We start from the raw sequence: 57,671 nt of genomic DNA, 5'->3' as shown, positions 1-57,671 counted from the left end.
CGCGCAGGCTCTGCCAGTAGGAGGGCTTCCCGAAGTGGTAGGTGCCGATCACCGTGACCGTGCGGCCGGTTGCGGGGTGTGTGTAGCGGCGCACCGAGGTTTGAACCTGCCGGGCGTGAGTCCGAATGTATTCGCTGGTCATGCGGTGACAGCTCCTGACGAAATGAGGGATGGTGTCCGGCCTGGCCGGCGAAGCGGTGCCGGCCGGTGATGGTGTGTTGGCGGGTCGAGCCGCCAGCGCATGGTGGAAGGCCAGGCCGGGTTCGCCCAGACCGAGTTCCAGTCCGGCCGGCTGGGCGGTGACCCTGTCACGGGTGCGGGGCTTGACCGGTCAGTCGGCCGGGCCGGGCTTGGGCTTCACGGGATTCCCGCGGCGGCGTGGTGGTATCGGGTGATGGCGTCACGGATGCTCTTCAGCTGCACCCAGGCGTACACGGCGAACCCGGCGCAGTTGAGGCAGACCAGGAGCAGCTCGGTGGTGTAGACGGCCGTCGCCGCCGCGGCGGCGACGGCTGCCACGAGGTGCGCCTGAACGAGCCTGCCGGTGATAGCGAGCACGGTTGACGGCTGGTGACCGCGGCGGCCGGTGGCCGCGGCGACACTGATCAACGCGAGCGTGACCGTGCTGGCCGCGGTGAATCCGGCCAGCAACGCGACGGTGACCGCGCTGCCGGCGGGCCAGGTAACGGGCCAGGGAATCAGCAGGGTTGTCAGTGCTGTCCCCGCGATAGCCATGCCGAGGGCATGGACACCGCAGGCGACAGCGAGGCTGGTCAACCGTCGCCGCAGGCCTCGCGTGTGGCGACCATCCAGCCCGGGTGCGGGTGCCGCCGCTGCGGGCAGCGGCCGGCGGGTCACTTCGGGCGCGGCTCGATCGGAGTCCGCCGGCGGCTGTCCCCACGCCGGGGCGGGCGGAAGCAGGCCGTGCCAGCTGGCACGGCCGGGCCGGTCGGGGTTGGTCATCCGGGCGGGGCACAGTTCGGGATCGTCGGCGGGTGGCAGGACCGTGTACCGCACACCGGCGTGCGCGTGATCGCAGTAGCCGTGGCCATGTATGCCGAGCCAGAACTGCAGGACGGCGGTGAGCTTTTCGGTACCGATCAGAACGTGGGGGTCGTCGGCGAGTACGGCAGCGATCGCCTCGGCGGTCCCGTGCCCGTCGCCGCCTTGCGGTGGCAGGATGCCGGCCTTCACGGCAAGGCGTGCCAATGCGGCTCGTTGCCGTTGCGGGTGACCGGCGCTGAGCAGCACCGCGGTGACCTCGTCGGCGTAGCGGACCCACTCGGACAGCTGCGGGTGCGGGCTGGCCACGGCGGCCCAGCGCAGGGCCACCTCGACCAGTTCCAGAGCGTGGTCCGGGTCATCGATGCCAGCGGCCGGGTTCCGCCCGGCGAGCATCTGCGGTAACGGCGCCGGCCGGTCCACCATCCGGCCGTGGGCCGTATCCACGCCGGAACCGCTGACAAGCGGGTGATCGTGGAGTTGCCTGCTGCCCGCACCGTCGGGCATGGAGGTGTTCGCCGGGGCGGCGTGTTGCTCATCGGTCATGGCAAATCTCTGTGAGCTGATCGGCGGACGAGCCGCGTCGGTGGCTGGCGCGCGGGGTGTGGTGACCGGCTCGGTGGTCGATCCCGTCCGTGCTTCGCCAGCTACGGCTGAGGTGGCCGGTGTCGTCTGCCGGGCGGGCGCATGGCTGCCGGGCGGTGTCGGTAGCGGGTACACCGGTCACCTGTTCCCGCTCGGTGGTGTGGTGCTCAGGCTGGCGTGGTTGTGGTAGCGGGCCGCCGCGTCGGGGTGGCGGGAGCCCGTTTCAGGGGCGAGGTCGTTCCAGGGCACGAGTCGTCGGTCGGTGTCGTCGAACAGCGGCACCCAACCAGCCGTGCCTTCGAGGACGGCGGGCCGCCATTCGGTGACGAACCCGTGGTCGGCGTCATGATCGTCATGCAGGTGCAGCTGCGCCCAGTGGTGGGCTGCGTCGGCGTCGGTGGCGTCGAGGTGCTCGATGGTGGCTGAGTGGTAGCCGGTTGTGCCTAGCGTGTCGAGGCCGTAGAGCACCCAGCAGTCGTCGTCGTTGTGGGCGAGGAAGTACGTCAGCCCTGGCGCCTGCCGCTTATCGGTGATGTGCACCGGCCGGTCGCGGGTGGCCGGTGCGGGTATGCCGGGCCGGATCGTGCGCCGCTGGTGCGGGTTGTCCACGGTCGAGAACGGGGCATGGGGGTGCAGCGTGGTGTAGGTGCGGGGACCGCGCACGTGTGTGAGGGTGGGTTGTTCGGGCCAACCCTCGATGTACTGGCTGAGGACAAGGTCGTCGGGTGCCCCGTCGGTGTAGGTGAGGCCGTCTCTGGTGGTGAACACGATGCTGTCGGGTTCGATCAGCCGGATGTCGGCGGGAATGGGTGTGCCATCGTCGAGGTGTTGGTCGCCTTCATGGACGACGCTCAGATGATCACCGATGTGGTCGGTGACGAACCGCCACAGGGCGATGCTGGCGGGCCGGTCGCGGTGGGCGTGACCTCGGGCCCGGCTGATCACGCCCGTCGCGGACGGGTTTGGCAGGTGGTGGTCTCCGAGGACGAGCCCGATACGGCAGGGCAGGCAGGTCAGCACGACGCGATCGGCGGGCAGATACGGCCCGGCCCCCGTGCTGCCGGGTGTCTGCTGGGTGTCGGGAGCAGCGGTCACCGCGGCACTCCTTGCGCGTGGGTGGGTGTGGTGGCGACGCCGGCCAGCACGGTGGGTTGGACGGTTCGCGGCCAGTCGGGTTCGGGCCGCCACTCGGTCGCGGCGACGAGGCCGGGGTCGATCAGCCGGAAACGGCTGCCGGCCAGCAGTGCGGTCGTCTGTGCAGGGTCGCGGATGGTCAGCGGCGTCGGTGTCTGGTCATACAGGTCCCGGATGGCCTGCTGTCGTCGCGCTCCGCCGGGCGCCAGGTCCGGGCCGATCTGGGAGAGCACCAGGTAGCTGCCGGGTGCGGTCGCGGCGTCGATGGCGGTGATGATCGCCGTTGGGTCGTCGCCGTCGGTGAGGAAGGACAATCGCCCGGACATCAGGACGGCGACCGGGTCGCCGAAGTCGAACAGGGCGAGTACCTGTGGATCGTCGAGGACGCTGTACGGGTCGCGGATGTCACCGTGGACCGCGACGGTGTGCGGAATGTCGGTCAGCACGTCGCGGGCCAGGGCGGCCTGGACGGGGTCGGGGTCGACGTAGGCGACCCGCACGGGGCAGTCCGCTGTCTGGTGGACGCTGCCGGGCAGCAGCGCGCTACCGCCCCCGCCGAGGTCGAGGAACTGGCGGATGCCCTTGTCGGTGAGCCACCACACGGCCCGGCCGCAGAACTCCCGCTCGGCGATCGCCGCGTCGCGGGCCGCGGGGAACACCGCGCTGATCTGATCCCAGAGGTTCTGGTCGACGGCCAGGTTGTAGGCCCCGCCCAATGCCCAGTCGGTCATGCGTGCCGCGCTCGGCACGGCCCGGTAGCTGCGGGAGAACGCGTCCAGATCCTCGGCGATGGTCACCGTGCTGTCTCCAGGGCAGGGGCCGGCTGCCCGGTGGCGCCCACCCCGGCTGTCACCGGCATGCGGATGGGGCCGGGGGTGGGGCTATTGGCGAGGGTTCGCCCCAGCACGTAGATCGGCGGAGCCGAGAGCATCGGGGTGATCGGCTGGCCGATCGTGTGGTAGCCGGCGTTACGGGCCAGGGCGAGCAGGGGGTTCGGGGCGAGCAGGAACACCTCGGCGGGCTCGGCGGCGAGGTGCTGGTGCCAGTCGGCCAGCAGCGCCGTGCCGATACCGTGGCGTTGCCGGGCGGGGTGAACGCCGATGGCGAGCAGGTGATGATGCGCCCGGGTGGGGTGCCGCTGCGCGAGCAAGGTGTGCAGCAGGCGGGAGCGGTGGGCATCACCCTCGACGTCCAGCAGCACCGCGCCTGGATCCGGGACGAGGTCGGCGCTGCTGGTGCAGGTGGTCCACACGATCGCCGCCGTCAACCGGCCGGCGTCGTCGACGACCCGCACGCGTCGTCGCGTGATCTGCTCGCTGACGAGCGTGACGAGGCGAGACGGCAACTGCCGCGTACCCGCGGGCGTGGCGGGCAGCATCCAGCGCACCACGCTCGTGGTCGCGATGGCGGCGGTCAGGACATCGGCGACAGCGGCGGTGTCCCATGCACCGGCGTCGCGGATGTGCAGGTCAAGATCCGCAGGCATGATCAAGTCGATTCCGATTCAGACGGTCGGCCGGAAAAGGGATGCTGCTTTCGGCGGCCGGTGGTGGACAGCCGGAGCGGTGTGCGTGGCGGCCCGTTCACAACGTGGGCTCCGGCGGCGCGCACGCACGGTCGAGGTCGTAGCGGCCAGTGCGGGAGCGCCGCACGACCTGTGCCTCTTGCAGCAGCTGGTGCACCAGGCCGTAGGAGCGGCCGAGCTCGCCGGCGATCTGCCGGATGCAGGCCCCGGCGGTGTACCGGCGGGCGACGAACAGTCGTAGTGCCCGCCGCTGATCGGCGGGCACCCGCCTACGCGGCGACCGGGATACGGCGGTGGGTAGAGCGGGTTGAGGATGCGGGGTGGCGGTCACGGTTCTCACGAATCGTCTGGTAGGGATGCGTGGCGCCGGGCTTGCAGGCAGGGGTCCAGCTGGGCCAGCGCTTGGAGGAGAACGCAGTTGTGGGCCGTCGCCCAGCGGGTGATGCAGTGCTGCGGGTCTTCGGGCCGGGTGATGATCAGCGGCGGCGCCGGCAGGACGGCTCCCAGTTGGTCGAGCAGCTTCTGTAATCGCCGGCCGGTGCCGGTTCTGCGGTTGGCCTCGACGGAGATCGCGAGGGTGACGATGCGGTGTAGCGACATCGGCCCGAGGTCGTCGAGCAGTGCCTTGAGGACACCTGAGTAGGTGAGCAGATACGACGGTGACGCGACGATCAGCAAGTCGGTGGCGCGCATGAGCGGGACCGGGTCGGGTGGCCGCGTGCCGTGTCGGCTTCTGCCGGTTTGGTCGCGGTGAGCACCGAGATCGAGCATCCGGACCGGGTGGTGCGCGGGGATGATGCCGGTGGTTTTGAGGGCTTTGATCACGGTGTCGGTCACTGTCGTGGTGAGAGAGTGCGGGGCTCGGCTGCCGACGACGTCGGTCACCCGGATCGGGCGATGGACTGTGGTCATACCGGTTTGCGGCTGACTGGCGGTCATTCGTTGCACCGCCGCGACGCCCGTGGCGGTGTTTCTCGCGCCGTCGTCGCGCAGAGACAGGTCAAGGTCGGCAGGCATCAACAGTCCCTTCCGGCCGCGGCGGGCGCGCCGGTCATGGCCGCCTGGCCACGGCCGCCCAGCACAGGGCTTGCTCGGCGGTGGCGCCGCCCGGCACGGGGTCGACCTCAGGTCGCCAGTCGATGACCGAGACGATGCCCGGCTCGAGCAGGTCCAGCCCCAGTCCGGCGATCAGGACGGTGATCTCCTGCTTGCTGCGGGGCCGGGTGGTGCCGTGCGCGCTGACGTTGCCGAGTTCCTTCTGCATGGCTTCGCGTTGGTGTGGGGGTAGGTGGTCGAGGGTGCCGTGGCTGAGCGCGAAGATGCTGCCCGACGGCAACGCCTGCAGCAGGGTGCGCAGGGCGGCGAGGACAGCGATGTCGTCGGGCAGGAAATGCAGCACGGCGATGCACGTCAGCGCCACCGGCTGATTCAGGTCCAGGGTGGCGCGCAGCGCCGGGTCGGCCAGAATGCGGTCCGGGTCGAGCAAGTCGGCCTCGATGTACGCCGTCTTGCCTTCCTCGCTGCTGGTGAGCAGAGCGCGGGCGTGCACCATGACCACCGGATCGTTGTCGACGTAGACGATCCTGGCCGCGGGATTGATGCTCTGCGCGACCTCGTGCAAGTTCGGCGACGTGGGGATGCCGGTGCCGATGTCCAGGAACTGGGTGATCCCGTGTTCGGCGGCGAGCACACCCACGACCCGCCGCAGGAAGTAGCGGTTTTGCCGGACTGCGACGGCGATGTTGGGGTTGACCGCGAGTAACTTTCTACCGGATTCCCGGTCGGCTTCGAAGTTGTCTTTGCCGCCGAGCCAGTAGTCGTAGCGCCGGGCCGGGTGCGCTGTGCTGGTGTCGATCCGGTCGAGCCCGGGTGTGGTGTCGCTCATGTGGGTGTCCTGGTGTCGCTGAGGTAGGGGCGTGAGTGATGCGGGCGGCATCACTGGTCGTCCGGTCGCGGTGCGGGGTCAGTGCGGTCACGGATGGGATCCTGGCGGGCTCGGTGGTGCCGCCGAGCCGGTCAGGCGGTGCAGGGCGGTGAGCCAGTCGCCGAACCGGCGGGCGGGCTCGGTCACAGGCGGCTGCCGGGTGGGATGCCGCCGGCAGATGAGCGGGTGGTCGTCTTGGACGGCGACGATCTGGGTGGCGAGTTCGGCAAGACTGGTGCTGCAGGTCGGCAGCAGCTCGGGGTAGGTGCGCAGGACCCGCATCGCGGTGCGGGTGTGGCCGCAGCCGGCGAGGATCACCGCCCATGCGGCGAGGATGAGGGCGCCTTCACCTGCGGGTTGGTGATGCGCGTGCCACAGGCTCATGGCGTGGCGGATCTCGGTGGTGGCTTGGTCGCATTGGCTGATGGCGTGGCGGGCGGTGGCGAGGTAGCGGCACGCGCTGACGATTTCGCCGGGGTCGCTGAGCCGCCGGGCGGTGGTGAGGCGGTGCTGGTGCAGGCGATAGGCGTCGAGGACCCGGCCGTGCGCTGCGAGCTCGACGGCGTGTGCGAGGGCGGTCTGCCGGGTGGTCGGGTGGTAGGGGCCGTGCAGGTGCTGGCTGGTGGTGTGGGCGTAGCCGGTCCAGCCGAGCCGGGTGCGTGGGTCGGCGACAGTCGGGTAGTGGCTCATGGCGGCGCGCAGGATCAGCGGGTCGCGGGGTGCGTCGGCCGGGTTGAGCTCGGCGAGCAACGGCACTGTGCCGTTGATGGGCGGTGCGGCGGTCGGGGTGCGGGTCGGCGGGTCGGCTGGTTGGTGGTCCCGGCGGGGGCGGGGCCAGGCGGGCCGGTGCGCGGCGACAGGATGGGCTCGTTGGTCGTGGCCGGTCATGCCGTGGCTCCGTTGATGGCGATGCCGAGACGGGTGTGCAGGGTGTCGCGGATGCCCGGGTCGTCAAGGTCGGCGGTGTCGAGCGGCGGGCCGGCGTGTCCGTTGTCGAGCACCGTGATGGCGGTGGCGACGGCCTGGGCGAAGCTGATGTTCTGCTCGGCCAGCAGCACGGTCTGCCCGGCTGCGGCGATCTCGGTCAGGACGTGCCGGAGCTGGGTGATCAGCGTCGGGGCGAGACCTTCGGTGGGTTCGTCGAGCAGCAACAGGTCCGGTGCGGTAAGCAGGGCGCGGGCGAGGGCGAGGAACTGCTGCTGCCCGCCGGAGAGCTGGGCCGGTGGCCGGTCCATCGCGTCGCGCAGCGACGGCATCAGCTCGAGGATCGTGTCAATGTTCCACCTGCGCTGTTTGTGTAGCCCACGGTCGGCGAGGCGCAGATGTTCGGCGGTGGTGAGGGTGGCGAACAGGCGCCGGCTTTGCGGCGCGATCGCGACCCGGCCTCCGGCCCGTACACCCGTGGGAGGGTGCAGGTCGTTGCCGCCGAGCTGGATGTGTCCGGCTCGGGCGGGGTGCAGGCCGGCGAGGGTGTTGAGCAGGGTGGTTTTCCCGGCGCCGTTACGGCCGAGCAGCGCGTGCACGGCGCCGGGGTGCAGGTCGAGGTCGACGTCGTGCAGTACGTCGGCGCCGTGGTAGCCGGACCTCAGCCCGCGCACGGTGAGCAACACCGCCTGTCCAGCGCCGTGCTGCGGCGGGGTGCGGACGGCGGCCTCGTTGGCGGAGGGTGGTTGCAGGTAGGCGTCGCGGACCTGCGGGTCGGCTTGAACGGTGGTGGGGGTGCCGGTGGTCAGGTGGCGGCCGTGGTGCAGGACGGTGACGGTGTCGGCGACCGCCCACACCAGCGGCAGGTGGTGGTCGACCAGCACCACCGCTGTCTGGTCGGGCAGGCCGGCCAGGATGGTGGTGACCTGACCGATCCCGGCCGGGTCGAGACCGGCGGACGGTTCGTCGAGCAGCAGCAACGCTGGCGGGGTGGCGAGGGCCATGCCGAGTTCGAGCAGCCGCCGCTGGCCGTAGGCGAGCCGCCCGGCCGCCAGGCCACGGTGCGCGGCGAGGCCGACACGATCGAGGGCGTCGGCGACGGCTGCGTCACGCCGGTCCCGGCGAGCGCCTGGCAGGGCGAGGCGCATGTTGTCGCCGACGGTCAGCGCGGTGACGACGCCGGGGTGCTGGAATGTGCGGGCGATGCCGTGCCGGGCCCGTCGGTGCGGCGCATGGCCGGTGATGTCGCGGCCGTTGAACAGAATCCGGCCGCCGGTGGTGGGGCGGCTGCCAGCGATCAGGTGCAGCAGGGTGGATTTTCCGGCGCCGTTGGGTCCGATGACCGCGTGCCGGACGCCGGCGTCGACGGTGAGGGTGAGGGGGTGCACGGCGGTGAGGGCGCCGTACCGGGCGCTCACGTGTTCCAGGCTCAGCAGTTCAGTCACGACCGGCCTCGCGGAATCGGCCAAGCTGACGTGCCGCGGTGGCAAGGGCGGGGCGGTGGTAAGCGACGAGCACAAACAGCACGCCGAGTAGCAGTGGGGTCGCGCCGCCGCTGCTGATGCCGGCGGCGTCACGTACGGCGACGATGAGTACCGCCCCGATGGCGGCGCCGATGGTGCTGCCCGCACCGATCGTCGCGGCGAGCAGGGCCAGCGAGGCGATGTCGAAGCCCAGGTCGGCCGGGGAGATGTATTGGTTGACCGTGACCAGCAGCGCTCCGCCGGTGCCGGCGAGGGCGGCGGCGATGGTGTAGCCGGCGATCAGCCGGGCGGTGACGTGGTGCCCCAGCGCGGTCATCCGCGGTTCGTGTCCCCCGATGCCCCGCATTACCAGGATCAGCCGCGAGCGCAGCAGGACGGCCACCCCGAGGCCGGCCAGCGCTGTGACGGCCAGCACCCACCAGTAGACGAAAGCGGGCGCGGTCAGGGCTGGGCCGCCGGGCCACAGCACGACCGATGGGGTGCTGATCCCTTCGTCGCCGCCGGTGACGGTGCGCCACTGCGACGCGGCGGTCGCGGCCAGGGACTGCACAGCGAGGGTCGCCATCAGGAACGCGGTGCCGCGGGTGCGCAGCACGATCGGCGCGGTCACCGCACCGATGATCCCGGCGGCCACGGTCGCGGCCGCGAGTTGCTCGACGGCGAGGGTGTGCCCGGCGCGGGCGAGCAGGGCGGCGGTGTAGGCGCCGACCCCGAAGTAGGCGGCCTGCCCGAACGCGGGTAGTCCGGCCACCCCGACCAGCAGGTGGGTGCTGACGGCGAGGACGGCGAAGACCAGGGCGGTCGCGGCGACGGTCACCGGGTAGGGGCCGACGAGGGCGGGCCAGGCCAGCGCGACGACCGCAGTGAGGGCCGCGGCTGCTCGGGTCAGGTGCCGTCGTCGTCGGCTGGCGGCGGTGACGGTGCTGATGTGCGGCGGGGTGGCGGTGAAGGTGGCGGTCATGCCCGGCTCACCGCTGGGATGCGGCTGCCGCGGACGACCAGGACGATCAGGACGGCGGCGAACAGCAGGAACGGCGCGATCGCGGGGACCGTGACGGTCAGGGCTTGAACCTCGCCGACCAGCAGCGCTGCGGCGAGGGTGTGCGGGACCGATCCGGCACCGCCGAGCACGACGACGATCAGTGACAGCATCAGCACACGGGTGTCGACGCCGGGGGCGGGGCCGAGCAGCGGCGCGCCCAGCACCCCCGCGGTCGCGGCGAGGGCACCCCCGGCGGCCAGCGCTAGGGTGCGGACGCGGCCGGTGCGGATCCCGGCGACGGCGGCCATGCCCGGGTCGGCGACGGTGGCGCGCAGCACGATCCCGGCCGGGCTGCGCCGCACTATGAGGTGCAGGCCGGCAGCGAGCAGCGCGGCGACGCCGATAAACAGCAGCCGGTAGAGCGGGTAGCCGTGCCCGGCGATGCTGATGCTGCCTGCCAGCACGGTGGGTGGGTCGGCGGCGCGAGGTGCTGCGCCGAATGCGGCGGTGAAGGTCCAGGAGGCGATGAACGCGATGCCGAGGGTCAGCAGCGCTTGCTCCAGGTGCCCGCCGTCGCGCAACGGCCGTAGCAGAGCCGCGAGGACACCGCCGCCGAGCGCCCCCGCGCCCAGCCCGGCGAGCACCGCGACAACCAATCCGCCGATACCGCCGCCGCTGGTGGTGGAGGCGAGGTAGGCGCCGGCGAGGTAGAGGCTGCCGTGGGCGAGGTTGAGCACGTCCATGACGCCGAAGATCAACTGTAAGCCGGCGCCGACGGTGAACAGCAGCATCCCGTAGGCCAGCCCGTCGAGCCCGTTGACCAGCATGGTTGCCCCGGCCACGGCAGCCTCCTCTCCTTCTGTTCTTCTCTTCTTTGGCGGCGGGTGCGGGCTAGAGCGGGCGGCGGCCGGCGGCGGTGTACATCGGGTACGTGTAGCCGAGAACCTCCGGGTCATCCATGCCGTCACGCAGCACATCGAGCTGGCGCATGGTGACGCCGGCGCCGAGCAGCGACTTCTGCTTCTGGCGGCTGTTGCAGGCGTGCAGCTGCATGCCGGGCTGCCCGCCGCGCCAGAGCTGGTTGTGGACCAGACCGCTGATGTCGGTGAGGCCCGCGGCGGCGAACACCGCCGGGATCCCGCGGGCCCAGCCGGCGTCCATGCCGCGCCGGGCGCCCAGGCTGATCAACGCCTGCTGGAAGGCCCGGAACGCGTCGCGTAGTTCGTCGCGGCCGGTCAGCAGCATCTCGTCCAGGTGGGTGCAGTCCCAGTCGGAGATCACCAGCAGGCCACCGGGCTTCAGCGCGGTGATCGCCCGGTGCAGCAGTTGCTCGCGCTGGGGCAGGTGCATGAACAGCAGCCGGGCATGGATCAGGTCGTAGACACCGTCGCCGAGGTCGGCGTCCATGACGTCGCTGGTGCGGATTTCGAGCCCGTCGCGCGGATGGATGTGGCGGGGGTCCTGGTCGATCGCGACGACCCGGTCAGCGCCGAACTGGTCGGTGAGCAGTCCGGCGACGGTGCCGCCACCGGAGCCGAGATCCAGACACTGCCAGTCGATCTGAATGTCGAGGCCCGCCAGGACGGTCTCGGTGTGCCCGTCGAGGATCTGCCCGAGCAGTTCGACCTGACGTTCGGCGTCTTCGGTGGAGTTGTCGAACATGTACGTGCTCGGGATAGCCGTGCCGCTGGGGGTGGGCATGAGGTAGCGCTCCTAGTTGGTGAGGGTGGTCAGGGTCTGCTGCACGACGTTGGCTTGGGTGCGGCCGTCGGTTTGCACCCGGCGCAGGTAATAGGCCTGGTTCGGGGAGTGCTGGCCGCCGAAGCGCCAGTCGCCGCGAGGGCTGGGGATGGCGCCGAGCTTGCCGATCGCGGTGTTGATGCTGGCGCTGGTCGGCTGGGCTCCGGCGGCGGTGATGGCCTGGTCGAGCACAAGCCCGGCGTCCCAGCCGGAGACGGCGTAGATGTTCGGCACCGTGCCGTATTTGCGCTGGTAGAGGGTGACGAAGTCGCGGTTGGCGGGGTTGTCGAGGTTCGGCGCGTAGTTCAGGACCGTGTAGACGCCTTCGGCGGCCGGGCCTTGGGCTGCGAGGACGCCGCCTTCGGTGAGGAACCCGGAGGCGTACAGGGGGATGCCGAGGTTGGCTTGCTGGTACTGCTTGACGAAGTCGACGGCGGTGGTGCCGGCGTAGAAGGTGAAGACGGCTTTCGCGCCGGAGTCTTTGATCTTGTTGAGGTAGGGCAGGAAGTTCGTGGTTGCGGGGAACGGCGTCCAGGTGGTTTTCCCGCCGGGGTTGGCCAGGGTGCCGCCGGCGGCGGTGTAGGCGTCAGTGAAGCCGTTGACGTTGTCCCAGCCGCCCTGATAGTTCGGGCCGATCGTGTACACGGAGCCGTGGATGGTCTGTTTCAGGTAGGGGGCGATGGCTTTGCCGAGTTCGTTGGACAGCCAGCTGGTGTTCCACACATAGGTGACGTTGTGGATGACCGAGGCCCGGCCGCCGGCGCCGATGAACGGCACCTTCTTCTGCACGGCGAGGTCGGCGACGGCGGCGTTGGCTTCGCCGCTGGCGGTGCCGACCAGCACGGTGGCTGCGTCGGCGTCGAGGAGTTTCTTCGCCGCGGTCAGGGCGGTGGCGGCGCTGGTGGCCTCGTCGCCGGTGCTGGTCTTGATCAGGTGGCCGCCGAGTTTGCCGGCGTGCTGGTCCAGGTAGAGCTGCCAGCCCTTGGCCTGGTCGTCGCCGATCGTCTTGTACGGGCCGGATTGCGGCCAGATCAGACCGACGGTGATGGTGTCACCGGTCTGGCCGGTGCTGGTGTCGAGGCTGGAGCCGGAACAACCGGCCACCAGCAGCAGGGTGGCGGCCAGGCCGCCGGCCGCGAGGTGTCGCAGATGCACAGGGGTGGTTCCTTCCGGGTGTGGGGTCAGGCAGAAACGGGGGAAGAACGGGTGGCGCGGTGCACGTGAATGGCGTGTTGTACGACGCGGACGAGCGCGTCGCGGACCTGGGCGCGGTCGCGGGCGTCGCACCGCAGCACCGGCACCTCCGCGGGCACGTTCAACGCCTCGCGTAGTTCCTGCTCGGTGACCGGGCCCGCGTGCGGGAAGGCGTTGACGGCGACGGCGTAGGGCACTCGGTGCTGGTCGAAGAAGTCGATGGCCGGGTAGGCGTCGGCCAGCCGGCGGGTGTCGGCGAGCACGACCGCGGCGATGGTTCCGGCGGCCACGCTGTTCCACATGAACCAGAATCGGTGCTGCCCGGGCATGCCGAACAGGTACAGCACCAGCCGGTCGTCGGCGCGGTCGTCGATGGTGATCCGGCCGAAGTCCATCGCGACTGTGGTGGTGCCCTTGCCGTCGCGGGTCTCATCGAGGCCGGCGGAGGCTTCGGTCACTGGGGCCTCGGTGCGCAGCGGCGGCACTTCGGATACGGCGGCGATGAAGGTGGTCTTCCCGACGCCGAACCCGCCCGCGACGGTGATCTTCGCCGCCCGGTACCGGGTGAATGGCTGGATCATGCCGGTACGCGGGGGCCCGGATCGAGGACCGGGCCGATCGCGTCGCCCAGCCACGTCAGCTGGTCGTCGATCAGGGCGAGGTCGGCGTTGGGGGTGGCCAGCACGATCAGCACCACGTGCGGGTGGGGTTTCTGCACCAGCACCCAGCCTTGACCGAGGTTGGTGACGACCCGTTCGACACCGTCGCCGTTCATCAGTTCAGACATGCCGTTCGCCAGCGACATCTGCCCGACAGCGGCCGCGGCGAGCTGGTCGCGGACATCGTCGTTGATGTGCCGGCTGGCGGCCATCGGGATGCCGTCGACAGAGATGGCGATGGCGTGCGCGATCTCGGGGTCGGAGTCGCAGAACCGGTCGAGCAGGAACCCCAGGTGCTGGCGTTGCGCAGCCGTGGGTTGCAGGATGCCGGTGGCATGGGCAAAGACGGTCATGGTCAGCCAATCTGCCGAGGGGATACGGACGGGGACGTACGAGAGGCGGTCCTCGTCAGGGCCGCCATGCCGCGGCGGGTCGCGGCACGGTTGCGCTGAGCCGGGATCGCGGGCGCAGCCATCGCCGCCGGGACGGCGAACTGTCCCGGCCGGCGTACCGGCAGCCCGCTGGACGTCGACCGGTCGGTCCCGGCCGGGGCCGTGGCCAATGCCGCGGTGGCCCGCTGCGCGGCCTCGGCGGCCTCATGGCCCGCCTGCCACGCCTGCGGCACCATCGGTGTGCCTGCGACGTCGTCGCCGGAACGGAAGAACGCACTGTCGTGCACGACCGCGTTATAGATCTCGAGCCGGGGCGGCACTTCAAGGCCGTTGGCGGGCCTGCCCGCAACGGGCAACAACGCGGTCTCCTCGACCAGCGCCGGTACGGCGAACACTGGCGCCGGGCTCGTGTACCGCTGCCCTGCTGCTGCCTCGGGCAGGCCGCGGATGACCGGGACATCCTGGGGTGCAGCGTCGACCAGCAGACGCGACGGGATGACAACCTCAGCGCTGGTCCCGCCCACCTCGCGCTGGCGGAAGGTCACCTTGACGTTCAGCGGGGCGGCCAGACGGCCGATGACCGGGATACCCATGTGCCGGGCCGCGGTCGCCAGGTCGAAGTCGGCGAGGTTGCGCTCGATCTCGGCCAGCTTCTCCGGAGGCAGCCCCACACCTTGATCGTCGATGTGCAGGTAGAGCAGGTCCCCGAGCCGGACGCCGGAAACCGTGACGAACCTGTTGGGCGGCGTGAAGTACAGGGCGTTGACCAACAGCTCGGTCAGGATGTGCACGACGGCATCAACGGCGTCCGGCACGATCGCCCAGTCCGCGGTGACCTGAGAATCGTTGACCCGGCTGGAAGCACCCTCGGCCCAGCTGATCGCCGCCTTGACGACGTCCTGCACCGAGATCGGATGGTCCACCGACTGCTGTGGCCGGGCGCCCGCGATGACCAACAGGTTGTTGACTGTTCGGCGGGCGCTGGTGGCCTGCTGGTCGGCGGCGAACAGCAACTCCAGCCGGGCCGGGTCCTGCTCATCGCGTTCCAGCCGATCCATGCTGGCGGTGATCTGATTGACCACACCCTGAAAGCGGTAAGCCAGCGACCGCATGATCCGGTAGGTCAAGGCCCGTAGAGCCGCCTGTTCACCGGCGAGCCGGGCAGCCACCGCGGCAACGTCGTTGAACGCGACGGCGACCTTGCCGACCTCATCGCTGCCGTGCACCGGCAGCGCCTGGCCGGCGTGCTCGACCGTCGCCGCAACAACCTTGTCGTCGGGGTGGTGACTGATCAGCTGATCGACCATCTCCGGCAGCTTGCGGCGGGCCAGGTCGGTCGCGCCGCTGTGCAACTCGCCCAGCGGGCGGGTCAGCGACCGGGTCATCCGCCACGCGAACACCGCCACCACCAGCAGCACAGCCAGCACGCTGACGCCGAGCACGGCGATCTGGCGCCGTTCCCGGTCGCGCTGGACGGTCACCTCTTGCACCAGTGAGGTGTCGAGGTCGTACTCGATCGCGTGCAACTGGGTCATCCGCGCGCCCACCGACGACGCGAACCCCGCCGCGGTCGTGTTCAAGTCCAGGCGGGCGCCGGGCTGGGTGCTGACCGCGAGGGCCTGCAACCGTTCCCCGGCGATGACTGCCTTGCCGCCCGCCTGCCCGGACAACAGCGTCAGCGACCGTTGCGGCGCGAGCTGCCGGAACTGCTCCGTCCCTTGTGTGAAACCGGCGTCGTTCGCGACCAGTTGCTGCTGCTCGGCTGCGGTCAACGTTCCTGCGCTGATCGCCGGCAGGGCACTGACCTGGATCAGGCCAAGGCTCTCGATCGCCTGCGACAAGATCGCGCTCGCCCGCAGGCTGTTCGCCGTCGCCGCGTCCACGCCCAGCTGACTCATCGCGGCCCGATACGCCAGCAGATCCGCGATCACCGCACGGTAGCGGAACACCACCACACTGGCCGTCGCGTCCTTGCCGGACCGGACCTGCTCACGCAGCAACGCCAATCCGGCCAGCTGCTCGCTGACCCGCCGTAACACCGGCTGCAACGCTGCCGGAGCGCGCACTGGCCGCGACGCCTCGGCGAAACGCCGGGCGAGTTCGTCGGTGCGAGTGGTCTGTCCGATGAACACATCAGGCACCGCCCCGGAGGTTCCTTGGGCGAGTACCAGCGCCGCCGCCGCGCGTTCCTGCTGCACCTGCCCGGCCAGCTGTCCGGCCACCAGACTCAACGCGACCAGTCGCCGTGCCTGCTCCGCCCCCGACGCCGCCGACTGCGCCGCCACGGCGATCACCCCGGACAGGCCGAGGATCGCCGCCACGGCCAGCACCAGAAGTAGTGCGAGCTTTACGCGGATGGGCTGGTCCGCCAGCCGCCACCTGCGCCGTGGCGCGGACGGTGTCACAGGATCCGCGGCCCTCACGCCCGCACCTTCCTGTGCGCCGCCGCGGGGGCGTGCCGATGTCTCATCCTGCCGACCACACAGACATATCGGCTGTCTAATGTGGACTCACGGATTGGAGTGCAGGTCATCGTCAGGGGTCCTCGGGGAACGATCGTGGGCGGATAGGGATGAGTCGGTCCGCCGGTGGTGGCCGACTTCTGCGGATCCTTCGAGCTGGGCCTGCACGCGACCGGATGTCGCGCAGGCGTCCGGTGGGGCTGCCGGTGCCGCGCCGGGGATCACGGGGGCAATCGGGCCGGCGGTCGGGCGCACCTTGGGGCGGCAGCCCCACCGGAGCTATTCCCGTTTCGGCGGGTCCACGGTGCGGGCGCCGGGCGGTAGTACCAGCGCATCGAGCACGCCGTGCGTGCCACCACAGCGGCGGCACAGAAGACGAACGGCGTCCGGGGCGGTCTCCTCGGACTCTTCGTACTCGTGCGGCAGGTAGTGCACTTCCTCAACGACACCCACCGAGTTCTGATGGAACTGGAAGCAGTCGTGCCGCCGACCGTTCGGGTACAGCCGAGCGATCTCCGCCGTAGGCAGCTGCCTCAACAGTCGGTCGTGCACGTCTAGGCAATCGGGGCGATGCACGATCACCGCCGGTGGTAAGTCACGCTTGTCCGACATCAGGCCACCGCTTTCTCGCCGGCGTTGCCGCGGTAGGCGCCGATGATGCGGCGTACGGCTTCCTCCTGGCCGAGCTTGCCGAGGTAGTCATCCAGCGCCCTCACCCGACGCACATACGCGTTCCAGCGATCACCGAAGCTGGCGTGGATGTAGCCGATGTAGACGCCTTCGTAGAGCACGCTGTAGCCGCCTGAGGTGGACACCGTCAGGGTGGCCCCTGCGATTTCGCGGGTTCGTGGCAAAACTTGACGGTCGGTCATCGACTGCGCCCGCCCGGGCGAATTCCGCTGGTTTTCGCCGCCTGCACCGAAAGGCGCGGAAGAACGGTCAACCTGCGCATGCAGGAACAGAAAAAACGGGGAGTTGAAGTTGCGACTATTACCGTACGTCTGTCGGAGGAGTGTTTCCGTGCGTGATCATTCGATTCTTGACGAATGCCCCAACGGGGGCAATCCATGGAATGCCAGTCCCGATGGTTGCGGGCGTGATCAACGATAGCAGCGGCGGCCATAGTCACGCCCGTTGCTGAGGGTTCGCACAAGCCTGCGGAGGTCTGCTGAAATTGTTCCGTGACACATCGGTGATTAGCGGCAGACTCGCCCGGCACTGGTGCGACAAAACTGTGGGTGCCGTCCGGACGGCATACCCGAATCAAAAACCAAAGTTGCCGATCCGGCCTGGAAACCGACCTAGTGTGTGCATTCCTGACCAGAATCGGTGAGCCCGTCGGGATTGCCTGATCGGCGGGAGAAGCCGGGACCGGACAGGGCAGACCTAAGGCAGCGGCCCCGTCGAGCGCCAGGTGAAGGGTGCTGGTCATCGTCGACTCCTCCGCTCCCACTGTCTCTGGTCTCGCCGGCTCTCGCTTTCAGGCGGTCGTGCCTGGCTCGCTCGAATCGACGTCTGGCGTGTGGTGAGTCAACGATCACGGACAGTCGGCCATGCTGGGAAGACCGTTTTATGGGGAGCTTTACGGGGAGCCTTACGGGGAGGTCATGCCCTGACCTGGCATTTCTCTACACAAGTGTTTACGCACGCAGCTGAGAACGTTCAGAGCGGGGTTAGGCTCTCCACCAGAAGGCGGCAGACATGCGTCGGTCGCTGTGGAATCGTGTGCGCGGAAGAGGTCAGACCACGGTGCCTGGGCCATATGTGCGACGCCTGCGCCTGTCCCGCGAGTTGAAGGGATTACGGGAAGGAAACGGTCTGTCGATCGACGCGCTCGCGCGCGAGGTCGGTAGTCGTCGGCAGCGCATCAGCGAGATCGAGAATTGCCATGTCCGGCCGGATGATGCCGAGATCAACAAGATCCTCGACTTCTTCCGCGTCACTGAACTGCGGCGCGCTGCGATTCTTGCCGCCGCTGCGGACGCCCGTCATGTCGGCTGGTGGGAGAAGATCTCAGCCGCGATCGGGCCGCGGCAAGCGCTCTATGCGGATCTGGAGTCCGGTGCGGGCCTGATCAGTGAATACCAGCTCACGTTACTGCCTGGCCTGTTGCAGATCCCTGAGTTCACGGCCGCGTATGCGCGCGTCGACCGGACTCTCTATGCCGAGACGTTCGACCCGGAGCGGGCGGTCGAGGCGCGCGCTGCACGTCAAGCGAACCTGGCCCGGTCTAATCCGCCGCGATATCACGTGGTGATCGATGAACTGGCGATCCGGCGCTTCGCCGCCACGGCAGGAGCCGCGCACGAACAACTGGAGCACATCGCGGTCATCCTGCAGGACAACCCGGGTATCACAGTCCAGGTCCTGCCTGTCAGCGCGAGAATCCCCGGAGGGCTGACGCCTCGATCGGCATTCTCGATGTACCAATATCCGGATCCGGACGATCCGGTGGTGGTCGCCGTCGACACGATCACCTCGGACCTGTTGCTGACCGAGCCGGAGCATGTCGCTCCCTACCTGCGGTTGCACCAGCGGCTCAGCGAGGCGGCGTTGAGTCGCTCCGACACATTCGACTTCCTCGTCATGGTCGGCGAGGACCTAGATAGGACAGGATGACTCCTATGACCGATCTCAGCGTGTTCAGCACCTGGTTCAAGACGCGCAGGAGCGCCCCCGACAGCAACTGCGTGGAGGCTGCCTTCGCCGACGATGACAGCGGCCGTGTGGCCGTTCGTAACTCGAAGGACCGCGACGGGGCAACGGTGATCTTCACCGGTTCGGAGTGGGCCACGTTTGTCGCCGGTGTGAAGGACGGCGAGTTCGACCGCTCCTAGCTTCTTGACGAGTACCGGCTGCGACAGCGCCGCTCGGGCTGCCATCGCCGGTACGCGAGCGAGGTGTGGACTGCAGTTCGGGACTTTGTTCGCGATGAGGGGATGAGGGGATGGCTATCGAGACCGAGCCGGTCATCGGTAACGATCAGCTGGAGCGCGCGCGGTGCCGCCGGCTATCGCCATCGGGTTCGGGCCGTCCGATGTCCCGGCAGGAACTTGCGGACGAGGCCAACGCGTGGCTCGCCGTTCACCATCCCCGGGAAGCTCCCTTCGACCGCAACTACATCGGCAAGCTCGAACGGGGCAAGCACCGGTGGCCCAGCGAGGGCAAACGTGCCGCGCTGCGCCACGTACTGCAGGTTGAATCCGATCAGAAACTCGGCTTCTTCATCAACCGTCGGTGGCGTGCAACCGAGCGGCCCGGTTCGCTCGCGCTGGTCGGAACGGCCGAGCTGACCGTTGGCGCCGACAAGGACTCCCAGCCGCAGCAGGGGCTGGTCAGCTCGATCACCGCGATCGCGGCGGAGCTGGGCCTGTTCGGGGTGACGCCTGCGCAAGCCCGGCGCCGGGTGGCGGTAAGCGACGTGACGCGGATCGAGGCCGTCACCGTGCTGTATCGATCGGTGGACTACGAACACGGTGGTGGGGCTTTGTGCGACGACGTCGGCCGCTTCGCGGAAGCAACCTCGGCGCTGCTGACCCACACCAGAGCCGATCTCACCCGCGGCACGCTCGCGGCCGCGGTCGCATCGGCCCGGCAGCTGGCCGGGTGGACGGCCTTCGACGCCGGCCAGCACCACGACGCCGGCCGGCATTGGCTGGCGGCCGAACGGGCCGCTCAAGCCGCGGCCGATCCGGGGCTGGCCGCACGGATCCGGTATTGCCAGGCGCGGCAGTTCCAACACCAGCAACACAATCAGGACGCGCTCGAGACCTTGCGCCTGGCCCGAGCCGAGCTGGCCGGTCGGGCGACTCCGGCGCTGCTGGCCATGCTCCTCGGTGCGGAGGCGGCCTCACTCGCTGCGCTGGGCGACTACGACGGCGCCACCACAGCGTTGGACGCGGCCAACGCCAGGTTCGAACGCATCAAACCTGAACGCGAGCCCGACTGGATGGCCTTCTACGACCGCGGTGAGCTCCTGGCTCAGCATGGCCGGGTCTACCGCGACCTCGCGCGAGCTGATCACGACAAGGCCGCCGCCGCGATCGAGTGGACGCAAGCCGCGATTGACGTCTTCGGCCGGCAGAACGTCCGCAGTACCGTCCTCAACGAGGTCGGCCTGTGCAGTGCCCTCGCGCTGGCGGGCGACGACGACAAGGCCCTCGCCGTAGGGGCGGCGGTTGTTGAGCGAGGCCGTGAGCTGGGGTCGCAGCGGGTGCATGACCGGATCCAGAATCTCGCGAGGGATATCCCCGAGGACACCCGTCACAGCGGTCTGGCCGACTTCCGCCGCATGATCCGCCAACCTCGGAGGGCAGCCGCATGACCGACAGCATCACCGACACCGCCGCCTCGGGAGGCCGGTTCACCGAGGCCGCGATGCGTCGGACCGCCGAGAAGATCGCGAGCGACCTCGGACTCAGCGGCGACCTGGTGCTCCTACAGCTGTCGAACAACGCCATCTTCGCCGTGCCCGACGCGGGCGCCGTCATCAGGATCACCCGGTCGCGTGCCCTAGGACCCCGGGCGGCGAAAGCCGCAGCGCTGGGCAGCTGGTTCGCCGACGTCGACGCGCCGACAATCCGGCTGTCGAGCCTTGCACCGGTCCAACCGCTCGAGGTGGACGGGCTGGCCGCGACCATCTGGGTCTATCTATCGCCGCTCGCGCCGACGCCGGATGTGACCGATCTCGGCCGGGCGTTGCGCACGTTCCACAACCTCGGTGCGCCACCGTTCGACCTGCCGGCATGGGATCCCGTCGGTGACACCCGGACGCGAATCGCCGACGCCGAGGCCCTCGACACTTCCGACCAACAGTTCCTGCTCGACTGGTGCGATCGTCTAGAGCCGCAAATCGTCCAGCTGAATCGGGAACAGCCGCCGGTCCTGGTCCACGGTGATGCCCACGTCGGGAATCTACTGCGCGCGAACGACCACCAAGTCGCGCTCTGCGACTTCGATGGGAGCTGCCTTGGGCCTTGGCAGTTCGATCTGGTTGCCGTCCCGGTCGGCGAAGAACGGTTCGGCCGTCCAGGCGTCCACGCTGAGCTTGCTGCCGCGTACGGGTACGACGTGACCACCGATCCTGCGTGGCCCGTCCTCCGCCAGGCACGGGAACTCAAGATGGTGGCCGGAGCACTCCCGCGGATGGCGAGTTCGGCAGCGATCCGCCAGGAGTTCAAGACCCGGCTCGAGTCGATCTGGCATGACGATGGAACGGCGCGATGGACGCCCTTCGCCGCCTTGGAAAAGAACTGATGACACCAACCGCCCAGATCGCCTACACCGGATCACCTCGACGAGGTGATCCGGAACTAGCAGTTCAAGAAGATGGCGAAGCTATCGCTCGGCAATTCGCCAACTCGTCGAAAGGCTGTCGTGATGCCTGCGAATGAGCTACTCCGCCAGGCGAGACTCGGAACGCCTTCGCCCGCGAATCCCGACCAGCCGATGACGCGTCAAGAGCTGGCCGAGGCCATCAACGCATATGCGTGGGAGGTGCACGGGAAGAGAAAGGGCTATGACCGGAGTCACATCGCTAAGTACGAACAAGGAATATACCGTTGGCCGGGTGTTCTGGCACGCGAAGGATTCCGGCATGTACTCCGCGTCAATAGGGATTCTGAGCTCGGCTTTTATCCGAACCGCATGCGTAACGATCCGGTAAACGAATTCACGGCGACACGGGAAACTAGCCAACAGACGAAATTTGAGACGCCTGGTTTTGTCCGTCAAGATCTGCAAGCCGGCCCGACCTTGGATGACGTTGACCTCGTTGAATTCGTCACGGCATTTGAGGGCCAGACCGGCGAGTTCAGCCGAGAGCTCACAGCCGCCGAACTCACGGCCGAACGGCTTGACCGAAATTTCGCGCGAAACCCACCTGGCGAAACGTTCAACCTTGTGCGAACACTCATGTCAGGCGTTCTTAAGGAACTTCGCACGCCTCACAGCCTGGGACATCAGCGTCGCCTAACGGTATTGGCCGCGCGGCTCGCCGGGCTGCGCGCCTGGGCATCGTTCGACATGGACAGCCATAGAGCTGCAGAATGGTGGTATCAGGTTGCCGGATCCGCAGCCGAGGAGTCTGAGGCATGGAGCCTGTGCGCCTGGCTGCATGGTGCTCAAAGCCTCATTCCATGGCATCGTCGCGACATGAAGGCAACTACGGCGCTGCTCGAAAAAGGACTACATTTTGCTGCGGATGGCTCCGACGCAACAATAAGAGCATGGCTATTCGCAATGTATGCACGCAGCCTAGCCGGTCTCGGTGACAGAGAGAGATTCGCTGACGCCCTTCGTCTCGCTCAAGAGAACGCGGAATACTCAAGCGATCGAGACGGTCGCCATGGAATGGACTTTGAACACGGCACCTTGGACTTGCGCTACTACGCTGGCGTCAGTCGACTCATGTTGGGGGATACAGATAAGGCCGAAGTCGAGCTACATGGTTCACTCGCCACCCTCCCGGAGACGCATATCAAGGCGAGGGGTGTGCTGACCCTCTTCATCGCCGACGCTGCGGTTCAATCGGGTGACATTTGCCGAGCCGTCGATCTAACGTCCGCTGCGCTAAGTGCCACCGAGGATCAACCAATCATGCCCGTTCTCCAGCAATCACGGCGCGTTCGCCGGCTGGTACGCCAGCGCGACGATGCAGCCGCCGAACAACTTGATCCCTACATCGAGGAGTTCAGCCGGCGGCTGACGGCACTTGGCACGGCACCCCAGTGCTGAGCCCGGCGAAAATGGGCATTTGGACTGCGCAGCTGGATTTTCAGCCGATTGCCCGAGTGCGAGATGCAGTGCAAGAGTTAGATTCCCTTGGATATGAGTCGCTGTGGGTGGGAGAAAATGTCGGCCGTGAACCTCTAAGCCAGGCTGCTATCCTATTGGCGGCCACTGAGAAACTGGTCATCGCGACGGGCGTAGCGAATATTTGGGCTCGTGATCCACTCGCGATGGCTGCGGCGCAGCAAACGCTTACAGAAGCGTACCCGAGGAGGTTTATCCTCGGGCTCGGAGTTAGCCATGCAAGACTCGTAAATGACATACGCGGACTGCACTATCGCAAGCCGGTGGATACTCTGCGCAACTATCTATTAGCTATGGACATAGTGGTGAGTCGGTATCGCGCGGTCAAGGCCGAAAACACCACGCGCATCCTTGCAGCGCTCGGTCCTCAAATGTTGGCGCTGGCTAATGAGCTAAGCTGCGGCGTCCACAGTTATCTGGTGCCACCAGAACATACCGCTGGTGCCCGGCAAGTCTTGGGACTCGAGAAGCTGCTCATAGTCGAACAGGCCGTCGTCTTGGAGAAGGATCGAAGGACGGCGCGAGAGATTGCGCGGCGGCACTTGCATCGATACCTTGGCCTGCCAAATTACGCCACCAACTTGAGACGCCTCGGCTTCGCCGAGGCCGATCTAGCGGGAGACGGAAGTGATCGCCTTATCGACTCTCTGGTCGCATGGGGCGATGAAACCGCGATCGCAGATCGAATCGCAGAGCATCACCAGGCAGGGGCGACCCAAGTCTGCATCCAGGTACTCACTCCGGATTTTCACGCCCTGCCCATGGAGCAATGGAGGAGGCTCGCCGCCATAAACGCCGGGATGCAAAACTGATGACTAACTTTGCATTCGTCGCCAGGCATTAGCGCCACTTACATGCGCGCAACGCCGAGTGCTGCAAGGTGGTCGGCGAACAGGTCGGCGAGGCAGGTGAGGATCGCAGTGCCCTTTGCACTGGTGGCGGCGGATGGCTGGCCGATGACGCCGCTGGAGACCTCCAGCTCGCCAGCGCGCAGGTCGCCGTGCGCTTCGGCCGTCAGTTACACCGACCGGCGCGGCGGCTCCTAATTGGCGGCGCCATCCGCGTTGATCGCGATTCTTCACAAATTGACATGGTTAATGGTATTCGTCGCGTAGCTTCATCCAGATTTTGCCAAGCATGTTTTGTCCAGATCCGTCGGCGCCTTCGCCCCAAAAATAGTCAGTCGGCGAGTCCTCCACGATATCCTCATCACCGCTCTCAATTAAGGCATCCCTTGCCTCGGAATGCTGCGCGAGTTTGGCCCGTAGGATCTCTTCGACAATCGCCACCTTCTTGCCATCCCAGTGAGGATCCTTGGCATTCCGGTAAATTTCGTTGGCTAAGACCTTGGCCTGGAGAGGGCTACGGGAACTTCGAATCTCCTCTTGCCCGGCAGGGTCGGTGCATTTCGATGCCTGGTAAGCATGCTCGGAAGTCGGATAAAGCTTTCCTCTATATTCGATGGCGTGGGCTGAAAAATTGTTGAAGATGTAGAATCTTGGCGTATAGAAGTTGATGGGCATAATTAATCACAACTCGCGAGAAGGTTGTTTGACGCTTGGGTCGTCTGAATGGCGAATGTCCGTATCGTGGGTGGCTCATGCGTCGCTGACACGCTAGTCCCTTTTCTGACCTAAGTCATCGAGAAGCGCGGCGACACTCGGGATCCGTCGATGCGAAATCAGGCCGGCGCTCAAGCGCTCAATCTCTTGGACGATGCGTCTCGACCCAGTGCTTCTAGCTACCTGCAAGGCGGCATGGGCCGTGCTAGCCGCCTGTTCGACCTGCCCGTCCGTCAAATACGCCGTCGCGAGCCAGCTCTGTGCAGCTGCGCGATTTCTTTGGTAAACCGGCGGCAGCGTACGAAGACCTCTCTCGTACAGTGAGATCGCCTTCTTTGCCTTGCCGGTTGCGAACCAACATCTTGCGCGCTGGATCTCAATGTACGCAGACGTGCAATAGGAACCATGCCCGCTACGGGCATCGCCCACGGTGTCACTGGCCGCCCACTCGTGTGCTTCGTCCACGAGCTGCTGTGAGTCCCTTTCGTTGCCATCGAGCGCGTGACCGTAGGCTTCCTGGACACGGATCGCCGCGCGCATAGGTTTCGCCAATGATTCCTCGTCGCGCCGCGCAGCGTGCGCCAGGCCGATTACCTCGGCCGCGTTTCCGGTGGCATCAGCCTGCTGGGAACGTCGGAAAGTCGTCCAGGCCAACATGCGCTTGTCATCGGCTTCATACGCCCATTCCAACGCCCGACCGGTCCAGAAGCGCGCTTGGGCCAAGTTGCCGGAGTCCTCATACAGCCAGGCAGCAGACTCGGCGTACTGCGCACCAAGGCGGACGACCGCAAGGCGATGCTCGTTGCGTAACGCGTTGCGCAGCGCGTCAATCACGGTGATCTGGCTGAGCACGCTGGCCAGAGCGAAGCGCGGGCCGAGCAAGTTGTCAGTCTTGACCTGCGCGTGCCATTGCTCGTTGAGGTGATCGAGGATCTCGTCGAGGTGGGCGGGCGAGGTCACGGTAACGCGGCCATCTAGCGTCGGCCGTTCTGCGGCCTCGCGCAGCATGTTGGAATGCGGCCCGAAAGCGAATGCTTCTAGGAACGTGCCGATGCCAAGCTGAAGTAGGTCGCGACGTGTGAGCGACATGATCACCTCCCGACCATCAAACCGGACGGACAACGTCATCACGTCCCTAGCCGCCGCCGGCATTTGAAGGCTCGACGGGTGCGTCTGCGCTCGGGTCCGATGAGGCACCGCCAGGTGTGCGGGCAGTTGAACCTGCCGCGGGGCGTCGGACTGCTGGGTGGCCGTCAAGGTGAGGCTGCGCTCAGGGTATCCATCGCCGAGCGCTCGATCGATAGCGCTGCTTCGGTAGGAGAAGAAGCCAAGGTCTTCGTCACTGGACACTTGCAGCGCTCGCCGAAATGCCTCACGGCGAGTCTCCTCGCGCGGGCAGCGAATCTTCCCTTGCTCCAACTTGCCGACGTAGTTCCCGTCGACTTCCTGATGCTCTACGTTCATAGCCGCGAGCTCACGATTGACCATGTCGGCCAGCTCGGGGCGCGATAGGCACTCGTTCGGTCGGCTTGGCGATGCGTGCCCCTGGCGAAGGTCTTTCAAGACTGCGTTGGGACGGTACTTCGCATGATCATGGGGCGCCACGGAAGTGCTCCCATCCCGAGTTCGGTCCGTTAGGCCTATCACGGTACCGGCCCGGCATGTCGGACGAAAAGCCGTCGTCGTCCAGTCCTTGGCGAGCACGGGATTTGTGGTCGGACGAGCACGGCTGCAGCTGCATTCACGCCCGCCTATCGCGATGGACGGCAGACCTCTTTGAGCGGAAGGCGCCTCGCTGGACGTTCGCGCTACTTACGTGCGCGCAATGCGGAGTGCTGCAAGGTGGTCGGCGAAAAGTTCGGTCAGGCTTGTAAGGATCACGTTCCCCTTCGCGATGGTGGCGGCGGACGGCTGGCCGATGACGCCACTGGCGGTGTAGGCGGCCATGCCGTGTACGAGCAGCATGGACCGCTCGGTTGCGGTGTGATCCGCTGTGTAAGCGCCTGGTTGAACTGCGTCTGGCCAGGTGGCGGCCAGGATGGAGACCTCCAGTTCGCCGGCGTGCATGTCGTCGTGCGCGTTAGATGCCAGGCCGGCCGCTTCACGAGCCCTTTCCCAGTCTTTGTGGGTCGGGAAAAGGGTCATGCTGGCCGGCCGGGAGGCGTTGGTTTCCTGGGTGATGTTGCTCAGGACGTAGTTGCCGCCGTGGCCGCTGACGAGAGCGAGTCGGTGAATGCCCTGCGCAACCAGCGAGCTGGCGATATCGGTGATGATCGAGCTGAGGGTGATGTGGCTGATGCTGACCGTCCCGGGCCAGCCTGCATGCTCGTGGGAGCAGGAGATCGTGATGGCAGGGAGTTCCAGGACGTTGTAGGTGGTGGCGAGTTGTCGGGCGATTGCTACGGCGACAGCGGTGTCGGTCGCTAGCGGCAGATAGTCGCCGTGCTGTTCGAAGCTGCCAATCGGTAGGACCGCGATCGGTGGCTGCCGCTGGCGGACGTCGGCGGAGGTCGTCGAGGAGTAGTGATCCACGTCCTCATCCTGTCAGCCCAGCGGTCAGGGCCTCGCGGTGAGCTGTCAGGAACTCGGTGACGATCGGGATGCGGCGCTGTGGGCGTAGCCCGAGCGCTAGTGGTTGGAGTGCTCGAACGATCCTGGTTGATCCGGACTGGTGGAACAGGATTAGGGCGCGTTGGCCGGTGGCGGCGGCTTGCTGGGGGTTCGATGGCTGGTAGGCCTCGGCGAGGTGGGTCAGCCAGAGCCCTTTGTCTACGGCGGGTGCGGGGGTTTCGTCGGCGAGGACGTCCTGGAGGACGCGTACGGCGTCGGCGTGATCGCCGAGCAGGGTTCGGCAGCGGCCATCGACGGCGTTGACGTACCGCGTGTCGCAATGCCGTGCGATCGCCGCGGCGGGGTCTTCGTCCTGGATCGTGCTGTATCGCGCGGCGGTGCCAGCATGTTCGAGGCCGGTGTCGTCGCCGGCGAGGGCGAACGCTTCGGCGAGGCGGGTCATGCACAAGGCCTGGATACGCCGCGGCAGCGCGGGCTCGGCCAAGGCGGCTCGGATATGGACGACGGCGTTGCGTGCGTCACCGGCGTCGAGCGCTCGCTGGCTTTGGCGCATCAGCACGTAGGCGACGAAGTGGGGTTGGTCGGCTTTCATAGCGTGTTCGTAGGCGCGGGAAAGCCATATCGAGGCTTCGTCGCGTCCGTCGTTATCGCATATCCAACTCAGTCGTTCTGCCCAGCGGGCAAGAGCGTACTGCTGAGATGCATATGACGAGAACCGATGAGTTGGGATATGGCTGAGTGATCGAAACTTTCCGAGGGCATTTTGAAAGGCGCCGAAATTGCCCTTGAGCTCGATTTCCGCCGCAAGAGCGTCGAGACTTTCCTGCCAGTTCTCTTCGCCATCCAGATTCGGGCGGTCGGCCTCTAGCTGTTGCGGAACAGCTGTCATCGCCGACGATCCACCGATGAGCGGTGGATCGATACGGCTGCGGCGAAATATCGAGAATCCGAGGTCGCCATCGCCGTCGACGCGTAATGCGCGACGGAACGCCACGCGGCGATAGTCCTCCCGTGGTCTGTGAATCTTTCCCTGTTCGAGTTTGCCGACATAGTTTCCGTCGATGTCGCTGTCCATGACGTCCATGGCGTGCAGCTCGTCGTTGACGGCAGCCGCTAATTCTGGTCGCGACATGCACTGTCCCGGCCGGGTCGGTGAGGGCCGGCGATGCCGCACAGCCTTCAGCGCGGCATTGGCGATCCGGTCGCCGTCGGGCTCGTGGGCCAACATGGACCGCTCCCTCAGGGGTGTTGACATCGTGCCGAACACCATACCGACGCAGCGTTGTCACGAGGGGTGGATCGTCCAGCGAACTGCGCCGCGACGGGGGCCTTTCACGGCGTTCTTCGCCGATCTTCAGCTAATGATCAAATGCTACTTCGTCAGCTAGAACTCGACGAGGACGGCGAGCTGATGAGGTCGACGGAAGGCATTACTGCCGGCCGTGATCGTCGTAAGTCTCCCCGTAAATCTCCCTTCCCAGGGCGCGGACTGTCCGTCATCGTTCCGCTACGAGGGGTTCCGTTCCGTAGCGATCAATTGGGCGACAGCGCGGGGTTCCTCGGCGCGTCGGCGGAACGAACGAGCTGCTGGATTTGCGCACGTGCTAACTGATCTCTCAATCCCTTCGACGAGGGACCGATAATATGACCAACTCGGGAAAATTCGTCGTCATCGACGGTCAAGGACGGATCGGCGCGACGACCGTAGCGACCCTGCTCGGCCTGCGGCTCACCCATGACGGCCACAACGTCGTCATGGCAGCGGAGTTGTCGGTAGCGGGCACGGGGATCGCGGGGTGGCGGAACCGCACCGCGCAGACGCCAGGGGTGGATGCACGGGCGGTGGACCTACGAGCGACTCGGGACCGTCTCCTGACCGATGTGATCCGCCCGGCGTTGGCCTCGGGCCGGACTGTGGTGTGCGACCGGTACGTTCCCAGCTCCCTCGTTCTGAACTATCTGGCTGGCGTCCCCGGCGAGCAGATCGGGTCACTGAACGCGCATTCCGACCGGCCTGACTTGACGGTTGTGTTGGTCCGAGCGGATCACCTTGACCAACGGCTAGCTAGCCGCAGCGTCGCCGATGAGGCTGCCGCCTATCGAGCGATTGCAGCGTTGCTGACGACGGCTGGATGGCGTACGCATCTCTTCGAAGTCGGCAAGTGCTCGGCTGCTGAGGTCGCTGACAACCTTCTTGCCGTTGTCGGGCGTGAGCTGCCGTGGTGATCGCTGTTGGCCACTGTCGTCGAGCCTGCACGCTGCCGACGCCGCGGTCCTCGCACAGGATGCGGCAACTGGTGGTCATCGCCCCCGCCGTCGGAGTCGACCCAGGTCGGCCGCACTCAAGCTATCCGAGGCGGCACGGGTGCTGCTGTGCCTTATGGCGCAACGCGGCCGTGGGCTTCGAATGCGGCATGGGTCAGCGGCATCAGGGCCGCCCACGCGGTCTCCATCCGCTCGGCGACCATTTCGATCTCGCGCTGCGGGAACGACGGCACCTTCGCGTTGTCCTTCTTGGTCCGCAGCGACAGGAAGTGCATCAGGGACCGGGCGTTGCACGTGGCGTACATGGAGGAGAACAGGCCCACGGGCAGCACGGCTCGAGCGACTTCGCGGGCGATGCCGGCTGCCAGCATTTCGCGGTAGGCCGCGAAGCTGTGCCGGTACGCCGACTCCATCACGTAGACGGCTTGCTTGTGCTGCTCAGGCGTTCCTTCGGCGAACTCGTATTTTCCGGGTCGGCCGCGCTGCACCAGACGTCGATCTGCGGCAGGGGTGTAGAAGACCGGCTGCAGTTCCCGGTAGCGTCCGCTTTCCTCGTTATAGGACCAACCCGCCCGATGCCGGTGGAACTCCCGGAACACGAAGATCGGCGCCTGAACGAGGAATGTCATCGAGTTGTGCTCGAATGGCGTGCCGTGCCGATCCCGCATGAGGTAATTGATCAATCCCTTCGACTTTTCGGGATCTTTGTTCAGCTCCTCGATCGATCCTTCGCCGGCGGTCGACACGCGAGCGGCGAACAGCACGTCAGCGTCGCTGGCCGCGTGCTTGACGAGGGTGACGGTGACGTCGTTGAGGAAGACGGGTTCCGTTGGCGTCGCCTCGTCGTGCTCGGTCATACCCGTTCCCTCCAGGATGTCTTCGGCACGGACCATTGGCGCTGGCCGCAGCACGGGATGTTTTCACACCTCAGGGGGCGATGTCACTACGCCACCCGGCACCGGTCGGATGAGCTACGCCGTCCCCGGCGTGCCAGCGGACGCGGACCTCCCGACAAACCGCTTCGGGGACACCACCGTGACGTAAACGGAAGTATCGCGTCTTAATGTCCGAAAGGTATATGAGCGCATGTATGACCACCCGCTGTATCACTGGCCGCCGCAAGCATTATGGACACAACCGGTGGACGCATCTCTGACCTGGCACCGTCCAAGCGTCTACGTGCATTTTCCGTATTGCCGCAACATCTGCGACTTCTGCAATTACGAGACGCGCCTCATCAACCGGCCCGGCGTTGAAACCTTCGCTACGGACGTTGCCACCGAGGTGCGCCGCTACGGCGCTCGCGATGACTTTGCTGACGCGTCGATCAGCAGTCTGTTCTTCGGAGGCGGGACGGCGTCGCTGATACCTCTGCCGACGCTCGCGACGACGCTCGACGGCGTGAAGGGCCTGACCGGTCAGGCCGGCATCACCGAAGTCACCCTGGAGTGCGAGCCGGGAACGATTCACCGGCAAGGCCTCATGCTGGCCAAGCGGGCGGGGGTAAATCGGGTAGGCGTGTGCGCCCAATCGTTCGACGACGACGTCCTGCGCGGTCTGACTCGCCAGCACGGGCGCGACGACGCGCTACGCCTGATCGACGACGCGTTGGCGGCCGGCATCGACAATCTGCATGTCGACCTCATGTACGGCGTGCCGGGGCAGAGCGAGGCCGACTGGCGGCGCACGGTGGAGTTCACCGCCAGCCTTCCGATACAGCATGTGTCGGCCTACAAGTTCTACGTGTTCAAGAACGGCGCGATCGACCGGGCAGGCACGGCGCCACGTCCGAGTGACGAGCCCGAACCTGTCACCACCCGACTACGGGCCATGCATGACCTCGCCGTTGATGTCTTCGCCGAGCACGGACTCCAGCAATACACGCTGACCGAGTTCGCCCGCCCTGGCTTCCGCTGCGACTATCTGATCAACACGTTCGGCGGCGGGGAGGTCCTGCCGCTCGGGCCATCGGCGTTCGGGCGATGCCGACATCGCGTCTGGCGAAATCCCGGCCTGGTCGCGCTTTACCACGATTCGGATCGATGGGACAGGGAGCGCCGCGGCGTCGAACTCGACCAGGCGGAACAATTCAAACGCAACGTTCTGCTCGGCCTGTGGCTGCTCTCGGTCAAACTTTCGGACGCAGCAGGACCGGAAGCCGACCCGAGCGGGCACCTGCTTGAGCTACTCGACGAACTCGCGAGTGACAACCTCATCGAGCGACACGGCGACGAGATCCGGCTGGCACCGCACCAGCGGTTCGGCGCAGGCACGGTGATGCGCCGACTCGCTGAACTCGACGCAGCGGCGTGGATCGGCAGGCCGCGGACACCGACCCACATCGGTGAACCTGGTCACGCTACAACCTCAGTGTTGACCAGCGAGATGAGATCGCTGTTGCGCGTGCTGCGCAGCGACCCTACCTTCGTCACCGCCTTGCGGGACGCACCGGAGACGGCGGTATCGAAGATTGCAGATCGCATCCCGATCGAGGAACGCAACGCGCTGCTGGCCGTCGTCAAAGGTGTGCGGGCCACGGACACCCGCGTCGCCCAGGAAATCGGCCAGGCATGGGTCGCGATCACCAGCGAACACGCGCGGATTCCGCGGCAGCGTGTCCCATGACGACCATCCCCGGCCACCCGACGGTGGTCATCGTGGGCGCGGTGGCGGACGGCCACGTAGCCGGCGCGAACGGCAGCATGCCCTGGCACGCACCTGACGATCTGCGGCACTTCCGCGACCTCACGCTCGGCTACACGATCATCATGGGCCAGCGCACCTGGAACGGACTCGCAGGCCCCCTCCCGCAGCGACGCAACATCGTGTTGTCGAACGACGCGACGCTACGGGCCGAGGGTGCCGTGATCGCCCGGACGATGCCGCAGGCACTCGCCGCGGCCGGCGACGGACCGGTCTTCGTGATCGGCGGCCGCCAGCCCTGGGAGGAGGCGATGGACCTGGCCACGAAAATTCACCTCACCCGGATCCACGCCCACTATCCCGGAGACGTCCTCTTCCCGCCGATCGACGCCGCGACCTGGGCCGAGACCGCCCGTCAATACCGAACGGGCCTCGTTGACGGCGTGCCAACGCGGATCGAGTTCCTCACCTACGCCCGCCGTGACATCAGGCATCCGCGGTCCGTCACCGGCCGGGAACAACCATGACGACCGGGGACAACGCTGCGGCGATGAAGAGCCACGCCACCTATTCCACCGCGCGTGAAGCCACCGCACACGCGCTGCGCACCCGTTGGGCGCACCTTCATGAAATCGCCGACCGGCAGCCACGAATCTGCGATCTCGGCACGGGCGACGGCGAGTTCCTCGACCAGGTCCTCGCCCGGCTCGAACTCAACGCCAGGATAGAGATCGTCGAACCGGACGAGGACCTCGCCCCGCTGGCCATACAGCGCCTCCGCGCGCACGGCCACGACGTCAGCCGGGTGCAAGACACCGGCTCCGGCCTGCCGGTCGATGCCTACCTTGCCGCTCACGTTCTGTTCTACCTGCCAGACATCAACGGCTGGCTTACTTCGGCCCTCGCTCGCCTGGCTCCGGATGGAGTTCTCTCCGTGGTTCAGCGTGCACCGACATGCGAGTGCAACGCCCTGCGCAAACTGGTTCGCGACCACCACGGAGTAGCGCCGAAGGTAACGTCGGACCGCGTCCGGCGTCTCGCAGCCACCCACGGTATGACGACGGACGTCGTGCCTATCGCCTCGACCCTGTCGTACCCGACCGTAGACCCGTGCCTGGCCCCGGTTCCCGCCCAATCCGCCGATCCGGAGCTCGCGCGCCTGATCTGCTGGCTGGCCGCGCTGCCCACCGACCAACGCCTGCCCGACGCGCTGGGGCGGGAGATCAACGCCTTCCTCACGGATCATCTCGTCGACGGCACCCTGACCCTGAATCAGTACGACCTTCTCATCACCGCAACGCGCTCCGTCGGAGCTGCGACGCAAAGCGTGGAGCCGGCGGCCACGAGAGCTCAGCGCGCATGACCTCTGGCTCCTGGGCCCGATTCGACGACATGGTTACGGGACAATCCTTGCTTTGTCCGCCACCACACAGTGTCCACAGCACCTCTCATCCCGAGGATGTCCCCGCCATTCTGGCCGAGGTTCACGCCCAAACCAATGCCGGCGCCTGGGCATTCGGATACGTGTCCTACGAAGCAGCGCCCGGGCTCGACCCGACCCTCGAAACGTTCCCACGCTCGTCGGATGATCCCCCCTTGATCTGGTTCGGGATTTGCGACCCGCCGGGCACGGCACCCGCTTTGCTCCCGCCAACCCAACCCCGCATGCAGCGCTGGGCACCGCAGCGAAACGCCGACGAACACGAGGCCGTGGTCGAACAAGCGCGGCGATACATTGCCGCGGGCGAGATCTACCAATGCAATTTGACCGAACGGCTGCACACCGCCGACGAACAAGAGCCCCTCGACCTCTACGCGCGCCTCGCCGTCGCCCAGCACGCCCGCTACAGCGCCTATCTTGACCTGGGCCGCTACGTCATCGTGAGCGCCAGCCCTGAACTGTTCTTCGAATGGGCCGATGGTCAGATCCGCACCCGGCCCATGAAGGGCACCGCAGCACGACACCGCGAGCCCAGCGACGATCAGGCTGCCGCCCGCCAGTTGCACGCCAGTGCTAAGGAACGCGCAGAGAACATCATGATCGTCGATCTGCTACGCAACGACCTTGCCAAAATCGCCGTCCTCGGAAGCGTCACGGTCACCGAACTTCTCGCTCTGGAGAGGTATCCGACCGTCTGGCAGATGACCTCGGAGATCGTCGCCCAGACACCGGATCAATGCACTTTGCTGGACGTTTTTGAGGCGCTGTTTCCATGCGGCTCAGTCACTGGCGCCCCCAAAGCCCGCAGCATGCAGATCATCCGCGAACTCGAGGCCGGTCCTCGAGGCGTGTACTGCGGAGCCATAGGCCTAGTCACCCCACCCACCGCAGCCTTCCGAACCCGCTTTAACGTCGCCATCCGCACCGCAATCCTCGACCGCGACGCCGCCAGAGCAATCTACGGCGCCGGAGGCGGGATCACTTGGGACTCCCGCCCCGACGATGAGTGGGCCGAACTGCTCAGCAAAGCCGCGTTGCTTGATCACCACGCGCCTTCAGGCTGCAGGACGCACGACGTCGCTAGGGACTCGAGCACCAAGCCGATATGACGGAGCGTGCAAACACCGCACGCATCCGGGTTGGCTTTGAACTTGCGGGACGGCAAGCCGGTGGGATGAATTCAGTGATCGATGAGGTACCAACTGCGGAAACTCAACCACCCGTACGCGGCCGCCGGCAGGTCGAGGCGTGGACGGCAAGCGCGTCGGTAACTCTCCCCATAAATCTCCCTTCCCCTAAGTCGGGACTGTCCGACATCGTTCTGTGGGAAGGCGGCGATGGCCAGCGGGCTCTCGCCAGGCTTTAGCCACCACCTCGGAAGTCCCGGCGCAACTCCATCGCGTACGGAGCGAGAGCCTCTCCGCGGACCGAACCGTATAGCCAGCGAGACCCGTGCCTGTCGGTCGGCAATGGCGAAAGGAGACCCTTATGCGTTGAACGACACGTTCGTGAACCATGAAGACGGCAGTGGAGGCGATGACGGTGCTCGTGCAGGAACACCCCGGTTGGACGACGATACCCGGCGGCGCCCTCAGGTTCATGCGGGCAGGCGGGATCCCACTGTGGCTCCGCTGGTCCGCCGACACGATCCAACTATCGCGTGGATCAGCAGACGCAACCCGCGCCGAGATCGGGCCGACGGTCGATCGATGCGAGAGCAGCACCGTCAACCTGAACATCTCCCTCGGCGATGCACTCGCTGAACTCGGTCCGGTCCTGCGGGTCCGAAACGCGGACCTCTGGGATGCGATCGGGACCGCGATCATCCGCCAGGTCATCCGTGCCGGGCAGGCGCGGGTCCTATACCAGCGGTTCTGCCAGCGCTACGGCGACTCGGTGAAGTCTCCGGCCGAGTCGGGCTTCCTGTTCCCGACTCCCGAAAAGGTTGCCGGGCTGTCCGCTAGCGCCTTCACCGAGCTCGGCATGAGGTTCAAGCGTCCTGCGCTGACCGCCGCGGCCGAGGCATATTTATCCCACGGAACGCACTGGCAGACGTTGCCGGCTCAGGATCTGGTCACAGCTTTGCAGGTCGTGCCGCGGATCGGTCCCTGGACCGCCGGAGCCGCGGCCGCAGACTTCACCGGCAACTTCGCCGTGTATCCCTATGCCGACCTGGCGGTCCGCACGTGGGTTGGCCGTGCGGCTCCCGACGTTGACTGGCCGGCCGACGAGGCCGGCTTCGGCACCCTTTGGCGGCGCCTCGGCGGTGATCGCCTGTCTGATCTCACCCTGCTCACCCTCGCCTGGGGAGATAGCCATGCTCGAGCCCAGCCTTTACCCGAACGGCCTGGCAGCCGGTCATGACCCCGCCCGCCCCATAGACCTGTTGTTCGTCAATGCGCCGCTGCGTGATTACGGCGAACGACCCCGCCTGAACGACTTCACCTTGCCGGTTCTCGGCATGGCTTACCTGGCGACCTACGCCGCGGCGCAGGGGTTCAACGTGGCCGTGCTGGACGCCGAAGCCCATGGCATTCCCATCGCCGAGGTCATTGAGCAGGTCAACGCCCTGGGACCTCGCTGGGCGGGGATGAACCTGCTGGCGCCCACTTACGATATGAGCGCGCGGATCGCTGCGGGCCTGGATCCCGGCATAAAGCTCATGGTCGGCGGCCACCACGCCAAAGCGATGCCGGCACAGATCCTCACCGATCCGCGGATGGCCCGCTGCCAGGCCCTGGTCTTGGGTGAGGGAGAGACCCGCGTCGTCGAGCTGCTCAAGGACCATCGCAGCCGCGCCGATCTGCCGAACGTGATGTGGGTGGATCCGCTGTTGCACGTGCCTGTCTCGGGTGGCCGGCCCGGCATGCAGCACCATCTCGCCCCCGACATCGATGCCCTGCCGTTCGTGGACCGCCGCTACCTGATCCAGGACCCGCGGGTAGCCGAGGACGGCCGGATCGAGGCGAACATGGTGGGGGCCCGAGGATGCCCCTACGACTGTTCGTTCTGCGGCGCCGCCGTGAGCGCCAATCCGGACGTCAAGATCCGCATCCGGTGCGCCGACAACATCATCGGCGAGATGTCCGAGCTTCGCGCTCGGTACGGCGTCACGGCCTTCCGGTTCGTCGACGACCTTTTCCTCGGCGCCCGCCGCGTTATCGACACCATGACCACGGCGTTTGCCGCCGCGCGCGTCGGTGACTGGGCGGTGTGGGACGCCACCGGCCGGATCAACATCCTCGACCGGGCCAGCGATCAGACCTTGGACGCGCTGGTCGCGAACGGGCTCCGTGAGGTGGCCCTGGGTATCGAGTCCGGCAACCCGCGGGTCCTGGAATACATCGACAAGCGCATCCACCCGGACATGATCCGCACCGTCGTACGCCGGCTCACCGAACGTGGGATCAACGTCAAGGGCTACTTCATCCTCGGCTTTCCCGGCGAGACCGCCGGCGAACTCGCCGACACCGTCCGCCTGGTCCACCAGCTGTGGGACGCCACCGACGGCCTGCCCGGACGATTCCGGTCCAGCGTCTTCGAATTCCGCCCCTACCCGGGTACACCGGAGTGGACCCGGCTGATGGCCACCGGCCGCTACACGGCCGAGCAACTGCTCGCCTACGACGCAGTCGACCTGACCAGCGACGGCGTGGATGAGGCCATGCGACAACGCGATGAGTTCAACTTCTCCGTCGGTATCCAGTTCGGCGATGTGCCGGTAGAGCAGATACGCCGGCGTCTGGCCGAGCTGTCACGCGAACAACACGCCCGGCTGGCTGCCGTATGACAACCCACCTTGGGCGATTCATCGTGGTCGACGGACCCAGCGGCGTCGGCAAATCGACCGTCACCACCCTGCTCGCGCAACGCTTCTGCGCCGCAGGCCATGACGTGCTCGCCACCAGCGAGCCGTCGGCCGGGCCGATCGGCGAGCTAGCGCGAGGCGGAACCCATGACTACCAGGGCCTGACCCTGGCCTGCCTGGTGGCCGCAGACCGATATCACCATCTCGCCGCCGAGGTCCGCCCGGCACTAGCGGCAGGACGGGTCGTGGTCTCCGATCGGTATGTGCCGAGCTCCCTGGTCCTGCAGCACCTCGACGGGGTTCCGGACCCGTTCATCTGGCATCTGAACGCTTTAGCCGACAAACCGGACCTGACGGTCCTGCTCGTCGGCGACCACGAGGTATGCCGGCGCCGGGCCCAGCAACGCGGCACGTATAGCCGGTTCCACGAAAGCCTCGACGGAGAAGTCGACGCCTACCGCAGGATCGCAGCATCCCTGCGCGAGCAGGGATACCGAACACACGTTCACGACATCGGAGACGAGTCGGCAGAACGGGTGGCCGACGCCCTATTCGCCATGGTGATTCAAGAGCTTTCGTGCTGAACAGGGGTGCAAGGGCCAACTCGGCCGGCTCCCGTGCCAGACCCGCACTCGTGGGAGACCTGGAGAGGACGCCAGGCAGTAACGGGCGTAGTCGCACGCCCGTGCTGGCCGGGCGAGGTGGTTCAGATCGTGGAGACACTGGCCATCTCAGCGGCTGGCAACCGCGCGGGAGCGACCAGCTGATCGTAGGTGGCACCGACGCGTTCCACCGGGGCGCCCAACGTGCTGACCCAGGCCGCGAGTTCCGCCTGCACACCGGCCATGTCATCGGTCGCGGCCGTCATGGCCTCCACCTCCAGGAAGGCGCCGACGCCATCGACCTGATCGACACAGAGCCCGTACTCGGCTGCCCGTGCGGTGCGGCGGGTCTTGGCGACCTGCACGGTCGCCCGGTAGCCCAAGGCCAGCAGCGCGTGGTGCATCTGCTCCCGGTCAGCGATGACCGTCTCGTATTCCAGACACGCCAGGACGTTGTCGACCGGCGTCTTCGTCGTGAACACGCACGTGCCGTCCTGCACCCGAAGCCGCGCGAAGGTCACCCCTATCCGAGACTGCCCATCGGCCCATCCGATCGGCGCGTAGGCCTGGTCCTCCTGACGGATCGGCGGCGAGAGCATCACGTCTTGCCGCTCGAGCGCAGCCAGGAGCCCATCAAGGTCGACGACCCGGTACTTCACTTCCACCTCACCGCTCATCGCATGCGCCCGCTTTCTCTCGCCGTGGTCCGGAACCGGCGAAGGTTAGCGTGCGAGGACGCGACGTGCACTCGTCACGCACCGGCCGCCCACTGCTTCACCCGATTCGGGGGCTCAGAACGACGAGGCACGGGAGAAAAGCAGGGGCACGAGGGCGGGCAGCGGCCACCGTGCAGACGCCGAGGTTCGAAGGGTTCCTATGCAGGCGGAGACACGACCATCGCCTTCACCGATGATGGGCTTGCCGAACTCCTGCGCGCCGAGCGGCGTCCTTTCAGCAGCGCGAAACGGCACCGATCAGCCTTTCGGGCGAGGTTCTACCGTTCGCGTAACCCTCATGAACGATCACAGCAGCCGCGGCTAGGCCGATGTCTGCGCCTGGGCTTCGGCCGGATCGAGCGGTTCGATCGCTGCTACGGTCCCGCGGATCTACTCGCGGAGGATCTCGGAGCTCATCACGGGGACTCTCCGCGTCGCCGTCACCCGACCGCAGCCGTAGGCGCAACGGCTGGCGCGATGACGTCGGGCGTGCGGCAACCTATCGCGACTCGCCACCGCCAAGGCGGACAACATGCCCGCCGGCACCTCGATCCAGGCCGTCATTGTTCGGCCATGATGCAGCCCGCCGGCCCTGGCCGGACGACGGTGACATCTGCGTCGGCGCTTTCTGCGGATCGGTGGCAGTCGTATGGACCTGTGCCCATGTACGGGTGTCGTGGAAGGGATACGGGCGAGTCCTTCGGGCAGGCGACAGAAGCCCCTCGCTTCGGCGACTCGTCGCGCGTCGCGCCGCGGCCGCGCTTCCGCAGCCGGTACCGATATGCCATGACCGGCAACCCGCCACGCCTCACCGCCTCACCGCCGCCGGCATCTGCCGATACGGACCCGGCATGAGCGGCGTCGAAGAGACGGTCCGAGCGCGGCCACCGGATATTCCGGAACCGGGCGAAGCGTTCGCGGAGGTTGTCGCAGCCCGCAACGAATGGCTGGCCGGGGCCACGGCAGCGCTGGGCGCCGCCCGCCGGGTCCACGGCGTGGTCCTGGTCGGGTCGCTCGCTCACGGTGACGATGACGCGTTCAGCGATGTGGACTTGATCGTCGCCGTCGAGGCGCCGATCCCGCCGATGCTGCTCGTCGACCTGTTCGCCGGCCTGGGCCTGCCAGGCGTGGAGCTCTACCGCAGGCCGAAACCACGCAACGCTCCTGCCGGCGGCGCCTACCTCGCCGTAGCTCTCGAGCTGGCGGGTCTGCCGGTCCTGGTCGACCTCTACCTGTGGCCGGCCACCACAGCCGCGGTCCCGGCCGGCGGGCGGATGCTGTTCGAGCGCGACCGTTTGCCCCGCAGCGAGCTGGGCCTGCTAGGCCTGCTCGCCACCTGCCCGCCGGCCGACGACACCGGCTCGGATCCGGACGATCCCGCCACCCTGCTCCTGCAGGTCCAGCTGGCCGCGAAGTACCACGCCCGCGGCGATCAGCCGCGCCGGGCCGGGATCTGCCGCCAGTTGCAGATCAGCGACATCTGCCACGCCGGCGAGCTGCGCCAGCTGCTCGACACCCGGCTGCCCGCTCTGCGGCCGCTGCCAGCCGCGGCGCTCACAGCAGTCGACCGGTTGCTTCACCTTGTGTCCGTCTCGTTGAAAGAGGTGCCCGTGACCACCAGCCACGCCGTGCAGGAGCTGACACCACAGGCCGCCCGGCAGCAGCTGGTCGATCTTCTTCGCTCTCGAGGGTGGATCACCCGGCCCGAGGTGGCGGCGGCGTTCGCGGCGGTCCCACGGCATCTGTTCGCTCCGGACGGCACCAGCCTTGAGGCGGCCTACGCCGACTCGGTGGTGATCACCAAACGCGGCCCGGACGGCAAGACGAGCAGCTCTATCTCCGCGCCGTGGTTGCAGGCGTACATGATCGAGGCCGCCGGTCTCCGGGCCGGGTCGCGGGTGCTGGAGATCGGGTCGGGCGGCTACAACGCCGCTCTGCTGGCCGAGGTCGTCGGCCCGGCCGGGACGGTTGTCAGCATCGACATTGACGCGGACGTCGTCGCTAACGCCCGAGCCGCGCTCACCGGGGCCGGCTACCCGCAGGTCCAGGTGATCCGCGCCGATGGCGAACACGGGCAAGCGGCCGGCGGCCCGTATGACGGGGTGATCGTCACGGTCGAGACCAGCGACATCCCACCGGCTTGGATCGAGCAACTCGCGCCGGGCGGTGTGCTGGTGGTGCCGTTTCGGTTACGCGGGCACACCCGCTGCCTGACCTTGCGGCCGGCTGGCGATCACCTGGTGGCGATGGCGGCGCTGCAGTGCGGGTTCGTGCCGATGCAGGGCCACGGCCGTGACCCGGTGCGCCGGGTGCCGTTACGTGGCGACGCTGCCGTCCTGGTTCTGGACGACCCCACCACCCAGGTCGACGGCGACGCGCTGCGGGCGGCGCTCGACGGGCCGAGCGTGCAGGAGTGGTCGCCGGTCACCGCGGCGATGGGCGACGGCGCAGCGTTCGAGGCGGTCCATCTGTGGGTGGCCAGCCAGCCCCGCCCGTACGGGGTGCTCACCGTCGACCGGGACAAGACCGCCGTGCTGCTGGACCCGCAAGACCGGTTCTGCTGCCCGACCTTGCTGACCGCCGGCAGCTTCGCGTACCTGACCCTGCGCAAACAAGACGCCGAGACGTGGCAGTTCGGCGCGCACGCCTTCGGGCCCGACGCCACCGCCCTGGTCGCCGACCTGATCGACCTGCTGACCGCGTGGGACCGTCTGCACCGGGCCGGTCCCGGCCCACAGATCACCGTGCATCCGGCCGGCACCCGATTGCCCGAGACCACCAGACTGCGGCTGCTCGTGCCCCGCCACCACACCCTGACCGCGATCACCTGGCCCGGCGGCGACCAATGACGACGACCGGCCCGACTTTGGTGATCATTCGTGGGAACTCCGCCAGCGGGAAGTCGACCGTGGCGAAGGAAGTCCGCCGCCGCTTCGGCCGCGGCGCCGCGTTGATCGAGCAGGACTACCTGCGCCGGGAGATGCTGCGCGAGCACGGCAGCACCAGCACGCCGACGACCGCGCCCGGCTTCATCACAACCATGGCACGTACGGCGCTCGCTGCGGGCTATCACGTGGTGCTGGAAGGGAGCCTGCACACCGGGCAGTACGGCACGCCACTGCTGCAGTTGATCGCCGATCATCCTGGTCCATCGCACGTGTTCTGGATGGACGTGGGATTCGACGAAACGCTGCGCTGGCACGCCGGCCGTTCGGAACTAGCCCACGTGACCGCGGAGATGATGCGCACCTGGTACGCCGAGCTCGATCTGCTCGGTGTCCCGAGCGAACAGGTCATTCCCGAGGAGTCGAGCGTCGAGGACACGGTGGCGGCGATCCTGCACGACAGCGGTCTCGCCGAAGCCGCGGCGCTGTCCCCGTGCCCGCTGGTCTGCCGACGCTGCGTCCAGAAACGCGAGCAGGCCCCTGCCGGTGCGGGTGACATCGCGAAACGGGCGGCGGTCGTGACGAGGCCGGACCGAAGCGACGCGCGCGGCCTCAGCAACGGCCCGGCTGCAGATGAAAACGCGGGCATCTGGGCGGCGATCGCCGCGTCCCGGGCCTGGCTGGACGAGCACAACGGCGACGCCGAGCCGGAACTCGGTCTGCGGATCCTGAAGATCGTCGAGGAAGCCGGCGAAGCCGCTGCTGCGTGGATCGGCACCCTTGGCCAGAACCCGCGCAAAGGGGTCACGCACAGCCGGCATGACGTGGCCGACGAACTCGGCGACGTCGCGTTCACCGCCCTGGTCGCCGCCGCGAGCCTCGGCTACGACCCGCGCGAGGTCCTGGCCCAGGTCGCTGCAAAGGTCCGCCCCCGCCTGACCAGCCCGCCCCCGCCCGGCCCACAGCGGGCGGCCGCTGCCGGCTCGACCAGCGGATCAGGAGAGCAGGGTGACTGACTTCACGGCCACGCTGCCCCGCAAGCGCATAGGCGCGGGCCTGCTGATGACCGACCTCACCGGTCGGGCCCTGCTCGTCGAACCCGTCTACAAGCCGGATTGGGAGCTGCCCCGCGGTGTTGTCGAAGCCGACGAGTCACCGCGCGATACCGCGATCCGGGAGATCGGTGAGGAACTCGGCCTTGCCGTCTCGCCAGGCCGCCTCCTAGTCGTGGACTGGGTTCCTCCCCGCGAGGGACGCACCGAAGGGCTGATGCTGCTGTTCGACGGCGGATCCTCAACCCGGCGCAGACCAGCACGATCCGGCTGCCACCCGATGAGTTGCGCAGCTGGGCCTGGTGCGACCGACAGCAAGCCGAGCAACACCTCCCTGCATTCCCCGCTCGGCGCGTAGCCGCCGCAATCGAAGCACAGACCGACGGGAGCACTGCCTACCTGGAAAACGGACACCGCTGACCCGGCAACCGACCATCGACCGTACGGAGGAGACGTTGGAGAGCGCGCTGACCGACTTCATCCGGTCCAGCCCGTGGCTGATGCGGGTGCTCGGCGCCGTCCGGGACACATCCCTGCCGGACGCGTGGGTCGGTGCCGGGGTGCTGCGCGACCTGGTCTGGGGCGAGCGTTACGGGCCGGGATTCCGGCCTGACCACGTCCGCGACGTCGACGTAGCCTTCTTCGACCCCAACGATCTGAGCCGCGCCAACGACGACCGGGCGACCGAACACCTGGCCACGCGGCTGCCGGGCGTGCCGTGGGAGGCTAAGAACCAGGCCGCCGTGCATACCTGGTACCCGCAGAAGTTCGGCGGCGACCCGGTCGAACCGTTCACCGGTATCCGCGACGCCCTCGGGACCTGGCCGGAAACCGCGACCGCCGTCGCCGTGCGCCTGACCGACAACGTCCGGATCTCGGTCTGCGCCCCGCTCGGCCTCGAGGACCTGCTCAACGGTGTCTGGCGACGCAATCCCCGCCGGATCAGCGTCGAGCAGTCCCTGGCCCGGCTCGCGCGCCACGACCCACGGATGCGGTGGCCGCAGGTGACGGTCGTGCCGCCGGCATGATGCCGACCGGCCACCCCAGCACGCGCCCACGGCGTGACGTGTCCACCGACCCGGGCTTCCACCGGTGACCGCCGCCGCCCGTCCGCCTGCGTCCGGCGGCGCGCCACCCGACGCAGGCGCGGCTGCGGAAGTGGGCGCCGCTGTAGAACGGGGTGCGGACGTGGGGAGGTTCTGGTCGGCGTACGCGGTCAGCGCGCTGGGCAGCGGCGTCGGCGCGGGCGCCCTCCCCTTGGTGGCGATCATGGTGGTGCACGCCTCGGACTGGCAGGTGTCGCTGCTCGCGGTGCTCGGCGGGCTCGCCGGCGCCGTCGTCGTCGTGCCGTTGGGCCCATGGATCGAGTTCCACCGGAAACGACCCGTCATGATCGGCGCCGACCTGCTCCGGTTCACCGCGCTGGCCAGCGTCCCCGTCACCGCGTGGTTCGGCAGGCTGAGTTTCCCTTTGCTGTGCGCGGTCGCGGTGCTGCTCACTGCGGCGACGATCGTGTCCAACGCCGCGAGTAACCCGTATCTCAAGGCCCTCACCCCGGCCTCCGCCCGGGCGCGGGTGAACAGCCGGCTGGAGACCACGACCTGGACGGCGAGCACGCTCGGGCCACCGGTCGGCGGGCTGCTGGTGTCGGCGACCAGCCCGATCACCTCCATGACGGTCGACGCGATCAGCTACTTGCTGGCCGCCTGCGGGTGGCTACGCATCCGCCGCCCGGAACCGCCACCACCGCAACCGGGAACCACCCGCCGGTGGTGGGCCGACATGATCGGCGGCTGGCAGCACATCGGCGCCCACCCGGTCCTGCGACGCTTGTTCGCCAACGCGATGGTTTTCGGCGGCTGTATCATGGCCTCCACCCCGCTGATCGCCGTCTACCTGCTGCGCGACCTGCACTTCACCGCCCTGCAGTACGGCCTCGCGCTCGGCGTCCCCTGTGCTGCTGGGGCGCTCGGCTCGCTGCTCGCCCCAGCGATCGTCCGCCGCGCCGGACTCGCCGCGACGCTGCTGATCAGCGGGGCCGCCCGATGCCTGTGGATGAGCCCGATCCTGCTCGCCCCGCCCACCACGAGCGGCCTTGTGCTGATCGTCGCCGCCGACAGCGCCCTGCTGTTGTGCGCGGGCGTGTTCAACCCGGCCTTCGCCACCTACCGGATGACCGCCACCGCCGACACCCACCTCGCCCGGGTCGTCGGGGCGTGGGCGGTGACCGGCAAAGTCGTCCAGCCCGCCTGCATCGCCGCGGCCGGCCTGCTCGCCGCGACTGCGGGGATCCGCACCGCGATCGCCGTGCTGTCCGTGGCGCTGCTGGTCAGCGCCGCCCTGCTGCCCTGGACCGCGCTGCGCCACCACACCGATAACGGCCCGACAGACAAAGCGGAGACCTCGTGCATGAACAAGCATTGAGCGGCGGCCGGTTCGCGGATCCAGCCGGCGACGGCGACACCGTCACCCGCCGCGCCGGCCCCGGCGCGGCCAACATCCACGCCCTGCTCGATCACCTCGCCGCAGGCGGTTTCACGCTGGCACCGCGCGTGCTCGGCACGCCCGGCGGCGGCCAGGAGCGCCTCAGCTTCCTGCCCGGTACGGCCGGGCACCCGCCGCTAGCCGCGGCGATCCGCTCCGATAAAGCGGTGCGCAGCGCTGCCCGCGCGGTCCGGCAGCTGCACGACGCCGCCGAAGGGTTCACGCCACCCGCCCCCGGAAGGTGGGATCGGCAGGAGGTCACCGTCCCGGCCGAGATCGACTGCATCGGCCACGGCGACCTTGCCCGCTGGAACCTGATCTTCGACGGCGACCAGGTCACCGACGTCATCGACTCCGACTTCGCCGGACCCTCCAACCGGGCCTGGGATCTGTCCTACCTCGCCCACCAACTCGTCCCGTTCCACCCGACCGGTGTCCTGGCAGGGTTCGGGTGGGACACCGAACCCGACCGCGCCCGCCGGCTGCGGATCCTCGCCACCGCCTACGACCCCGGTCTGCGACCCGAGCTGCTGGCCGACGACGCGCCTATCCGGCTGCTCGGCATGGCCGCCCACATCGAAACCCAGATCCTTGCCGGGAACCCGGCCTTCGCCGTGCACCGCGACCACCACTTCGCCGCCGGCTACCGCGCGGCCACCGCGTTCATCCTGACCCACCGCGACCGCCTGCTCGGCTGAACGAACACGCCGGCCGCGCACGCGCGAAGACGACGAGAAAGGAAGGAGGTGAGTTCGTGCAGCGGATAGCGATCCTCGGCGCCGGTGGGGCCGGCAAGACCGTCCTGACCCGACACCTCGGCGAGTTGCTCGGCCTGCCGGTTACCCACCTCGACCAGCTGCGCTACCAGCCCGACTGGACCCTCGTCGCCGAGCAGGCGTTCACCGCCGCCCAACGCGACCTGGTCGCCGCAGACGCGTGGATCATCGACGGCAACAGCCTGGCCTCCCTGCCCATCAGAGCGGCCCGGGCAGACACGATCATCGTGCTCAACCCGCACCCGCTGGTCTGCCTGACCGGCATCCTGCACCGCAGCCTGCGGTACGGCCGTGGCCAACACCGCGACGGCATCTACAACCGCATCACACCCAACGTCGTGAAGTACGTCCTGTCGTATCGGGGGCAGCACCTGCCCAAAGTGCTGGCCAGCGTGCGCGATCACGGCAGGCATGCCGAGCTGATCCACCTCACCAGCCGCCGCGCCGCCGACCAGCTGATCTGCCAGATCCGAACCGAGCGCAGCGCAGGCTCGCTATGACGGACCTCGACCGCTATCTCAGCGACCCGGCCTTCGCGAACACCAGCCTGGTCGTGCTCGACTTCGAGGGAACAACCCCGGCCAACCACCCTTCGGAACCGATCGAAGTCGGCGCCGTCGTACTGCGGCCCAGCGCAGCGTCGATGACGTGCGCCCGCCGGTACGAGGCGCTGATCCAGCCGCCCGCGCACGCCCCGCTGACCGCGGCCGATACCCGGCAGACCGGCATCACCGCGACCATGCTCGCCGACCGGCCCGCGGCCGGTCCGGTGCTGGCCGCCCTGGACGCCCTCCTGACCGAGCCGCCTTACGTGACGGTCGCGCACCATGCGCCGATCGAGGCCGGCATCCTGCGCCGCTACGCGTCCGCCTGCCCGGCCCTGGCCGCCGCGCCGATGCTCGACACGCTGCGGCTGGCGAAGGCCTGCCGTCCCAGGCTGGCTTCCTACAACCTGGACGCGCTGCTGACGCACTACGAGATCACGATCCCTGCCGACCGGCACCGCGCGCTCGCGGACGCCGAGGTGACCGCCCGGCTTGTCGTGCGGCTGTTGGCCGAGGGCGCGAACCGCCATGGCTGGTCCCAACTCGCCCAACTGCGTAGCCTCGCCGGCCGGCCGCCGCCGGCGGCTGGCACTGCACAGGGCGAACTGTTCTGACCATCCCGCGAAGCACGACTTCGTCCGAGCCTGCGTCGCATGGAGGAGACAGACGTGACCGACCAACCACCACCACCGGTAGAACGCTTCCGCCGGGCCAGGGAGCCTGGCGGCGCCGAGCGGATCCGGATCGCCGTCGCGCAGACACCGATCACGACCGACCCGCGCAAGAACGGCGCCGCGGTCCGGGCCGCCATGCATACCGCCGCCGATCGCGGCGCCCGGCTCGTGCACTTCAGCGAGGGCGCCCTGGGCGGCTACGCCGGAGCCGACAAAGCCCACTTCACCGGCTGGCACATCGACTGGCAACCAGCCGAGACCGAGCTACACCAAACTATGCAGTTGGCCGAGCAACTGCGGCTTTGGGTTGTGGTTGGCGGCAACCATCGCCTTGAGCATGCCCGCCCGCACAACAGCCTCTACGTCGTCTCCGACCACGGCGAGCTGGCCGACCGGTACGACAAGCGATACTTGTCGCACAGCGAGATCACCGGCCTCTACACCCCCGGCTTCACGTCCTGCACCTTCACCGTGGACGGGTACACCTTCGGCTGCCTGCTCTGCGTCGAGATCCAATTTGGGGAACTGTGGATCGAGCAACGCGACCTCGGCGTGGACTGCGTCCTGTTCTCCACCTACTCCGACGACCCCATCTTCGAGACCATCGCCCGCGGATACGCCGCCGCGAACAGCTACTGGGTCAGCGTCGCCGTCCCCGCCCCGTGCTCGACGGCAACGCCGTCGGCCGTGATCGGCCCGCACGGTCAGTATCTGGCCCAGGCTCCACTCGGCGAACCGGCGGTGATCTGCGTCGACTTGAACCGGAGCGACCCGGCCCTCGACATCGCCCTGAACCACGCCCGACCTTGGCGGCGCACCGCCGCCACCGGAGGGCTCTACACACCGCACCGCAGCACCGAACCCCGCAGCACCGACCACACCACCACCTGACCGGGCCGCCAGCATCCGACAGAGATACCAACCGCTCGGCCGTCACGGCAACCAAGCGCGCCCGGCATGCGCGGCGGCCGGACGCGTAGGAGCGCAGGGACACCGACTAGCGTCATCCGCAAGCATGTGGTGCAGAAACTGGGTGACCGCGGCCACCTCCACGCCCTGGCTGTCAAGAAGCCGGAACGGCATCAACCGGTCGCCGGTCTCCTCCACCCTGCCGAGCCTGGCTACTTCCAGTCTCGCGAGATCCCGAACGTTCGTGCCGTGCTCTGCCATCCATGCCTCCGCGGGCCGCCGTGGTCGATGACCCGAGATGACAGCAGATCCAGACCACCACACGCAGCGACAGGTGAGTCCAGGCCAGGGCCCCAACAGGCCGAAGAGTCACGCTCCGTTGACCTCGGGAGACACCACCGACGTCCCTCACTGTTTCGGTCAACGGGACATCCGGTGTCCTATGCTCCGGCGTCGATCCACGACAGCGGTTGGAGGGCCTATCCGGAGTTCGCTATCCATCGGTAACCCACGAGATCGTCCGAACGCTTGATCACCTCCGAACGGTCCGGCCCGGGCTGCCCTCCTAGCTGCCGCTCCTGCGGTCACCGAAGACCCCGGTTACTCGCGCGAATCCCTCGCTCTCGACGCCGTTCACGGCATGGTCCGGCACTACCTCGCGGAACAGCGCGAGCTGCTACTTACCGGCCGGGACAGCACGTCCGCGGTGCGCCTGGTGCTGGAGACATACATCCGCGCTGGCTGGGGTGAGGCTGCCCAACTTGCAGAAGAACTTGATGATCTATTTGGCTGATACCACGGCGTTGATGGCAGTGACCCCTTTCCATGGCTGAACAACGGGGTCGCCGGGCGTGTTCGGCGCCCGGCGGGCTGGGAGCATCGCACGGCCGGCATGGTCAGCGGTCGCCGGAAGCACCTTCGTTACACGGCGATCAGTGGTCGACTTCTACATGCTCGCCAGCCAGGACCGGCTGTGTCGGCGGGCTCGTCACGGCTGTCATCCGTAGACGGTGCGGGGTTCCTGTGCCCGCTCATGTGAATCCCTATTGTCAAGGTCGGTGGCCGTCACCCAGTCCAGCAACCGCTGGCTGGAGCACCAACCGACTTTCTTTCGAGAGTTCACCAGGTTGCCGTGCCGACAGCCGATAAATGGGTCGGGAATCCAGGCCCGTCCACGAGACGATGGACACCGTGCTTTCCGGAAACGACGACAGCGGCGGCCAGTTCGACCGTGTCCAAGGTATGGGGCCTGACGATTGGGCAGCAATCGACGAGGCGCTGGGTAGGTTCACGGCTGCGTCCGTGATTCCGCTGCTGGGTGCCGCGATCGACGCCCCGTGGTCGCGGCCGTGGCAGCACCACCTGACGCTGCTGTGGCTCCGGGCTGTGGGCGTACCACCGGCCGGGAGCCGGCCGGCCACGGACCCGGACCTGGCCGTGCTGGTGAATGCTGCCGTGGAGGTCGCCCGGTACCCCGTGCTGCCGCCGGGCGTGTCGAATGATCCGCGGCACCCGGTCGGATTCATGGTCGCCGGTCGCCGGTGGCGGATCCATCCCGGCGACTATCTCTACCCGCTGATGCTGCTGCGGCGGCTTGCCGCCACGGCGCAGGCCGTCGATTCCACGTTGCTCGACGCCGTCGGGTTCACCTTGACCGATGTGATCGAGGTGGTACTGGCGCACGGCGACGACATCTTGAAGGGCCTAGCCGAGGCGTGGAGCGCCTCGGCCGACGACACGACCGGCACCGACGCGGGCCGTACCGCCGCCCGTGCTACGGCCGTGTCGACGGCCGAGGTCGACGCAGTCCGGGAATCTATGGCGAGGCTGGGCGACCCACGTCGCATCACCAACCGGTGCAGCCGTCCCGAACGCGCCACCGGGGCCCTGACCTGGCTCACCCGCGACGCCGTCCTGGTAACGCTCGCCGATACACCGGGGCTCCCGACGCTCGGACCCGTCCTCCGGGTGCGTTCGGGCGACGCGGTGTTTCCGATTCCGGCCAGTCTGACGCTCGACGCGTTGAACGCGGCCGCGGACATCCTTGTTCGACACCCTGAGATCGGCGACGCCGACGCCGTCCGTCTCCAGGCGCTGACGTGCGGCCACGCCTTCGCCGTTTTCAACAAGCGACTGGTCAACCGGGTGGCGCCGATGGAAATCGACCTCGACATCCCGCCGATCATCACCGGCCCACGAACAGTGGCGACGGTCGTCAGCGCCTTGAGTCCGGACATGTTCACCGCGGCGATCGAGCGCGCCACCGACGTCCTCGATCGGCGGCAGGTCGAGACCGACACGTGGCACGTCCTGGGCGATCTCCCTGCCCCGGCAACCACCTCCATCCGCGTCGATCACCTCGCCAAGGTGATCGTGTACGGGGGCCCTCTGGTCATCAACTGGCATCAGGTGCGGGACGTCATCCTGCTCCACATCGAAGAGCTCGTCGAACTCGTTGACGCGGCCGGCGGCGACTGGGCCACCGTCGAATGCTTCCTACAGGATCTCGGCGAACACGCCGGGCACGATGTCGTCTTCTTCCAGGACATTCTGGACGTGTGGACGGCATGGCGGGACTGGGGGCGCATCGGCCCTCCCGCAGACCAGGACGACACCAGCCCAGCCGACCAGACGCGGCCAGGCGAAGACGCGGGTGAGGACGCCGACGAGCAGACAGCGCTGCACGTCGTAGCAGCCGAATACGACGCCACCTGGGTCCAGGCCGCCGGATGGGAGGCGATCGATACGGTTCTGGCTACCGCAGCCCTGCCGGAGCATCGCGACTGGCCGATCGCGACCATCGACGCCGACGATACCGCGAACCTCTTCACCACGCCCCACGGGGAAATCGCTCTGGTCAGCACCGACCCGGCGTTGGTCATCCTCATCGACGGCTCGGACGCCGCGACACTGAACCTGGACGCGGACATGTACTTCCAACTCGCCGACGCCGTCCGCTACTGCATCACCCGCCGGGACGACATCGCGTCACACTTCCGGCTCCACGACACCCCACTCACCATCGTGCTCGGCCTCACTGACGACCCGGCCCCCGATCTGAGCCGTGGATACGGGCTGCGGGTCGCCTGCGCGGCGGAGCCAGCCGTGCTGAGCGTCATCATCGGACCCGACGTCCTCGAACTGCTCCACACAGACCCGATGACCGGCCACAACGTGCTCGGCGGCACCCTGCACGAACTCGTCCGTCGCATCCGCGTAGACCGGGCCGCGGACCCTGGAACATCGGCGGAGACGTTCCGCAATGCTTGGGAGCAGGTTGGGCCCCTGATGATGTTGAACGCTGTCGCGGACAGCCGTCCGACGGCGGCTCCGGTCGACACCCTGCCTCGGACGCCGGCGATCCGGGCGCGGGCGCTGCGCGCCGTGGCTGATCGCCTTTGCCACCGGGTCGCCCCTGGCACCTACAGCGACACGCACGCGCACACCCTCTGCCAGGACACAATCCTGCCCACGATCGAGGAGACCCTCAGTGAACGGATCGCCGCGTGCGATCCGTCCCTGCTGTACAAGCTCGCGGTCCGGCTCAACGCCGCCTACGCCACCTATCTGCGCCGAAGCCACCAGATCATGCACTCGCTCGCTGGGCCGTGGGCGGCCAACTGGCACGACGCAGCCCGCGACGGTGACCGCTCCGCCACCATGACCTCCCTGCAGACGCTGTTCGAGGCAGCACTGGCAGACCCGCCCGTTGGAACCCGGACCGTCGACGCGCTCGACCTCGGGGAACTTGCCGCCCTCGCCGAACTGCTCGCCCTCGCCGCTGCCGCCGACTACGGGTACGAACGGGATCTACACGGTCTCCAGGTCGACATCAACGACGACGGAATCTTCGTCGTGCAGAACATGCCAGTGATCGCCGACCAACGAGACAGCAGCAGCGATCCACCCTTGGACATCGACCTCGCCGCCTACCACCGCGCCCAGCTCGACCACCTCATCGCGGTGGCCGCCACAGACCCGTGGACGATCGACGACCTCGCCCACCAGGCCAGCCAGGAGGGATCCCGGTTTCCCCACCCCGGCCAACAGCGCGACCGCGTCCCCTTCCAGCAGCTGGCCACGTTCGCCGAGCCATCCCTGCTCCAGGCCGACGCGTTGCTCGCCCGCGGATGGGGCACCGGGCTCGACGGCCTCGCCGCCGTGCTCGGCACCGCCGCCGACTGGCCAACCGACGAGAACGGCATCGCCGCTGTCAACCCGGACGACCTGACCGGCGAGGCCACCGACTGGTCCACCCTCCCCGATACCCAGATCCGCGCTGCCCTCCACCTACTCCAGATCGACCCTGTCGAACTCCAGCAGGGTGGTGCCCGGCGGTTCCTCAACGTCGAGCAGCGGTCCCATCGCCTGCTCACACGGCCACTACCGATGATCGACGGCCGGATCCTGGTGATGCCGTGGCTGATCCATGCCGCCCTGCAACTCCACAACAACTACCTCGCTGCGGCCCGGCTGCCGCATCCGGTCAATGTGCTGCCTCCAGGTGTCGCCGACGCGATGAACAAGCACCGCAAGAGCCGCAACGACGAGTTGGAGACCACGGTCCGCGACGTCGCGGCGGACCTCGGTCTGCCGCATCGATTCCAGTTCAACCAAAGCGAACAAGCCCGTCTTGGCATCCCCAACCCGGTTGGTGAGATCGACGTGCTGATCACCGACCCCGCCAACTCGCGACTGTGGATCTGCGAAGTCAAGGACCTCGCTACGCCCCACAGCGTCGCAGCAATGCGACACCATGTCCGCCAGTTCACCCACGGAAAGCGGTTCGTTCCCAAGCTCCTTGAGAAAGCCGAACAGATTCAGCGGCACGCCCACGCCGTCGCTCTCGCCTGCGGTGTTACCGAAATGCATCCTTGGCGGGTGATTCCATTGATCGTGACCCGTCACGTCGAGCCTGCGGCTTACGTCCAGAATCCGAAAGTCGCGTTCACCCTCCCATATCAACTCCGTGAGGTCCTCCAAAATCCGATCGACCCGGTAGAAGGCCCTGCACCCGCGAGCCATCCCTCGTAGCCAACAGGTTGCTTCGGGTGCGGAACAGGCGAAGCCCTGACTAGTGTTTCTTCTGGTCATGGCCTCGTCGCTAACTTTGCGGCTTTGAACTTGTTCACGAGAACCCTCGGATACCGCCCGGCGGGTCACCGTCGAGCATTGGCTCTGCGTCGATGTCGGTGGTCCCCGCCATACTTGCTGCATGACCGATCTCGCGTACATGGTCCGGGAGGACTGGGCTCAGCACGGCACGGCGATGGTTTCAAGTAGCGCTCGCATCCGCGATTGGCTCGGCGACGAACCCGTGGTCTTTGCCGTCACCGACAAGAGGAAGTTCAACGGCGCACACAGCGCCGATCTTGAGGCGGCAGAGTACATCGTTGAGGGCCGTGCGCGGCACGACGTCGTTGACATTGCTGCCCTCACACGTCTCGCAGACGATGACCGAATGGTCAAAATCGCGGTCGTGGTGCTGCATCCGTTCGATCAGCAGGACTGCGAGGCCCTCAGCGAGATGATCGGATCTCAAGCGGCCGGCCGCGTGTTCGTTCTGATCTGGTCTCCACGAGACATCATCCGAGCTTGGCTGGACGGACACGGTGCTGTCGACCTGCACACCGGAGTGCCGCTGCCTGCGCCGGACCCGCTCCAGGTGGCCGCGGGCAAGCTGATGGTTGACGAGCAGTACAACGGGCTGAGTTCCGGTCGTGGTAAGGACGCTGTCGTCCAGCTGCTGCGGGCCTTCACCGGCTCGGGGTATCCGCTCGATGGGGACGCCTGGCTCCGGGCGTTCTTCGCTGCGGGCGGCGCCTTCCGTCACGCTGACTCGGTGGTGAGGTTCGTCAAGGAGATGAAGGCCGGCACCAAGCACCGCGTCACGCCTCGGTTTCGCGTTGACATCCTCGACGTCCTGCGAGAGCGGGTGGCATCGCCGTAGGGATACGCGCGCCAGCTGGTTGCGGTGAGCCGCGTTGCTGCCGCTGGCCTCGGTGAGAGCGGCGCGCGGTGATCGTGGTGGCCGAGCCGGATCAGGTCGAGACCGACCTATCCGCCGGGCGTACTCGCCTGCCCCCGCTGCGACGGTGTTCTGCGCCGGTGGGCGTACGCGGCCGGCCGGCTGGCATTGCCCCTGCGCCGAGCATGAGGCGGCGAATCACTGCTGCATCACGCGAGGGCTCGTTTTAGGCTCGCCGGTTGCGGCAGAGCCCGCCATGATGTGGCCATGGTAAGCACGAAACGAACCTGGAACTGGCATGACTGGAAGTGTGCCGAAGAGGACGTCGCCTCCGGTGAGGTGCGTGAGCACCAGTATCTGGAGATGAAGCGCGACAACTACGGCACCGAGAACAGCCACAGGAAGGAATTAGCCAAGGACGTAGCTGCGTTGGCCGTATACGGAGGAACCTTGGTGATCGGGATCGAGGAGGACAACGCGACTGGACGTGCCACGCGGCTGTCTCCGGTCGATCTTTCTGGACAGGTGGAACGGATCCAGCAGATCTGCGCGGGCCGCATCGACCCACCCCTACAGATCGCGGTTGACGAGATATCCGATCCGAGCGATCCGTCCAAGGGACTGATCCTCATCGATATTCCGGCAAGTCCGTTCGCGCCACACCAGGTCGATGGTCGATACGTCGGCAGGGCCGACCGCGTAGTGCGTTCGCTGACTGATGCCGAGGTCGTTCATCTCCACCGATTCCGTACCGTGTCCGAGGACGCGGTCGTCGGCGACCTTGAGCGCGCACGTCAGAGTGGCGAGGAACTCGGCCTGGGTGCGTCGGCGCTGGTCGTCGCCGTCACCCCGACGCCGCTGTTGCGGCCCGAGATCATCCGTGACGAGTTGGCCTCCGGCAGTTGGCAATCATGGCTGAGAGACATCACCGAGTCTGCCGAGGCTCGGGCTCGGGCCCTCGACGGCAACTTGCCGCTGGCGCAACTGGTCTATAGCCAGCGTGGTCTGTCCTTTACAAGCCGCAACGGTGTCCCGGTTCCTGGGGGGCGATCGTTCCGGTACAACGGGTCAGACGGCTGCCATCTGGTCCTTGAGGTGTTCGACTCCGGTGCCGTCACACTCGCCGCCCGCGGTATTGTCGGCGAGTATCCGACCCATCGAGGCAGCGAGGATCAGGAACTCATCCTCGAGCAATACGAGGCCATTACCTACACGTTCTTGGGCCTCGCGATCTTCTCCGGACTCGCCAAGCACGCTGGGCTGCGCTGTACAGCCGGCATCGGTCTCCACATCGGCGGCTTGCGCGGCGCTGTGCCCCATCGCCCGCCCTCGCACGGCTTCTGGAGCAGCGCCGTCCCATACCGCGACCAGACCTACAAACGGGTAACCAGCGCCACAACAGTTGAGCTCGCCGGCGACCTGACCGGAGTTCTTGATCGGCTTTACGGAAACCTCCTGCGCGGACTGGGAATCGGCGACCCTCTCCGCAAGAGTGACGCTTGACCTGCAGGCCATGAAGGCATCGAGCTCGCTGTTCGGACGTCGCGCTCGTTGGTGTGCCCCGACCTATGGGCCTGGCCGAAGCCATGCCAGGAGGGCGAGACAGGTGGTCACCGTGGCGACGATCGCGCAAAGCCGGACCGTCGTGCCCGTGCTCCTCAACGCGTAGCGGACTGTCTTGTTCAATTCGACAATGACGGCATTAGCCCAGTTCATGCTGATCCGTTCTAAGTTCTGCTGAAGTAGCCGCCAGCATCACAGCCGGAACAGGCTCTCGTCACGCCCATCGTCGATACCCTTTGAACCGCACATAGTACATCCCGGAAGCGTCCCTGCAGCGGGAGTTTTCGCAGGTGACGATACCTATGGGTCGGAGGCAGGTTGCGGTCAACAGGTCAAAACTGGTCACTGGAAAGTCGCGCTTGGCGCTTGCACCTGCTGCAGAGGGGTGACCTCCACGAGCGATGCGGCCGAGCCCTTGAGCAGACAGCGGTATTTGGCATCAATGACGTTCGCCTTCGACCAAGCACGATCGATCACAACGCCGAGGAACATGACCAAGTCGTCCCGGCACCCGACAACGACATCCAGCGTCGCCCATTGCTCCCTCGCCTCATCGCCCCCAGAGGACTGGCAATGCGGCTATATCTGACGGCGCTTTACGACGTTCAGGTACGACAACGACCCGGCAGCGTCCACACCAACGACAGGCTGATCTGGCCAACCTCCGCAGCCGACATCGGCTGGGTCGGACTCCTCGCAGTCACCGCTACGGTCTCCGCAAAGGGCCGTTCTGAGATGGACAACCGCGTACGGCAGGTGAAAAGCGCCATCGGTCGGCTCGTAAGAGAGGACGCCGCATTCCTTCCTCACGGTTCCCGGCCGCGAAACAGGTTCGAGAATTTTCTACTCAGCAACGACGGCGGAGTCGCACCGGGTCTGCCCGCAGAGAGCAGCTACATCACGCCACGCCGGAACGAGGGAGTTAGCCTCCCAGTGGAATTCTTCACGAACAATTGGGTGCATTGCCTCACTGACAGTGAGATAGCGCTCTGGATCAGCATTCGTCTCCTCGCCCGCGACCATCCCCTAGCTCACAAAGAATCCGGAATTTTCATGACCGAAAGCACAAGAACGTACCGCTTCGGGCTTACCCGCGACGCCTATGAAGCACACACGACGCTCCGCCGCTTTGGGCTCATAGTTGGAATTGACAACGTGCCTCGCTGGCGAGCGGGACGGACAGAACGTCTCCGCGAGCAGGGCCTTGTCGAACCGCTACGGTTCAGACTTGATGACCGAATGTTGAAAGAGTCGGCCACAAGAATAATCGGCGGGACGCTTGGTGTCGACCAGTTCTGGTGAGGCTTTTCGCGGTGCCGTCGGGCCTCCACGACGCTCGACGGTCTGTAAATGTTGATGCTGCGGGTGAAGCCGGGGCCGCTGAGAGAGGATGGTCGTCAGGGTCTATCTGGCGTCGCGGGCGATGCGCAGTGCGGCGATGAGCTCGTTCATGTCGGATGTGGCGGCCTCCGGGATGGCGCCTTCGTAGAGTTCGTGGAGTCGGCCGTTTGCCCAGCGTCGCAATTGGTCGTCGGATTGTCCTTCTGGCGCGGGCAGCAGGGCGTTCAGCTGGTGGGCGGCTACTCGGGTGTAGACGCCGGCACGCATCCAGCCAAGGACTTCGGGTGAGTCGGCGCCTGATCGGATGGCGAGCGGGAGCAGGTTGAGTAGGCGGGCGGATTGTTCGGGGATGTTCCAGGGCCCGTCGGTGTCGTGGTCGCGGCCCAGGAGTGTTAAGGCGGTGAGGGAGCCGGCGACGAGCGGAAGTCCGAACCGGAACGCGTCCTGAGCAACGGCGATCATTCTTGGTAGCGGGTCTTGGGAACCGCGTTTCGCGTTGTCTCCGACTTCCTTGGGGTGGACGTGCTGAGCGATGGAGATCATCGGTTTGCCGGAGAGCCACGCGTGTAGCGCGGCCCGGTAGTGGGTCCAGCCCTGAACACGTTTTGGCGCGTCGTTGCTGAAGATGCCGTAGAGGCGGCTTGTCGTCCCGTACGGCGCCGCCGGCAGCACTCGTGACAGGTGGGTGTACGGCAGGCTCTTGAGGACGTCGAGCATGACGTCTGTCCAGCCCGAAATTGTTTCCGGTGCTGGCTGCGACTCGAGTTGGGCCCGTAAGGCGCGACAGATCGAGACCGTTGCCGGCAAGGTGATGCCGGACTGATGGGCGGCGATGGTGACCCACTGCGGGGCGTCAACCTCATCAATAAAGTTGTTGCCTGCGGCCTCGAGGGCTTGGGTGATGCCGTCGACGTACGGCTGGGCGCCGATGCGGTGAACTGCCCAAGTCTTTGGGGACTGCCCCGGGTTTGGTTGACTCGCGGGGTTGAGTGGTTCAGGCCGCGGTGGCGTGCCTGTTGATTGTCTCAAATTCGATCGGGGTGAGC

General features: G+C 67.2%; 54 protein-coding genes (1 of these 54 running past the window's edge). 27 read left to right on the top strand and 27 right to left on the bottom strand.

Going from position 1 to position 57,671, the window contains the following annotated elements; translation table 11 throughout:
* The 19 genes from AB0E90_RS43815 to AB0E90_RS43725 all read right to left on the bottom strand — a co-directional run.
* A protein-coding gene (locus AB0E90_RS43815) for a hypothetical protein (protein WP_360418271.1) crosses the window boundary here: on the bottom strand, positions 1–142 show its start. The gene continues 659 nt to the left of window position 1, outside the view; only the first 142 of its 801 coding nucleotides appear in the window; its start codon is at positions 140–142; the stop codon falls past the left edge of the window.
* A 215-nt stretch (positions 143–357) separates the two neighbouring features.
* Complete coding sequence (locus AB0E90_RS43810; RefSeq protein WP_360418270.1) at positions 358–1,548, bottom strand: hypothetical protein; 1,191 nt, start codon at positions 1,546–1,548, stop codon at positions 358–360.
* Between the two features lie 177 nt (positions 1,549–1,725).
* The gene (locus AB0E90_RS43805) at positions 1,726–2,682 is read right to left on the bottom strand and encodes a hypothetical protein (RefSeq protein WP_360418269.1); all 957 of its coding nucleotides are present in this window, start codon (positions 2,680–2,682) and stop codon (positions 1,726–1,728) included.
* Entirely contained in the window at positions 2,679–3,518 is an 840-nt protein-coding gene (locus AB0E90_RS43800) for an SAM-dependent methyltransferase (RefSeq protein ID WP_360418268.1), read from the bottom strand. The genes AB0E90_RS43805 and AB0E90_RS43800 overlap by 4 nt, the downstream gene beginning before the upstream one ends.
* Positions 3,515–4,207 (bottom strand): hypothetical protein, encoded by a 693-nt coding sequence (locus AB0E90_RS43795; RefSeq protein WP_360418267.1) that lies wholly within the window; start codon positions 4,205–4,207, stop codon positions 3,515–3,517. The genes AB0E90_RS43800 and AB0E90_RS43795 overlap by 4 nt, the downstream gene beginning before the upstream one ends.
* A gap of 97 nt (positions 4,208–4,304) precedes the next feature.
* On the bottom strand, positions 4,305–4,511 hold the full coding sequence (locus AB0E90_RS43790) for a helix-turn-helix domain-containing protein (RefSeq protein WP_360418266.1): 207 nt from the start codon (positions 4,509–4,511) through the stop codon (positions 4,305–4,307).
* A 71-nt stretch (positions 4,512–4,582) separates the two neighbouring features.
* Entirely contained in the window at positions 4,583–5,263 is a 681-nt protein-coding gene (locus AB0E90_RS43785; protein ID WP_360418265.1) for an NAD(P)H-dependent oxidoreductase, read from the bottom strand.
* Between the two features lie 34 nt (positions 5,264–5,297).
* Positions 5,298–6,131 carry an SAM-dependent methyltransferase gene (locus AB0E90_RS43780; protein ID WP_360418264.1) on the bottom strand — a complete coding sequence of 278 codons (834 nt, stop codon included), beginning with the start codon at positions 6,129–6,131 and terminating at the stop codon, positions 5,298–5,300.
* 87 nt (positions 6,132–6,218) lie between these two features.
* Complete coding sequence (locus AB0E90_RS43775; RefSeq protein ID WP_360418263.1) at positions 6,219–7,058, bottom strand: hypothetical protein; 840 nt, start codon at positions 7,056–7,058, stop codon at positions 6,219–6,221.
* Entirely contained in the window at positions 7,055–8,539 is a 1,485-nt protein-coding gene (locus AB0E90_RS43770; protein ID WP_360418262.1) for an ATP-binding cassette domain-containing protein, read from the bottom strand. Before AB0E90_RS43770 ends, AB0E90_RS43775 begins: the two co-directional genes overlap by 4 nt.
* On the bottom strand, positions 8,532–9,539 hold the full coding sequence (locus AB0E90_RS43765) for a branched-chain amino acid ABC transporter permease (RefSeq protein WP_360418261.1): 1,008 nt from the start codon (positions 9,537–9,539) through the stop codon (positions 8,532–8,534). Before AB0E90_RS43765 ends, AB0E90_RS43770 begins: the two co-directional genes overlap by 8 nt.
* Complete coding sequence (locus AB0E90_RS43760; RefSeq protein WP_360418260.1) at positions 9,536–10,402, bottom strand: branched-chain amino acid ABC transporter permease; 867 nt, start codon at positions 10,400–10,402, stop codon at positions 9,536–9,538. Before AB0E90_RS43760 ends, AB0E90_RS43765 begins: the two co-directional genes overlap by 4 nt.
* Before the next feature lie 49 nt (positions 10,403–10,451).
* Positions 10,452–11,261 (bottom strand): class I SAM-dependent methyltransferase, encoded by an 810-nt coding sequence (locus AB0E90_RS43755; protein WP_360418259.1) that lies wholly within the window; start codon positions 11,259–11,261, stop codon positions 10,452–10,454.
* Positions 11,262–11,273: 12 nt separating this feature from the next.
* On the bottom strand, positions 11,274–12,455 hold the full coding sequence (locus tag AB0E90_RS43750; protein WP_360418258.1) for an ABC transporter substrate-binding protein: 1,182 nt from the start codon (positions 12,453–12,455) through the stop codon (positions 11,274–11,276).
* Positions 12,456–12,481: 26 nt separating this feature from the next.
* Positions 12,482–13,075, bottom strand: a complete 594-nt coding sequence (locus AB0E90_RS43745; protein WP_360418257.1) for an ATP/GTP-binding protein — start codon at positions 13,073–13,075, stop codon at positions 12,482–12,484.
* Positions 13,072–13,506, bottom strand: coding sequence for a roadblock/LC7 domain-containing protein (locus tag AB0E90_RS43740; protein ID WP_360418256.1), 435 nt, complete (start codon positions 13,504–13,506; stop codon positions 13,072–13,074). Before AB0E90_RS43740 ends, AB0E90_RS43745 begins: the two co-directional genes overlap by 4 nt.
* 2 nt (positions 13,507–13,508) lie before the next feature.
* On the bottom strand, positions 13,509–15,875 hold the full coding sequence (locus tag AB0E90_RS43735) for a nitrate- and nitrite sensing domain-containing protein (RefSeq protein WP_360418255.1): 2,367 nt from the start codon (positions 15,873–15,875) through the stop codon (positions 13,509–13,511).
* A 411-nt stretch (positions 15,876–16,286) separates the two neighbouring features.
* A complete protein-coding gene (locus AB0E90_RS43730; RefSeq protein ID WP_360418254.1) occupies positions 16,287–16,619 on the bottom strand; it encodes a hypothetical protein in 333 nt (110 codons plus the stop codon).
* Positions 16,619–16,879: a hypothetical protein gene (locus tag AB0E90_RS43725; RefSeq protein WP_360418253.1), complete on the bottom strand. Its 261-nt coding sequence runs from the start codon at positions 16,877–16,879 to the stop codon at positions 16,619–16,621. Before AB0E90_RS43725 ends, AB0E90_RS43730 begins: the two co-directional genes overlap by 1 nt.
* An 829-nt stretch (positions 16,880–17,708) precedes the next feature.
* Between AB0E90_RS43725 and AB0E90_RS43720 the strand changes: the two genes are divergently transcribed.
* The 6 genes from AB0E90_RS43720 (at position 17,709) to AB0E90_RS43695 (ending at position 23,632) form a co-directional block, all read left to right on the top strand.
* Positions 17,709–18,626 carry a helix-turn-helix transcriptional regulator gene (locus AB0E90_RS43720; protein WP_360418252.1) on the top strand — a complete coding sequence of 306 codons (918 nt, stop codon included), beginning with the start codon at positions 17,709–17,711 and terminating at the stop codon, positions 18,624–18,626.
* Between the two features lie 5 nt (positions 18,627–18,631).
* Positions 18,632–18,844 (top strand): DUF397 domain-containing protein, encoded by a 213-nt coding sequence (locus AB0E90_RS43715; protein WP_360418251.1) that lies wholly within the window; start codon positions 18,632–18,634, stop codon positions 18,842–18,844.
* Positions 18,845–18,954: 110 nt separating this feature from the next.
* On the top strand, positions 18,955–20,331 hold the full coding sequence (locus AB0E90_RS43710; RefSeq protein WP_360418250.1) for a hypothetical protein: 1,377 nt from the start codon (positions 18,955–18,957) through the stop codon (positions 20,329–20,331).
* A 53-nt stretch (positions 20,332–20,384) separates the two neighbouring features.
* Entirely contained in the window at positions 20,385–21,263 is an 879-nt protein-coding gene (locus AB0E90_RS43705) for an aminoglycoside phosphotransferase family protein (protein ID WP_360418317.1), read from the top strand.
* A 192-nt stretch (positions 21,264–21,455) separates the two neighbouring features.
* A complete protein-coding gene (locus AB0E90_RS43700) occupies positions 21,456–22,742 on the top strand; it encodes a hypothetical protein (RefSeq protein WP_360418249.1) in 1,287 nt (428 codons plus the stop codon).
* Positions 22,743–22,753: 11 nt separating this feature from the next.
* Positions 22,754–23,632, top strand: coding sequence for an LLM class F420-dependent oxidoreductase (locus tag AB0E90_RS43695; protein ID WP_360418247.1), 879 nt, complete (start codon positions 22,754–22,756; stop codon positions 23,630–23,632).
* Between the two features lie 282 nt (positions 23,633–23,914).
* On the opposite strand, the gene AB0E90_RS43690 is transcribed toward AB0E90_RS43695, so the two are convergent.
* The 4 genes from AB0E90_RS43690 to AB0E90_RS43675 all read right to left on the bottom strand — a co-directional run bounded on the left by AB0E90_RS43690 (position 23,915) and on the right by AB0E90_RS43675 (position 28,181).
* Positions 23,915–24,343: an NADAR family protein gene (locus tag AB0E90_RS43690; RefSeq protein ID WP_360418246.1), complete on the bottom strand. Its 429-nt coding sequence runs from the start codon at positions 24,341–24,343 to the stop codon at positions 23,915–23,917.
* Positions 24,344–24,436: 93 nt separating this feature from the next.
* Positions 24,437–25,870: a hypothetical protein gene (locus tag AB0E90_RS43685; RefSeq protein ID WP_360418245.1), complete on the bottom strand. Its 1,434-nt coding sequence runs from the start codon at positions 25,868–25,870 to the stop codon at positions 24,437–24,439.
* A gap of 324 nt (positions 25,871–26,194) precedes the next feature.
* On the bottom strand, positions 26,195–26,914 hold the full coding sequence (locus AB0E90_RS43680; protein ID WP_360418244.1) for a creatininase family protein: 720 nt from the start codon (positions 26,912–26,914) through the stop codon (positions 26,195–26,197).
* Positions 26,915–26,918: 4 nt separating this feature from the next.
* Positions 26,919–28,181: a hypothetical protein gene (locus AB0E90_RS43675; protein ID WP_360418243.1), complete on the bottom strand. Its 1,263-nt coding sequence runs from the start codon at positions 28,179–28,181 to the stop codon at positions 26,919–26,921.
* Between the two features lie 416 nt (positions 28,182–28,597).
* Between AB0E90_RS43675 and AB0E90_RS43670 the strand changes: the two genes are divergently transcribed.
* On the top strand, positions 28,598–29,179 hold the full coding sequence (locus tag AB0E90_RS43670; protein ID WP_360418242.1) for a dTMP kinase: 582 nt from the start codon (positions 28,598–28,600) through the stop codon (positions 29,177–29,179).
* Positions 29,180–29,331: 152 nt separating this feature from the next.
* Here the strand turns inward: AB0E90_RS43670 and thyX are convergent, their stop codons facing one another.
* On the bottom strand, positions 29,332–30,075 hold the full coding sequence (gene thyX / locus AB0E90_RS43665; protein ID WP_360418241.1) for an FAD-dependent thymidylate synthase: 744 nt from the start codon (positions 30,073–30,075) through the stop codon (positions 29,332–29,334).
* A gap of 283 nt (positions 30,076–30,358) precedes the next feature.
* Here thyX and AB0E90_RS43660 point away from each other — a divergent pair, with 283 nt between their 5' ends.
* From AB0E90_RS43660 to tmk, 7 genes are all read left to right on the top strand, one after another.
* Positions 30,359–31,843, top strand: a complete 1,485-nt coding sequence (locus AB0E90_RS43660) for a coproporphyrinogen-III oxidase family protein (protein ID WP_360418240.1) — start codon at positions 30,359–30,361, stop codon at positions 31,841–31,843.
* Positions 31,840–32,388 carry a dihydrofolate reductase gene (locus AB0E90_RS43655; RefSeq protein WP_360418239.1) on the top strand — a complete coding sequence of 183 codons (549 nt, stop codon included), beginning with the start codon at positions 31,840–31,842 and terminating at the stop codon, positions 32,386–32,388. The genes AB0E90_RS43660 and AB0E90_RS43655 overlap by 4 nt, the downstream gene beginning before the upstream one ends.
* On the top strand, positions 32,385–33,224 hold the full coding sequence (locus AB0E90_RS43650; RefSeq protein ID WP_360418238.1) for a methyltransferase domain-containing protein: 840 nt from the start codon (positions 32,385–32,387) through the stop codon (positions 33,222–33,224). Before AB0E90_RS43655 ends, AB0E90_RS43650 begins: the two co-directional genes overlap by 4 nt.
* Positions 33,221–34,411 carry an aminodeoxychorismate synthase component I gene (pabB, locus tag AB0E90_RS43645; RefSeq protein WP_360418237.1) on the top strand — a complete coding sequence of 397 codons (1,191 nt, stop codon included), beginning with the start codon at positions 33,221–33,223 and terminating at the stop codon, positions 34,409–34,411. The genes AB0E90_RS43650 and pabB overlap by 4 nt, the downstream gene beginning before the upstream one ends.
* A gap of 406 nt (positions 34,412–34,817) precedes the next feature.
* Positions 34,818–35,666 (top strand): hypothetical protein, encoded by an 849-nt coding sequence (locus AB0E90_RS43640; RefSeq protein WP_360418236.1) that lies wholly within the window; start codon positions 34,818–34,820, stop codon positions 35,664–35,666.
* Positions 35,620–37,092, top strand: a complete 1,473-nt coding sequence (locus AB0E90_RS43635; protein ID WP_360418235.1) for a radical SAM protein — start codon at positions 35,620–35,622, stop codon at positions 37,090–37,092. Before AB0E90_RS43640 ends, AB0E90_RS43635 begins: the two co-directional genes overlap by 47 nt.
* Positions 37,093–37,115: 23 nt before the next feature.
* Positions 37,116–37,694, top strand: a complete 579-nt coding sequence (gene tmk / locus AB0E90_RS43630; RefSeq protein WP_360418234.1) for a dTMP kinase — start codon at positions 37,116–37,118, stop codon at positions 37,692–37,694.
* Positions 37,695–37,816: 122 nt separating this feature from the next.
* Here the strand turns inward: tmk and AB0E90_RS43625 are convergent, their stop codons facing one another.
* On the bottom strand, positions 37,817–38,389 hold the full coding sequence (locus tag AB0E90_RS43625) for a class IV adenylate cyclase (RefSeq protein WP_360418233.1): 573 nt from the start codon (positions 38,387–38,389) through the stop codon (positions 37,817–37,819).
* An 890-nt stretch (positions 38,390–39,279) separates the two neighbouring features.
* Between AB0E90_RS43625 and fxlM the strand changes: the two genes are divergently transcribed.
* The 12 genes from fxlM to AB0E90_RS43565 all read left to right on the top strand — a co-directional run bounded on the left by fxlM (position 39,280) and on the right by AB0E90_RS43565 (position 55,224).
* Positions 39,280–41,277: a methyltransferase, FxLD system gene (gene fxlM, locus AB0E90_RS43620; protein ID WP_360418232.1), complete on the top strand. Its 1,998-nt coding sequence runs from the start codon at positions 39,280–39,282 to the stop codon at positions 41,275–41,277.
* The gene (locus tag AB0E90_RS43615) at positions 41,274–42,329 is read left to right on the top strand and encodes an AAA family ATPase (RefSeq protein WP_360418231.1); all 1,056 of its coding nucleotides are present in this window, start codon (positions 41,274–41,276) and stop codon (positions 42,327–42,329) included. The genes fxlM and AB0E90_RS43615 overlap by 4 nt, the downstream gene beginning before the upstream one ends.
* Positions 42,322–42,723, top strand: coding sequence for an NUDIX hydrolase (locus AB0E90_RS43610; RefSeq protein ID WP_360418230.1), 402 nt, complete (start codon positions 42,322–42,324; stop codon positions 42,721–42,723). The genes AB0E90_RS43615 and AB0E90_RS43610 overlap by 8 nt, the downstream gene beginning before the upstream one ends.
* Before the next feature lie 97 nt (positions 42,724–42,820).
* Positions 42,821–43,393 carry a nucleotidyltransferase family protein gene (locus AB0E90_RS43605; RefSeq protein WP_360418229.1) on the top strand — a complete coding sequence of 191 codons (573 nt, stop codon included), beginning with the start codon at positions 42,821–42,823 and terminating at the stop codon, positions 43,391–43,393.
* A 160-nt stretch (positions 43,394–43,553) separates the two neighbouring features.
* Positions 43,554–44,789 (top strand): MFS transporter, encoded by a 1,236-nt coding sequence (locus AB0E90_RS43600; RefSeq protein WP_360418228.1) that lies wholly within the window; start codon positions 43,554–43,556, stop codon positions 44,787–44,789.
* Positions 44,771–45,547: a phosphotransferase gene (locus AB0E90_RS43595; RefSeq protein ID WP_360418227.1), complete on the top strand. Its 777-nt coding sequence runs from the start codon at positions 44,771–44,773 to the stop codon at positions 45,545–45,547. Before AB0E90_RS43600 ends, AB0E90_RS43595 begins: the two co-directional genes overlap by 19 nt.
* A gap of 56 nt (positions 45,548–45,603) precedes the next feature.
* Positions 45,604–46,125: a topology modulation protein gene (locus AB0E90_RS43590; RefSeq protein ID WP_360418226.1), complete on the top strand. Its 522-nt coding sequence runs from the start codon at positions 45,604–45,606 to the stop codon at positions 46,123–46,125.
* Positions 46,122–46,784: a 3'-5' exonuclease gene (locus AB0E90_RS43585; RefSeq protein WP_360418225.1), complete on the top strand. Its 663-nt coding sequence runs from the start codon at positions 46,122–46,124 to the stop codon at positions 46,782–46,784. The genes AB0E90_RS43590 and AB0E90_RS43585 overlap by 4 nt, the downstream gene beginning before the upstream one ends.
* Positions 46,785–46,823: 39 nt before the next feature.
* Entirely contained in the window at positions 46,824–47,735 is a 912-nt protein-coding gene (locus tag AB0E90_RS43580) for a carbon-nitrogen hydrolase family protein (RefSeq protein ID WP_360418224.1), read from the top strand.
* A gap of 1,200 nt (positions 47,736–48,935) precedes the next feature.
* On the top strand, positions 48,936–52,787 hold the full coding sequence (locus AB0E90_RS43575) for a hypothetical protein (protein WP_360418223.1): 3,852 nt from the start codon (positions 48,936–48,938) through the stop codon (positions 52,785–52,787).
* 181 nt (positions 52,788–52,968) lie between these two features.
* Entirely contained in the window at positions 52,969–53,703 is a 735-nt protein-coding gene (locus AB0E90_RS43570; RefSeq protein WP_360418222.1) for a hypothetical protein, read from the top strand.
* Positions 53,704–53,988: 285 nt separating this feature from the next.
* Positions 53,989–55,224 carry an ATP-binding protein gene (locus tag AB0E90_RS43565; protein WP_360418221.1) on the top strand — a complete coding sequence of 412 codons (1,236 nt, stop codon included), beginning with the start codon at positions 53,989–53,991 and terminating at the stop codon, positions 55,222–55,224.
* Positions 55,225–55,626: 402 nt separating this feature from the next.
* Here the strand turns inward: AB0E90_RS43565 and AB0E90_RS43560 are convergent, their stop codons facing one another.
* The gene (locus AB0E90_RS43560; protein WP_360418220.1) at positions 55,627–55,776 is read right to left on the bottom strand and encodes a hypothetical protein; all 150 of its coding nucleotides are present in this window, start codon (positions 55,774–55,776) and stop codon (positions 55,627–55,629) included.
* An 81-nt stretch (positions 55,777–55,857) separates the two neighbouring features.
* Between AB0E90_RS43560 and AB0E90_RS43555 the strand changes: the two genes are divergently transcribed.
* Positions 55,858–56,586: a hypothetical protein gene (locus AB0E90_RS43555; protein WP_360418219.1), complete on the top strand. Its 729-nt coding sequence runs from the start codon at positions 55,858–55,860 to the stop codon at positions 56,584–56,586.
* A gap of 102 nt (positions 56,587–56,688) precedes the next feature.
* Here AB0E90_RS43555 and AB0E90_RS43550 read toward each other — a convergent pair.
* Positions 56,689–57,671: hypothetical protein (locus tag AB0E90_RS43550; RefSeq protein WP_360418218.1), on the bottom strand; the 983-nt coding region annotated here is incomplete at its 5' end.

Source organism: Actinoplanes sp. NPDC026619 (assembly GCF_040638295.1).
Taxonomy (GTDB): Bacteria; Actinomycetota; Actinomycetes; order Mycobacteriales; family Micromonosporaceae; genus Actinoplanes.
Note: the sequence above shows the minus strand (reverse complement) of the source record. Positions and strands in the feature narration are given on the sequence as shown.

Excerpts from the sequence above, each read along its gene's own strand:
- AB0E90_RS43685 (WP_360418245.1), bottom strand. The coding sequence starts at position 25,870 with ATGGTCAATCGTGAGCTCGCGGCTATGAACGTAGAGCATCAGGAAGTC.
- pabB (WP_360418237.1), top strand. The coding sequence starts at position 33,221 with ATGACCTCTGGCTCCTGGGCCCGATTCGACGACATGGTTACGGGACAA.
- AB0E90_RS43675 (WP_360418243.1), bottom strand. The coding sequence starts at position 28,181 with ATGTTGGCCCACGAGCCCGACGGCGACCGGATCGCCAATGCCGCGCTG.
- AB0E90_RS43810 (WP_360418270.1), bottom strand. The coding sequence starts at position 1,548 with ATGACCGATGAGCAACACGCCGCCCCGGCGAACACCTCCATGCCCGAC.
- AB0E90_RS43745 (WP_360418257.1), bottom strand. The coding sequence starts at position 13,075 with ATGATCCAGCCATTCACCCGGTACCGGGCGGCGAAGATCACCGTCGCG.
- thyX (WP_360418241.1), bottom strand. The coding sequence starts at position 30,075 with ATGACCGAGCACGACGAGGCGACGCCAACGGAACCCGTCTTCCTCAAC.
- AB0E90_RS43715 (WP_360418251.1), top strand. The coding sequence starts at position 18,632 with ATGACCGATCTCAGCGTGTTCAGCACCTGGTTCAAGACGCGCAGGAGC.
- AB0E90_RS43650 (WP_360418238.1), top strand. The coding sequence starts at position 32,385 with ATGACGACCGGGGACAACGCTGCGGCGATGAAGAGCCACGCCACCTAT.
- AB0E90_RS43725 (WP_360418253.1), bottom strand. The coding sequence starts at position 16,879 with ATGACCGACCGTCAAGTTTTGCCACGAACCCGCGAAATCGCAGGGGCC.
- AB0E90_RS43575 (WP_360418223.1), top strand. The coding sequence starts at position 48,936 with ATGGACACCGTGCTTTCCGGAAACGACGACAGCGGCGGCCAGTTCGAC.
- AB0E90_RS43655 (WP_360418239.1), top strand. The coding sequence starts at position 31,840 with ATGACGACCATCCCCGGCCACCCGACGGTGGTCATCGTGGGCGCGGTG.
- AB0E90_RS43705 (WP_360418317.1), top strand. The coding sequence starts at position 20,385 with ATGCGTCGGACCGCCGAGAAGATCGCGAGCGACCTCGGACTCAGCGGC.
- AB0E90_RS43635 (WP_360418235.1), top strand. The coding sequence starts at position 35,620 with ATGCTCGAGCCCAGCCTTTACCCGAACGGCCTGGCAGCCGGTCATGAC.
- AB0E90_RS43560 (WP_360418220.1), bottom strand. The coding sequence starts at position 55,776 with ATGTTCCTCGGCGTTGTGATCGATCGTGCTTGGTCGAAGGCGAACGTC.
- AB0E90_RS43585 (WP_360418225.1), top strand. The coding sequence starts at position 46,122 with ATGACGGACCTCGACCGCTATCTCAGCGACCCGGCCTTCGCGAACACC.
- AB0E90_RS43565 (WP_360418221.1), top strand. The coding sequence starts at position 53,989 with ATGGTAAGCACGAAACGAACCTGGAACTGGCATGACTGGAAGTGTGCC.
- AB0E90_RS43780 (WP_360418264.1), bottom strand. The coding sequence starts at position 6,131 with ATGAGCGACACCACACCCGGGCTCGACCGGATCGACACCAGCACAGCG.
- AB0E90_RS43695 (WP_360418247.1), top strand. The coding sequence starts at position 22,754 with ATGGGCATTTGGACTGCGCAGCTGGATTTTCAGCCGATTGCCCGAGTG.
- fxlM (WP_360418232.1), top strand. The coding sequence starts at position 39,280 with ATGAGCGGCGTCGAAGAGACGGTCCGAGCGCGGCCACCGGATATTCCG.
- AB0E90_RS43670 (WP_360418242.1), top strand. The coding sequence starts at position 28,598 with ATGACCAACTCGGGAAAATTCGTCGTCATCGACGGTCAAGGACGGATC.
- AB0E90_RS43710 (WP_360418250.1), top strand. The coding sequence starts at position 18,955 with ATGGCTATCGAGACCGAGCCGGTCATCGGTAACGATCAGCTGGAGCGC.
- AB0E90_RS43730 (WP_360418254.1), bottom strand. The coding sequence starts at position 16,619 with ATGTCGGACAAGCGTGACTTACCACCGGCGGTGATCGTGCATCGCCCC.
- AB0E90_RS43755 (WP_360418259.1), bottom strand. The coding sequence starts at position 11,261 with ATGCCCACCCCCAGCGGCACGGCTATCCCGAGCACGTACATGTTCGAC.
- AB0E90_RS43555 (WP_360418219.1), top strand. The coding sequence starts at position 55,858 with ATGCGGCTATATCTGACGGCGCTTTACGACGTTCAGGTACGACAACGA.
- AB0E90_RS43720 (WP_360418252.1), top strand. The coding sequence starts at position 17,709 with ATGCGTCGGTCGCTGTGGAATCGTGTGCGCGGAAGAGGTCAGACCACG.
- AB0E90_RS43740 (WP_360418256.1), bottom strand. The coding sequence starts at position 13,506 with ATGACCGTCTTTGCCCATGCCACCGGCATCCTGCAACCCACGGCTGCG.
- AB0E90_RS43640 (WP_360418236.1), top strand. The coding sequence starts at position 34,818 with ATGAAGACGGCAGTGGAGGCGATGACGGTGCTCGTGCAGGAACACCCC.
- AB0E90_RS43625 (WP_360418233.1), bottom strand. The coding sequence starts at position 38,389 with ATGAGCGGTGAGGTGGAAGTGAAGTACCGGGTCGTCGACCTTGATGGG.
- AB0E90_RS43690 (WP_360418246.1), bottom strand. The coding sequence starts at position 24,343 with ATGCCCATCAACTTCTATACGCCAAGATTCTACATCTTCAACAATTTT.
- AB0E90_RS43700 (WP_360418249.1), top strand. The coding sequence starts at position 21,456 with ATGACGCGTCAAGAGCTGGCCGAGGCCATCAACGCATATGCGTGGGAG.
- AB0E90_RS43570 (WP_360418222.1), top strand. The coding sequence starts at position 52,969 with ATGACCGATCTCGCGTACATGGTCCGGGAGGACTGGGCTCAGCACGGC.
- AB0E90_RS43775 (WP_360418263.1), bottom strand. The coding sequence starts at position 7,058 with ATGACCGGCCACGACCAACGAGCCCATCCTGTCGCCGCGCACCGGCCC.
- AB0E90_RS43785 (WP_360418265.1), bottom strand. The coding sequence starts at position 5,263 with ATGCCTGCCGACCTTGACCTGTCTCTGCGCGACGACGGCGCGAGAAAC.
- AB0E90_RS43765 (WP_360418261.1), bottom strand. The coding sequence starts at position 9,539 with ATGACCGCCACCTTCACCGCCACCCCGCCGCACATCAGCACCGTCACC.
- AB0E90_RS43795 (WP_360418267.1), bottom strand. The coding sequence starts at position 4,207 with ATGCCTGCGGATCTTGACCTGCACATCCGCGACGCCGGTGCATGGGAC.
- AB0E90_RS43580 (WP_360418224.1), top strand. The coding sequence starts at position 46,824 with ATGGAGGAGACAGACGTGACCGACCAACCACCACCACCGGTAGAACGC.
- AB0E90_RS43615 (WP_360418231.1), top strand. The coding sequence starts at position 41,274 with ATGACGACGACCGGCCCGACTTTGGTGATCATTCGTGGGAACTCCGCC.